Source organism: Amycolatopsis sp. NPDC104819 (assembly GCF_055583145.1).
Genome location: NZ_JBVJON010000006.1, coordinates 508,660 through 562,944 on the forward strand (window position 1 = coordinate 508,660; position 54,285 = coordinate 562,944).

Annotated in this window: 55 protein-coding genes (1 of these 55 only partly in view); 30 read left to right on the plus strand and 25 right to left on the minus strand. The window is 70.9% G+C overall.

Annotated elements, in window-relative coordinates; translation table 11 throughout:
• Positions 1–315: 315 nt before the first annotated feature.
• The 3 genes from ACZ63E_RS21795 to ACZ63E_RS21805 form a co-directional block, all read right to left on the minus strand.
• A complete protein-coding gene (locus ACZ63E_RS21795) occupies positions 316–1,794 on the minus strand; it encodes a DUF1996 domain-containing protein (protein ID WP_465337945.1) in 1,479 nt (492 codons plus the stop codon).
• A gap of 266 nt (positions 1,795–2,060) precedes the next feature.
• On the minus strand, positions 2,061–2,852 hold the full coding sequence (locus tag ACZ63E_RS21800) for an anti-sigma factor family protein (RefSeq protein WP_465307513.1): 792 nt from the start codon (positions 2,850–2,852) through the stop codon (positions 2,061–2,063).
• 7 nt (positions 2,853–2,859) lie between these two features.
• A complete protein-coding gene (locus tag ACZ63E_RS21805) occupies positions 2,860–3,423 on the minus strand; it encodes a sigma-70 family RNA polymerase sigma factor (RefSeq protein ID WP_465337946.1) in 564 nt (187 codons plus the stop codon).
• 229 nt (positions 3,424–3,652) lie between these two features.
• On the opposite strand from ACZ63E_RS21805, the gene ACZ63E_RS21810 reads away from it, so the two are divergent.
• The 5 genes from ACZ63E_RS21810 to ACZ63E_RS21830 are packed head-to-tail and all read left to right on the plus strand — an operon-like array spanning position 3,653 to position 7,295.
• Complete coding sequence (locus tag ACZ63E_RS21810; protein ID WP_465307517.1) at positions 3,653–4,246, plus strand: hypothetical protein; 594 nt, start codon at positions 3,653–3,655, stop codon at positions 4,244–4,246.
• Positions 4,230–5,021 (plus strand): DUF4142 domain-containing protein, encoded by a 792-nt coding sequence (locus tag ACZ63E_RS21815; RefSeq protein ID WP_465337947.1) that lies wholly within the window; start codon positions 4,230–4,232, stop codon positions 5,019–5,021. Before ACZ63E_RS21810 ends, ACZ63E_RS21815 begins: the two co-directional genes overlap by 17 nt.
• Positions 5,014–5,631, plus strand: coding sequence for a ferric reductase-like transmembrane domain-containing protein (locus ACZ63E_RS21820; RefSeq protein ID WP_465337948.1), 618 nt, complete (start codon positions 5,014–5,016; stop codon positions 5,629–5,631). Before ACZ63E_RS21815 ends, ACZ63E_RS21820 begins: the two co-directional genes overlap by 8 nt.
• A gap of 1 nt (position 5,632) precedes the next feature.
• Complete coding sequence (locus ACZ63E_RS21825; RefSeq protein ID WP_364564859.1) at positions 5,633–5,863, plus strand: ferredoxin; 231 nt, start codon at positions 5,633–5,635, stop codon at positions 5,861–5,863.
• A complete protein-coding gene (locus ACZ63E_RS21830; protein ID WP_465307524.1) occupies positions 5,856–7,295 on the plus strand; it encodes an NAD(P)/FAD-dependent oxidoreductase in 1,440 nt (479 codons plus the stop codon). The genes ACZ63E_RS21825 and ACZ63E_RS21830 overlap by 8 nt, the downstream gene beginning before the upstream one ends.
• 413 nt (positions 7,296–7,708) lie before the next feature.
• On the opposite strand, the gene ACZ63E_RS21835 is transcribed toward ACZ63E_RS21830, so the two are convergent.
• A complete protein-coding gene (locus ACZ63E_RS21835) occupies positions 7,709–9,115 on the minus strand; it encodes an MFS transporter (protein WP_465338104.1) in 1,407 nt (468 codons plus the stop codon).
• A gap of 117 nt (positions 9,116–9,232) precedes the next feature.
• Here ACZ63E_RS21835 and ACZ63E_RS21840 point away from each other — a divergent pair, with 117 nt between their 5' ends.
• The 11 genes from ACZ63E_RS21840 to ACZ63E_RS21890 all read left to right on the plus strand — a co-directional run bounded on the left by ACZ63E_RS21840 (position 9,233) and on the right by ACZ63E_RS21890 (position 17,511).
• Positions 9,233–10,117, plus strand: a complete 885-nt coding sequence (locus ACZ63E_RS21840) for a LysR family transcriptional regulator (RefSeq protein ID WP_465337949.1) — start codon at positions 9,233–9,235, stop codon at positions 10,115–10,117.
• A gap of 118 nt (positions 10,118–10,235) precedes the next feature.
• Complete coding sequence (locus ACZ63E_RS21845; RefSeq protein WP_465337950.1) at positions 10,236–10,847, plus strand: dihydrofolate reductase family protein; 612 nt, start codon at positions 10,236–10,238, stop codon at positions 10,845–10,847.
• 30 nt (positions 10,848–10,877) lie between these two features.
• Complete coding sequence (locus ACZ63E_RS21850; protein WP_465337951.1) at positions 10,878–11,207, plus strand: YciI family protein; 330 nt, start codon at positions 10,878–10,880, stop codon at positions 11,205–11,207.
• A gap of 27 nt (positions 11,208–11,234) precedes the next feature.
• Positions 11,235–11,678 (plus strand): helix-turn-helix transcriptional regulator, encoded by a 444-nt coding sequence (locus ACZ63E_RS21855; RefSeq protein ID WP_465337952.1) that lies wholly within the window; start codon positions 11,235–11,237, stop codon positions 11,676–11,678.
• Positions 11,679–11,688: 10 nt separating this feature from the next.
• A complete protein-coding gene (locus tag ACZ63E_RS21860; RefSeq protein ID WP_465307534.1) occupies positions 11,689–12,099 on the plus strand; it encodes a VOC family protein in 411 nt (136 codons plus the stop codon).
• A gap of 138 nt (positions 12,100–12,237) precedes the next feature.
• Positions 12,238–12,486 carry an AraC family transcriptional regulator gene (locus tag ACZ63E_RS21865; protein WP_465337953.1) on the plus strand — a complete coding sequence of 83 codons (249 nt, stop codon included), beginning with the start codon at positions 12,238–12,240 and terminating at the stop codon, positions 12,484–12,486.
• Positions 12,483–14,855 (plus strand): ATP-binding cassette domain-containing protein, encoded by a 2,373-nt coding sequence (locus ACZ63E_RS21870; RefSeq protein ID WP_465337954.1) that lies wholly within the window; start codon positions 12,483–12,485, stop codon positions 14,853–14,855. Before ACZ63E_RS21865 ends, ACZ63E_RS21870 begins: the two co-directional genes overlap by 4 nt.
• 168 nt (positions 14,856–15,023) lie before the next feature.
• Positions 15,024–16,040 carry a fatty acid desaturase family protein gene (locus ACZ63E_RS21875; protein WP_465337955.1) on the plus strand — a complete coding sequence of 339 codons (1,017 nt, stop codon included), beginning with the start codon at positions 15,024–15,026 and terminating at the stop codon, positions 16,038–16,040.
• A gap of 9 nt (positions 16,041–16,049) precedes the next feature.
• Positions 16,050–17,111 carry an MBL fold metallo-hydrolase gene (locus ACZ63E_RS21880; protein ID WP_465337956.1) on the plus strand — a complete coding sequence of 354 codons (1,062 nt, stop codon included), beginning with the start codon at positions 16,050–16,052 and terminating at the stop codon, positions 17,109–17,111.
• Entirely contained in the window at positions 17,108–17,260 is a 153-nt protein-coding gene (locus tag ACZ63E_RS21885; RefSeq protein WP_465337957.1) for a hypothetical protein, read from the plus strand. Before ACZ63E_RS21880 ends, ACZ63E_RS21885 begins: the two co-directional genes overlap by 4 nt.
• Complete coding sequence (locus ACZ63E_RS21890) at positions 17,257–17,511, plus strand: Smr/MutS family protein (RefSeq protein WP_465337958.1); 255 nt, start codon at positions 17,257–17,259, stop codon at positions 17,509–17,511. The genes ACZ63E_RS21885 and ACZ63E_RS21890 overlap by 4 nt, the downstream gene beginning before the upstream one ends.
• Here ACZ63E_RS21890 and ACZ63E_RS21895 read toward each other — a convergent pair.
• The 9 genes from ACZ63E_RS21895 to ACZ63E_RS21935 form a co-directional block, all read right to left on the minus strand.
• On the minus strand, positions 17,493–18,059 hold the full coding sequence (locus ACZ63E_RS21895) for a dihydrofolate reductase family protein (RefSeq protein WP_465337959.1): 567 nt from the start codon (positions 18,057–18,059) through the stop codon (positions 17,493–17,495). The genes ACZ63E_RS21890 and ACZ63E_RS21895 overlap by 19 nt on opposite strands.
• Positions 18,056–18,523, minus strand: a complete 468-nt coding sequence (locus tag ACZ63E_RS21900) for an SRPBCC family protein (RefSeq protein ID WP_465337960.1) — start codon at positions 18,521–18,523, stop codon at positions 18,056–18,058. The genes ACZ63E_RS21895 and ACZ63E_RS21900 overlap by 4 nt, the downstream gene beginning before the upstream one ends.
• A gap of 2 nt (positions 18,524–18,525) precedes the next feature.
• Positions 18,526–18,867 carry an ArsR/SmtB family transcription factor gene (locus ACZ63E_RS21905; protein ID WP_465337961.1) on the minus strand — a complete coding sequence of 114 codons (342 nt, stop codon included), beginning with the start codon at positions 18,865–18,867 and terminating at the stop codon, positions 18,526–18,528.
• A 56-nt stretch (positions 18,868–18,923) separates the two neighbouring features.
• Positions 18,924–19,523, minus strand: a complete 600-nt coding sequence (locus tag ACZ63E_RS21910; RefSeq protein ID WP_465337962.1) for an Rv1733c family protein — start codon at positions 19,521–19,523, stop codon at positions 18,924–18,926.
• Between the two features lie 159 nt (positions 19,524–19,682).
• A complete protein-coding gene (gene hsaB / locus ACZ63E_RS21915; RefSeq protein WP_465337963.1) occupies positions 19,683–20,222 on the minus strand; it encodes a 3-hydroxy-9,10-secoandrosta-1,3,5(10)-triene-9,17-dione monooxygenase reductase subunit in 540 nt (179 codons plus the stop codon).
• Positions 20,219–21,130, minus strand: a complete 912-nt coding sequence (gene hsaC / locus ACZ63E_RS21920) for an iron-dependent extradiol dioxygenase HsaC (RefSeq protein ID WP_465337964.1) — start codon at positions 21,128–21,130, stop codon at positions 20,219–20,221. The genes hsaB and hsaC overlap by 4 nt, the downstream gene beginning before the upstream one ends.
• Entirely contained in the window at positions 21,130–21,975 is an 846-nt protein-coding gene (gene hsaD / locus ACZ63E_RS21925; RefSeq protein ID WP_465337965.1) for a 4,5:9,10-diseco-3-hydroxy-5,9,17-trioxoandrosta-1(10),2-diene-4-oate hydrolase, read from the minus strand. The genes hsaC and hsaD overlap by 1 nt, the downstream gene beginning before the upstream one ends.
• Positions 21,975–23,138, minus strand: coding sequence for a 3-hydroxy-9,10-secoandrosta-1,3,5(10)-triene-9,17-dione monooxygenase oxygenase subunit (gene hsaA / locus ACZ63E_RS21930; RefSeq protein WP_465337966.1), 1,164 nt, complete (start codon positions 23,136–23,138; stop codon positions 21,975–21,977). The genes hsaD and hsaA overlap by 1 nt, the downstream gene beginning before the upstream one ends.
• 33 nt (positions 23,139–23,171) lie before the next feature.
• Positions 23,172–24,773: an FAD-binding protein gene (locus ACZ63E_RS21935; RefSeq protein WP_465337967.1), complete on the minus strand. Its 1,602-nt coding sequence runs from the start codon at positions 24,771–24,773 to the stop codon at positions 23,172–23,174.
• A gap of 100 nt (positions 24,774–24,873) precedes the next feature.
• On the opposite strand from ACZ63E_RS21935, the gene kstD reads away from it, so the two are divergent.
• The 6 genes from kstD to ACZ63E_RS21965 are packed head-to-tail and all read left to right on the plus strand — an operon-like array spanning position 24,874 to position 30,293.
• Complete coding sequence (kstD, locus tag ACZ63E_RS21940) at positions 24,874–26,538, plus strand: 3-oxosteroid 1-dehydrogenase (RefSeq protein ID WP_465337968.1); 1,665 nt, start codon at positions 24,874–24,876, stop codon at positions 26,536–26,538.
• Positions 26,535–27,671: a Rieske 2Fe-2S domain-containing protein gene (locus ACZ63E_RS21945; RefSeq protein ID WP_465337969.1), complete on the plus strand. Its 1,137-nt coding sequence runs from the start codon at positions 26,535–26,537 to the stop codon at positions 27,669–27,671. The genes kstD and ACZ63E_RS21945 overlap by 4 nt, the downstream gene beginning before the upstream one ends.
• Positions 27,668–27,925 (plus strand): hypothetical protein, encoded by a 258-nt coding sequence (locus ACZ63E_RS21950; RefSeq protein WP_439378339.1) that lies wholly within the window; start codon positions 27,668–27,670, stop codon positions 27,923–27,925. Before ACZ63E_RS21945 ends, ACZ63E_RS21950 begins: the two co-directional genes overlap by 4 nt.
• Positions 27,918–28,949, plus strand: a complete 1,032-nt coding sequence (locus ACZ63E_RS21955) for a 2Fe-2S iron-sulfur cluster-binding protein (RefSeq protein ID WP_465337970.1) — start codon at positions 27,918–27,920, stop codon at positions 28,947–28,949. The genes ACZ63E_RS21950 and ACZ63E_RS21955 overlap by 8 nt, the downstream gene beginning before the upstream one ends.
• 10 nt (positions 28,950–28,959) lie before the next feature.
• A complete protein-coding gene (locus tag ACZ63E_RS21960; protein WP_465337971.1) occupies positions 28,960–29,805 on the plus strand; it encodes a MaoC/PaaZ C-terminal domain-containing protein in 846 nt (281 codons plus the stop codon).
• Positions 29,806–29,837: 32 nt separating this feature from the next.
• The gene (locus tag ACZ63E_RS21965; protein WP_465337972.1) at positions 29,838–30,293 is read left to right on the plus strand and encodes a riboflavin kinase; all 456 of its coding nucleotides are present in this window, start codon (positions 29,838–29,840) and stop codon (positions 30,291–30,293) included.
• A 503-nt stretch (positions 30,294–30,796) separates the two neighbouring features.
• On the opposite strand, the gene ACZ63E_RS21970 is transcribed toward ACZ63E_RS21965, so the two are convergent.
• The 6 genes from ACZ63E_RS21970 to ACZ63E_RS21995 form a co-directional block, all read right to left on the minus strand.
• Complete coding sequence (locus ACZ63E_RS21970) at positions 30,797–31,336, minus strand: DUF5134 domain-containing protein (RefSeq protein ID WP_465337973.1); 540 nt, start codon at positions 31,334–31,336, stop codon at positions 30,797–30,799.
• A gap of 151 nt (positions 31,337–31,487) precedes the next feature.
• On the minus strand, positions 31,488–32,660 hold the full coding sequence (locus tag ACZ63E_RS21975; RefSeq protein ID WP_465337974.1) for a lipid-transfer protein: 1,173 nt from the start codon (positions 32,658–32,660) through the stop codon (positions 31,488–31,490).
• On the minus strand, positions 32,657–33,043 hold the full coding sequence (locus ACZ63E_RS21980; protein WP_465337975.1) for a MaoC family dehydratase: 387 nt from the start codon (positions 33,041–33,043) through the stop codon (positions 32,657–32,659). Before ACZ63E_RS21980 ends, ACZ63E_RS21975 begins: the two co-directional genes overlap by 4 nt.
• Positions 33,040–33,957, minus strand: a complete 918-nt coding sequence (locus ACZ63E_RS21985; protein ID WP_465337976.1) for a bifunctional MaoC family dehydratase N-terminal/OB-fold nucleic acid binding domain-containing protein — start codon at positions 33,955–33,957, stop codon at positions 33,040–33,042. Before ACZ63E_RS21985 ends, ACZ63E_RS21980 begins: the two co-directional genes overlap by 4 nt.
• A complete protein-coding gene (locus ACZ63E_RS21990) occupies positions 33,954–35,108 on the minus strand; it encodes an acyl-CoA dehydrogenase family protein (RefSeq protein WP_465337977.1) in 1,155 nt (384 codons plus the stop codon). Before ACZ63E_RS21990 ends, ACZ63E_RS21985 begins: the two co-directional genes overlap by 4 nt.
• A gap of 4 nt (positions 35,109–35,112) precedes the next feature.
• Positions 35,113–36,162 carry an acyl-CoA dehydrogenase family protein gene (locus ACZ63E_RS21995; protein WP_465337978.1) on the minus strand — a complete coding sequence of 350 codons (1,050 nt, stop codon included), beginning with the start codon at positions 36,160–36,162 and terminating at the stop codon, positions 35,113–35,115.
• A gap of 87 nt (positions 36,163–36,249) precedes the next feature.
• Here ACZ63E_RS21995 and ACZ63E_RS22000 point away from each other — a divergent pair, with 87 nt between their 5' ends.
• Together ACZ63E_RS22000 and ACZ63E_RS22005 are read left to right on the plus strand one after the other, a co-directional pair.
• The gene (locus tag ACZ63E_RS22000) at positions 36,250–37,116 is read left to right on the plus strand and encodes an alpha/beta fold hydrolase (protein WP_465337979.1); all 867 of its coding nucleotides are present in this window, start codon (positions 36,250–36,252) and stop codon (positions 37,114–37,116) included.
• A 13-nt stretch (positions 37,117–37,129) separates the two neighbouring features.
• Positions 37,130–37,627, plus strand: coding sequence for a nitroreductase family deazaflavin-dependent oxidoreductase (locus ACZ63E_RS22005; protein ID WP_465337980.1), 498 nt, complete (start codon positions 37,130–37,132; stop codon positions 37,625–37,627).
• Here the strand turns inward: ACZ63E_RS22005 and ACZ63E_RS22010 are convergent.
• The gene (locus ACZ63E_RS22010; protein ID WP_465338105.1) at positions 37,611–38,996 is read right to left on the minus strand and encodes a WS/DGAT/MGAT family O-acyltransferase; all 1,386 of its coding nucleotides are present in this window, start codon (positions 38,994–38,996) and stop codon (positions 37,611–37,613) included. The genes ACZ63E_RS22005 and ACZ63E_RS22010 overlap by 17 nt on opposite strands.
• A gap of 73 nt (positions 38,997–39,069) precedes the next feature.
• On the opposite strand from ACZ63E_RS22010, the gene ACZ63E_RS22015 reads away from it, so the two are divergent.
• The 3 genes from ACZ63E_RS22015 (at position 39,070) to ACZ63E_RS22025 (ending at position 41,753) form a co-directional block, all read left to right on the plus strand.
• Positions 39,070–40,305: an alpha/beta hydrolase gene (locus tag ACZ63E_RS22015; protein ID WP_465337981.1), complete on the plus strand. Its 1,236-nt coding sequence runs from the start codon at positions 39,070–39,072 to the stop codon at positions 40,303–40,305.
• Positions 40,306–40,374: 69 nt separating this feature from the next.
• A complete protein-coding gene (locus ACZ63E_RS22020; protein WP_465337982.1) occupies positions 40,375–40,680 on the plus strand; it encodes a PadR family transcriptional regulator in 306 nt (101 codons plus the stop codon).
• A complete protein-coding gene (locus ACZ63E_RS22025; RefSeq protein ID WP_465337983.1) occupies positions 40,677–41,753 on the plus strand; it encodes a hypothetical protein in 1,077 nt (358 codons plus the stop codon). The genes ACZ63E_RS22020 and ACZ63E_RS22025 overlap by 4 nt, the downstream gene beginning before the upstream one ends.
• A gap of 111 nt (positions 41,754–41,864) precedes the next feature.
• Here ACZ63E_RS22025 and ACZ63E_RS22030 read toward each other — a convergent pair whose 3' ends face one another.
• From ACZ63E_RS22030 to ACZ63E_RS22040, 3 genes are all read right to left on the minus strand, one after another.
• On the minus strand, positions 41,865–43,025 hold the full coding sequence (locus ACZ63E_RS22030) for an SWIM zinc finger family protein (RefSeq protein ID WP_465337984.1): 1,161 nt from the start codon (positions 43,023–43,025) through the stop codon (positions 41,865–41,867).
• Positions 43,025–46,174, minus strand: coding sequence for a DEAD/DEAH box helicase (locus ACZ63E_RS22035; protein ID WP_465337985.1), 3,150 nt, complete (start codon positions 46,172–46,174; stop codon positions 43,025–43,027). The genes ACZ63E_RS22030 and ACZ63E_RS22035 overlap by 1 nt, the downstream gene beginning before the upstream one ends.
• Positions 46,175–46,267: 93 nt before the next feature.
• Positions 46,268–48,310 carry an acyl-CoA dehydrogenase family protein gene (locus ACZ63E_RS22040; RefSeq protein WP_465337986.1) on the minus strand — a complete coding sequence of 681 codons (2,043 nt, stop codon included), beginning with the start codon at positions 48,308–48,310 and terminating at the stop codon, positions 46,268–46,270.
• 145 nt (positions 48,311–48,455) lie between these two features.
• On the opposite strand from ACZ63E_RS22040, the gene kstR reads away from it, so the two are divergent.
• Together kstR and ACZ63E_RS22050 are read left to right on the plus strand one after the other, a co-directional pair.
• Positions 48,456–49,088 carry a cholesterol catabolism transcriptional regulator KstR gene (gene kstR / locus ACZ63E_RS22045; protein WP_465307604.1) on the plus strand — a complete coding sequence of 211 codons (633 nt, stop codon included), beginning with the start codon at positions 48,456–48,458 and terminating at the stop codon, positions 49,086–49,088.
• A 70-nt stretch (positions 49,089–49,158) separates the two neighbouring features.
• Positions 49,159–49,533 carry a DinB family protein gene (locus tag ACZ63E_RS22050; protein ID WP_465337987.1) on the plus strand — a complete coding sequence of 125 codons (375 nt, stop codon included), beginning with the start codon at positions 49,159–49,161 and terminating at the stop codon, positions 49,531–49,533.
• Here ACZ63E_RS22050 and ACZ63E_RS22055 read toward each other — a convergent pair.
• Positions 49,487–50,317 (minus strand): LLM class F420-dependent oxidoreductase, encoded by an 831-nt coding sequence (locus ACZ63E_RS22055; protein ID WP_465337988.1) that lies wholly within the window; start codon positions 50,315–50,317, stop codon positions 49,487–49,489. The two genes, ACZ63E_RS22050 and ACZ63E_RS22055, sit on opposite strands and share 47 nt — an antisense overlap.
• 76 nt (positions 50,318–50,393) lie before the next feature.
• Between ACZ63E_RS22055 and ACZ63E_RS22060 the strand changes: the two genes are divergently transcribed.
• The gene (locus tag ACZ63E_RS22060) at positions 50,394–51,077 is read left to right on the plus strand and encodes a class I SAM-dependent methyltransferase (protein ID WP_465337989.1); all 684 of its coding nucleotides are present in this window, start codon (positions 50,394–50,396) and stop codon (positions 51,075–51,077) included.
• A 16-nt stretch (positions 51,078–51,093) separates the two neighbouring features.
• Here ACZ63E_RS22060 and icmF read toward each other — a convergent pair whose 3' ends face one another.
• Positions 51,094–54,285 carry the 3' portion of a fused isobutyryl-CoA mutase/GTPase IcmF gene (gene icmF / locus ACZ63E_RS22065; RefSeq protein ID WP_465337990.1) on the minus strand. It continues 42 nt past the right edge of the window, so the window shows 3,192 of its 3,234 coding nt (coding positions 43–3,234); the start codon falls outside the window, past its right edge; it ends in the stop codon at positions 51,094–51,096.

The following is a 54,285-nucleotide window of genomic DNA, read 5'->3' on the forward strand; positions in this document are numbered from 1 at the left end:
TGGTTCTGTCTCTTCTCTGGTGTCTTGCGCACTCTTTGTCCCCCCCCCCCCCCCCCCCCCCCCCCCCCCCCCCCCCCCCCCCCACCCCCCACCCCCCCCCCCCCCCCCCCCCCCCCCCCCCGGGACCGCGCTCGCCGGTTGCCCCGGGGCGCCGAGCGCCACCGGCTGGACCGCGCCGGAAGCAGCGTACGGGTTGGACCCGCAAGCCGCGACGAGCGCGAATCCGGCGACGGTGAGCACGGCGGCGGCAACCGGACGAGCACGGTTCATCGGAGGTTCTCCTTCCCCAATCCGGGTTTCAGCTGGCCGGGGTGACTATTCCGCGCAGGCCTTGCCCGAGTTGACGCAGTTGACGAGGCGGCCCATGATCTTCTTGCTCATCACGTTCGCGAAGTCGTCGTGGTCGGACCGCGGGTTGTGCTTTTCCTGGGCGAAGGCGTCCACTTTGTACTGGCCCTTCTGCTGGACGTCCTGCGGGACGTCGTAGACCAGCGTCACCTGCAGCTGCGGCACGTTCTTGAAGCCCTGCGGGCACTTGCCCTGCTGGTTCGCGAACACGATGTGCGTGCGATGGTTGGCGCTGTCGGTGTTCTTGCCGTCCCAGCAGTTCGGGAAGGCGTGGATGCGCTCGACCTTGCTGCCGGCCGGGCAGATCGGGTAGAGGTCGGTCAGCCGGTCCTCGAAGCCGGTGCAGGTCCAGCTGGGCCGGGCGTTGGCCGGGCCGTTGGTGCTCTGCTTGGCGTCACCGTAGAGGACCCGCAGGCCCAGCGGCATCGCGACGACGTTCTTCGCGCCACCACCGATGAACTTCAGGGTCGCGGACTCCGGCTCGAGGATCTCGCCGTCGTTGTCACCCACCTCTTCGTTCGCACCCTCCGGTCCGCCGAGCTCTTCGGCCGGGGGCGCGGCGGCGCTGCTGCTCTGGTTCTGGTTGCCGTTCTGGCCACCGTTGTTCTTGCCGCCGTTGCCGTTCTGGTTCTGGTTCTTGCCGCCACGACGCTGGTCCTGGCCCTGCTGCTGGTCCTGGTTGTCCTGCTGCTGGGCGTTCCAGTCACCGCGGCCGGTCGCGCCGCCGCCGGTGTTGCGCTTCTTCTGGTCGCCGTTCTGATCCTGCGCGTTCTGATCCTGCGCGTTCTGATCCTGCGCGTTCTGGTCCTGCGCGTTCTGGTCCTGCGCGTTCTGGTCGTCGGCCGCCTGGTCCTGGCCCTGCCCGGCCTCGTCCGCGGCCTGCGCGTCCTTGGCGCTCTGGTCCTGCTGGACGTCGCCGGTCTTGCCCTTCTGCTTCTGCTGCGCCTGCTGGTTTTCGTTCTCGTTCGCCGCGTTGTCCTCGCGGTCGATCCGGATCACGGGCCAGAAGTACGCCGACTGGTCACCGTTCTTGCAGGTCGTGTCGCCGGCGAGCAGGCTCTTGAGGCTGGAATCGGCGTCCGTGGTCACGTTGCCGACGTAGTCGTGCAGGTGCTGGGCGCCGTTCTTGATCCCGGGCTGGGCGATGAAGTTGTCCGGGTTGTGGTGCGCGCCGTCGGCGTTCGTTCCACAGTCGACGGTGAAGGATCCCTGCGCGCCCTTCTTCTGCAAGGCCGCGTTGACGTTGTTGCCCGCGGGAACCTTGTTGATGTCGATGAAGAACGACGGGTCGGCGGGGTCCGCGCTCGCTTCGCCCGTGCGGCCCGCGGTGACCGCGACGGCGAGTGCGCCGACGGCGATCGCCAGGCCGATCGCGCCCATGGCGATCTTCGTACGACGGGCGACGCGATGCTTGCCCGTCACGGGGGACCGAGAATTCCGGGCCATAGACTAGTTCACCTCGTTCGTTATTCCGGGCACGCCGAACACCGCGGTGGCCCGGGCAAGAACTACCGTTAGTTGAGGTCGAGATCACGCGGAGCCCGGGGGATGCGTTCGGCTCCGGCGTCGGGATGCATCGGGGGATGCATTGGGGGATACGGACCCCGGTGCCGCGAGGTTCAAAAGCGACCGGCCCGTTATCTGTTCGTTATCAAGCGGAACGCAACCGGGCAGCATTGACCCAGGTCACCGCGTTTTAGCCGGAAAAAGATTCAGCGCTGCACGGTGACGAGGACGGTGCCGTCGTCACCACGGACCTCGAACCGCGCGATCTGGTCCATCACCATCGAGATGGAACCCTGCAGCCGCAACGGTTCCGAGGAGCCGGGAATGCCGAAACCCTTGGGCGGCACCACCCAGCTGGACACGACGCGCTCGTCACCCGACGCCGAGACGGCGATCAGCTGGCACTTCAACGGCCCGACGATCCCGCGCAGCTCGAGGTCGACCCGGCTGCCCCACTCCACCGGAGAGACGGTGACGAGGGCGCTGACCGCGGACCCGCCGCTGCCGCGGCCGTAGGTCTGGCCGCCGCCGGGCTGGCTCGGGGTGCCGCTCTCCGGCGGCGCGGTGGACGTCGCGGGCACGCTCGTCACCGGCGGCGGCTGCTTGCCGCTCGGCGCGGCGAGCGAGGCGGGCGGGACGGCGTCGGCCGGCCGGACCGCGAGGGTCACCAGCGGGCCGGCCACGACGAGGGAGGCGGCCGCGACGCCGGCGATGATGCCGAGGCGCTTGCGGCGGCGCCGCTTGACGGTGGCCTCTTCCATCAGGCCACGCAGGACCCGCGGCCCGGGCGCGAGGGTGCGCGGGCTCGGCGCGGGCATCGGGGGCTCCGGCCAGCTGCGCTTCACCAGGTCCAGGACGTCCGGGAGCTGGTAGAGCTCGATCAGGTCGAGCTGGCAGTGCGGGCAGTTCATGAGGTGGGCTTCGAACTGGGTGTTCTCGGCCTCGCTGAGGACGCCGAGCACGTATGCGGCGACATCGGTGTGTGCGGACCCGGCCACCCTCAGTTCACCCCCGCTCGCGGAGGGCACGGCGCAGCGCGCGGACGGCGTGGTGGATGCGGGACTTGATCGTGCCCGGGGGCACCCCGAGGGTCGCCGCGACCTCGTTCACGGTCCGATCGCGCAGGTAGGTCTGCTGGATGGCCTCCCGCTGCTCGGGCGAAAGCCCCTGCAGCGCCTCGTAAACGATCATCGCGGCGAGCGTCCGGTCCGATTCGTCGGACACCGCGATCGCGTCGGATTCGATCTCCTCGAGCTCCTGGGGGCGGACGCTCCGGCTGCGCCAGCCGTCGATGACGATACGCCGGGCCACCGTGAACAGCCACGCGCGCAACATCTCGGGCCGGCGGTCGAGCTTGTCCGCGTTCCGCCATGCCTTGATCAGGGTCTCCTGCACGACGTCCTCGGCCCACTGCCGGTCGTGACCGGTCAGCCGCAGGGCGAACGCCATGAGGGCCCCGCCGAACTCCTGGTAGAGCGCCTTCGCCAGATCATCGGAGGCGTCGTCGGACCCGACAACCGCTTCCTGGTGATCTTCGACGGGTCTCAGCGCTCGAGTGTGCCGTCCCACGCGGCACATCCTGGTGTGCCGGAGCCCCGGAGTCCAGTACCAAATGTCCCGGAACTTTTTTGAACCGTTTCCGGATCGTGTCCGTATCCCCTACCGAAGACCCCCGACAAGGCGTTGTCCCCCGCAACGCTCCGCATCCACTCCGGACCGAAAGTCCACTGTGGATCTTTCGCGCGCTTTTCCGCCGCACCCTCGGCGACGGCGCGTAGTCATGCCCCACGGAGGAGCAGTGATCCGCATTCCCCGAACGGTGGTCCCCGCCGCCGTGTGCCTCACCGCACTCGCTCTGCTCACCGCCTGCACCGCCGGCGCCGCGACCACCTCGGGTGGTTACGCCGCAGGTGGCGGGGCCGGCATGCAGATGCCCGGCATGCAGGCGCCGCTGACCCTGGCGATGCCGCAGCCCATCACCGCCAACCCGAACGACCCGGCGAAGAGCCAGCTCCGCGCGGCCAAGACCTTCGACCTCGGCCTGATGCTCGTCGACGGGACCGGGTACACGATCTACCGCTACGACCGGGACACGACCGACCCGTCCCGGTCCAACTGCAACGACGCGTGCGCCGCGAAGTGGATCCCCGTCAAGACCGGCGGTCCCGCGCCGATCGACGTCGACCAGTCCCTCATCGGCCAGATCACCCGCGACGACGGCACCCAGCAGGTCACCCTCGCCGGCTGGCCGCTGTACCACTTCACCGGCGACAGCGAACCGGCCGACACGTCCGGCCAGGGCGCCGACCAGGCCTGGTACCCGATCGCGCCGGACGGCAAGAAGATCACGCTGACCCAGGACGAGTGGAGGCAAAATGCGTTCGGCGTCTGAGTTCGCCACGCTCGAGCTGGACCCGCCGTCCGCTCTGGAGCGCTCGCGGCCGCTGGTCCGCATCCTGTTCGTGGTCGTCGCCGTGCTGGCGCTGCTCGCGCCGGGTTCGGCCTCGACCGCCCAGACCACCGCGGTCTCGCCCACCGACGCGGTGCTGCTGACCAAGGTCCGCCAGGCCGGTCTGTGGGAGATGCCCTCCGGCATGATGGCCATGGAGAAGGGCAGCCCGCAGGTCAAGGCGGTCGGCTTCGCGATCATGATGGACCACGGCCGGCTCGACGTCGCGACCCGCGCGCTGTCGGCGAAGCTGAACTCGCCGGTCCCCGACCAGCCGTCCGACGAGCAGCGCGGCTGGCTGCTCGAAGAGATGAACGCGGCCCCCGGCCCGGCCTTCGACCGCGTGTTCGCCAACCGGCTGCGCGCCGCGCACGGCCAGGTGTTCGCCATCCTCGCGCAGCTGCGCGCCGGCACCCGCAACGACGACGTGCGCGCGTTCGCGACCGTCGGCAACCAGGCCGTGATGCGGCACATGACGATGCTCGAGAGCACCGGGATGGTCGACTACACCGCGCTCCCCGAGCCCAGTGTGTCCACCACGGCGGCGCCCGCCGGGGCCCAGCTGGGCCTCGACACCTCCCAGATCGCCGTGGTGTCGGCGTTGTTCCTGCTGGTCGGCGGCGGTCTGTTCTACGTGCTGCGCCAGATCAAGGGCAACCGCCGCGGCCGCGGCTCGTCCCGTCCGGTCCCGGTCCGTGCCGGGGGCACCCATGGTTGAGACCTGGCACGACGCGACGATCCTGATCACGCAGCAGTTCCAGCCGAAGACCGACCCGGCGGCGCGCGGCCTCGCGGCGTTCGCCGCCCGGGCGTCCTACGCGGCGATGATGCTGACCCTCACCTGGGGCGTGCTCACCGCCACGGGCTGGGTGCGCTCGGTCACCGGCCGCAAGGCGCTGCGCAGCACGCACCTGGTCCTCGCGACCGGAACGCTGATCTTCGGCGGCATCCACGCGCTGGGCTTCTTCTACCTGACGATCCAGCCCTACACGCTGCAGTACCTGTTCGTCCCCTTCCTCTCCGGCCAGGAGACCCGGCACAACCTCGGCATCGTCGGTCTCGAGGTCATGCTGGCCATCGGCTTCACCGCCGGCCTGCAGCGGTTCACCTCCTACCGCCGCTGGCTGTGGCTGCACCGGTGCGCGTACCCGGCGGTGGCGCTGACCGCGCTGCACGCCTGGTTCGGCGCGATCGCCAACGGCCACCTCTCGACCGTGTGGCTGGGCGGCATCACGCTGCTCATCCCGGCGGTCACGGTGTCGCTGCTGCGGTTCATGCCCGCCCGGACCCTGGAACGCATCGGGCTCGTGGAAGAGCAGGTGGCCTGACATGCCCTTCCGTTTGCCCGGTGGCGGGCCCCGGATCAGCGTCGACAACGACCGGTGCGAGCTCTACGGCATCTGCGCCATGGAGGCGCCGGACGTGTTCGACCTCGGCCAGGACGGCCGGCTGCGCTTCCACACGCGGCTGCTGGACGAAACCACGATGGAACAGGCGAAGATGGCGGCCCGCTGCTGCCCGATGCAGGCGGTCGTGATGAGAGGGGACCTCGATGGCTGACGGCGACCGGATCGTCATCGTCGGCGCCGGCGTCGCCGGGCTGCGTGCCGCGGAACGCCTGCGGGAACAGAACTTCGACGGTGAGATCGTGCTCATCGGCGACGAGGCCCGGCGCCCCTACCACCGCCCGATGGTGTCCAAGGCCCTCGTGATGGGAACCGAACGGCCCAGCGACGTGGGCCTTTCGCACTACCTGCCGGACCTCGACGTGCACTGGCGCCTCGGCGCCCGCGTCACGCACCTGGACACCACCGAGCGGGTCGTGCACCTGCCCGGCGGGGAGTCCCTCTGGTACGACGGCCTGATCGCCGCGACCGGCGTCTACCCGCGGCACCTGCCCGGGTCGCCGCGGCACGACCCGCGCGTGCGGATCCTGCGCACGGTCGAGGACTCGATGGCCGTGCGGCGCTGCCTGCACGCCAGCAAGAAGCCGGCGGTCGTGATCGGCGCCGGCCTGATCGGCAACGAGTTCGCCGCGAGCATGCGGCACATCGGCCGCGACGTCACGCTCGTCGGCCACGCCAAGGCCCCGCTGCACCGCTTCGGCGACCGCGTCTCGAGCGGCGTCGTCGAGGCACACCACGAGCACCGGGCGAAGCTCGCGATGAAGAGCGAAGTGCGGCACTGGATCAGCACGAAGGACACCGTCGGGCTGCACCTGACGAACAACCAGCTGCTGGTCGCCAGTGTCGTCGTGCTCGCCATCGGCAGTGTCCCGTCGGTCGACTGGATGCGCGGCTCCGGCCTCGACATCAGCGACGGCGTGCTCTGCGACTCGAAGCTGTTCGCCGAGGGCGCGTCCGACGTCGTCATCGCCGGCGACATCGCGCGCTGGCCGAACCTGCGCTTCGACGAGACCCCGCGCCGCGTCGAGCACTGGATCAACGCCGTGGAGTCGGCCCGGCACGCGGCGGACAACCTGCTGATGGGCCACTCCAGCGCCGTGCCGTTCACCCCGCTCCCCCGGGCGTGGTCGACGCTGTACGACACGCGGCTGCAGATGTGCGGCATGCCGTCGCTGGCCGAGGACACCGTCACGCTGGCCGACGGCATCACCGGCTTCATCCGCGACGGCCGGCTCGTCGGCGTCTCGGCGTGGGACAAACCGCGGGCGATGCTCGACTGGATGGCCGAGCTCGACCGGCGGCTGCCCGCGCCCGACTACGTGCCCGAGCCGGAGCCCGCTCCGGTCGCCGAGGTCCCCGAGGTCCCGGTCGTCGAGCCGGCGCTCGCCGCGCTGGCGGCCGAGGTGCCGACGGAGTTCGAAAGCGGCTTCGACCAGCAGGCCTTCGAGCGCGAGTTCGAGAGCGAGTTCGCCAACAACATCCCCACGACGGCGTTCCCCGCGCTGGCGGCCCCGCCGACCACGGCGTTCGCCGCCCAGCCCGGAGCGGCCGCGCCGCCCACCATGGCCATCCCGATGGGGAGGTAGCAGAGCCGGGGCGGGGCTGCGCGCAGCGGTCCCCGTCCCTTGCCGGTCACCACGCCCCCTCCGCGGCTGGGCGGTGTGGTGACCGGTCCCCCACGTGACACTGCGAACGTCCCCCCTGCCCGCCTCGCGTCCGGTGCCGGTGACAACCGGAACAGGCCGAGCGTCCGGCGGGCCAGGAGAGGGCCATCCCGAGGGAACCCGACACCCCCGGGATGGCCTTCTTCCGGCCGCGCCGGGCGGGGGTCCGGGGTCGAGCGTCACGGCGGCGAACCTGCCGCCGGGGCGTGCATCGTCCGTGCCGGCCCTTCCGGGGGAAGGGTATGCCGCCGGAAGGATCGGCACGGTCGGAAGTCGGGGTCGGGGTTGCACCGGCGAAGGCCGTCCCCAGGGAACGGGAACCCTCGGGACGGCCTTCACCTCGTCCGCCTGGCGACCCGCGCTTCCCCCACGACCAACGCGCCTAGGACGAGAACAGCCACTCCGACCGCCCGCAGCCCGGCGTCCGCGCCCGCGGTGAAGGCCGCGACGACGTCGGCCGCGTGGCCCGTCCTGGCCAATGCTTCCGCCACCGTGTGCGCGCCGCGTGCTTCCGGCGGGAGCGCGTCGGCGAACTTCGCGGTCATCACCGTGGCGATCACGGCGACCCCGAGCGCGCTGCCGAACTCCCGGGTGGTGGCCTGCAGGCCGGTGCCGACGCCCGCCTGCGCCGGCGGCAGTGCGCCCGCGATGATCCCGGACAGCGTCGGCAGGGCCAGCGTCACCCCGATCCCGGTCACCACGAGCCAAGCCGCATATCCGGCGTACGGCGTCTGCGCGTCGCTTGTCGACAGTCCGAGCAGGCCACCGCCGACGAACGCGAACGCGAGCGCGATGGTCGCGTCGAGGCCGACGCGCCGGGTCAGCAGCCCGACGTGGCGGCCGCCGAGGATGATCGGGACGGTCAGCGGGATGATCCCGAGCCCGGTCCCCAGCACGCCGAACCCCTTGGCGTACTGCAGGAACGACGCGTTGACGTAGAACAGCGCGAACATGCCGAAGAAGATCGCCGTCAGCCCGAGGCAGGCGCTGCGCAGGCCCGCGATCCGGAACAGCCGGGGGTCCAGCAGCGGGTGCCCGGCCTTCAGCTCGACGAGCACCCAGGCGGTGAAGAGCACGGCGGCGCCGGCGAACCCGGTCACCACGAGCGCACTCCCCCAGCCCGCCTCCGGGCCTTGGACGATCCCGACCAGCAGCGCGACCGACGCGCCGACGAGCAGCACCGCCGCGAGCGGGTCGAGCCGGCGGTCGTGGCGGGCGGACACCGGCGCGGTCCGGGCCACCAGCGCGGCCGCGACGAGCGCGAGCGGCACGGCGGCGGCGAAGAGCCAGCGCCAGGAACCCGCCGTGAGGACCAGGCCGCCGCCGACGTTGCCGACCACGCCGCCGATGCCGGTCATCGACGCCCAGACGGCGATCGTCGCGGGCTTGCGCTCGGCAGCGACGGCGTGCAGCAGCACGGCGAGCGAGTTGGGCAGCACGGCGGCGGCGCCGACGCCGGTGAGCGCGCGGCCGGCGAGCAGCACGACGACGTCCGGCGCCAGCGCGGAGACGAGCGCGCCCACCGCGAACAGCACGAGCCCGGCCAGCAGGACACCCTTGCGGCCGAACCGGTCCCCCGCGGCGCCGCCGGGGATCACCAGGCAGGCGAACACGATCACGTAGGTGTCGACGATCCAGACCAGCGCCGACGCGGAGGGATGGAGGGCGCTCGCGGCCAGCATCGGGACGGCGAGGTTGATCGCCGCGACCATCCCGACGACGAGCACGACGCAGGCGCACATGACGGTGAGCAGTCCGGTGGTTTCCCGGTGTCTGAGGACCATGCACCCGACGGTAGGGATGGCCGGGGGCGGCGTGCCACGCAACTTCGGCAACAACTGTTTGCGTAGAATGCAACGATGGCGGACCAGCTCGACTTGAACCTCCTGCGCGTTTTCGACGCGCTCCTACAGGAAGGGAGCGTCACGGCGGCGGCCGAGCGCCTCCACCTGTCGATCCCGGCGGCCAGCCGCGCGCTGGGCCGGCTGCGGCGCGCGATGGGCGACCCGATCCTGGTGCGCGCGGGGCGCGGGATGGCGCCGACGCCGTTCGCGCTGCGCACGGCCCCGCGGGTGCGGTCGCTGCTGGACGAGGCGGCCGCCCTGGTCACCACCGAATTCTCGCTCGCCGACCTCAACCGGACCTTCACGATCCGCATCAACGACGGCGTGGCGGCCACGCTGGCGACGGCGGCGGTCGAAGCCGCGGCGGCGGCCGCTCCCGGCGTGACCCTGCGTTTTGTCGCCGAAGGCGGCGAAAGCACCGAAGCCCTGCGTGACGGCTCGGTCGACCTGGACATCGGCGCCGGCGACGTCACGGCGCCCGACATCCGCACCACCGTGCTGTACACCGAACGCCTGGTCGGCCTGGTCCGGGAGGACAGCCCCCTGGGCCGGCGCCCGACGCTGGCGCAGCTCTGCCGGCACCCGCACGTGTCGGCGTCCCGGCGCGGCCGCGCCCGGGGACCCCTGGACGACGCGCTCGAGGCGGCGGGACTGTCCCGGCACGTGGCGGCGGTGGTGCCGACGTCCGCTGTCGCCATGCTGCTGGTGGCGTCGAGCCCGTACGTCGGGCTCGTGCCGCAGCGGCTGGCCGAGCGGCACGGGCCGGCGCTGGGCCTGCGCTGGTTCCGGGTGCCGGCCCCGCTGCCGGAGGTGGACGTCCGGCTCTGCTGGCACGCCCGTCTCGACGCCGACCCGGCCCAGCGCTGGCTGCGCGAAACCATCCGTGACGCCCTCCGCTGAGCCTCCGCGGAAAGATCTTCGAAGAATTTTCCGGAGACGTGTCGAATCGCGGCCGCGGAGTTCGTAGCCGGAGTGAAGCCACCCACGAGGGGCGGCGCGAAGGCGAGGGACCGCGACCATGAAGCTGACGACCATCACCCAGATCACCGTCGACGGAGTTGTGCAGGGCAACGGCGGCGCGTCGGAGGAGGACCGCCGGAACGGCTTCGAGCGCGGCGGCTGGGCCCTGGGCAGGGGCGACGACGAGACCCGCGAGCTCATCACGCGCACCTACCAGCGCGCCGAGGCGTTCCTCTTCGGACGGCGGACCTACGAGCTGTTCGCCCGGTCCTGGGGCTCGGTCGAGCAGATGCGCGCCCACCCGATCGGCGTGGCGCTGGAGGCGGCTCCCAAGTACGTCGCCTCGGGCACGCTCACCACGCCGGAGTGGGACGGCACGACCGTGCTCGGCGACGACCTCGCGGCCGCCGTCCGGGAGCTGAAGGCCAAGCCGGGCGGTGAGCTGCAGGTGCACGGCAGCGGCACGCTCACCCGGTGGCTGCTGGAACACGACCTGGTCGACGAGCTGACCCTGCTCGTGGTCCCGGTGGTGCTCGGCCAGGGCGCGCGGCTGTTCCCGGACGCCGGCCCGGACCTCGCGCTCGACCTCGTCGAGTCGCGGACCGACACGAAGGGCGTGACGACCCAGGTCTTCCGGCCGGCCGGTCGTCCGCGGTATGCAACGGTCTGACATTCCCGACGCCGAGGAGCTGACTTCCGGATGCAATACCTGGTTTCCGTGATCGACGACAAGACCGACCCCGGCCGCACGGACCGGGAGCCCGCCATCAGCGCGTTCAACGAACGCCTGGTCGCCGACGGCTACTGGGTGTTCGCGGGCGGGCTCGCGGACACCACCGCGGCCACGGTCGTCGACAACCGGGGCGGGGCGGTCGTGGTCAGCGACGGGCCCTTCGTGGAGTCGAAGGAGTACCTGGCCGGCGTCTGGGTCTGGGAGGTCCCCGACGCTTCGGTGGCGCTCGAGCTCGCCACCGAAGCGTCGAAGGCCTGCGACCGGAAGGTCGAACTGCGGCCGTTCTCGGCCGGGTGAGCGCGTCCGATATGGCAGGATCGGGGCGTGACCAGCACCGCCGCCACGGCGCAGTACCTGCGTGACCTCGCGCTGCTGCGGCGCGTCCGCGACCGGATCGACCGGGAGTACGCCCAGCCGCTCGACGTCGAAGCCCTCGCGCGCGGCGTCAACATGTCCGGCGGGCACCTCAGCCGGCAGTTCCGCCGCGCCTACGGGGAGTCACCGTATTCGTACCTCATGACACGGCGGATCGAGCGCGCGATGGCGCTGCTGCGCACGGGCGAGCTGAGCGTCACGGAGGTCTGCTTCACGGTCGGCTTCTCGTCGCTGGGCACCTTCAGCACGCGGTTCGCCGAGCTGGTGGGCATGCCGCCGAGCGTCTACAAGGAGCAGCAGGCCGAGGCCACCGTGGGCATGCCGCCGTGCGTGGCCAAACAGGTCACCAGACCGATCAGGAATCGAGAAGCGCGGCCCTCGGCGGCCACCTAGGGTGACGACCATGGACGTCACCATTCACGCGAGCTTCCTCCCGCACACCGACGCGGAGGCCTCCCTGGCCTTCTACCGCGACCTGCTCGGCTTCGAGGTCCGCCAGAACGTCAAGTACGGCGAGATGAACTGGATCACGGTCGGCCCGCCGAACCAGCCCGACACGGCGATCGTGCTGTCACCGGCGTCCGCGACGCCCGGCCTCACCGACGAAGAGCGCCGCATGATCGCCGAGATGATGGCCAAGGGCACCTACGCCTCGATCAACCTGGCGACCAAGGACCTCGACGCCCTCTTCGCGAAGCTCGAAGCGGGCAACGCCGAGGTCGTCCAGGAGCCGGTCGACCAGCCCTACGGCGTCCGCGACTGCTCCTTCCGCGACCCCGCCGGCAACCTGCTCCGCATCCAGGAGCTGCGCTGACCGAGGTCCGGTCGTGGTGACGGCGGGCGCGGGTTACGCGCTCTTCCTCGACGGGCCGCTGGTCGGGGTCCTCACGCTCTTGCTGCTCCCGATCGCCGCGCGGGCGGTGCTCGGCCGTTCATCAATGGGAGACCGATCATGTGCCTGAGCCTGTCCGCCGCCGCCCGGCGGCACATCGCCGAGCTGACGCTGCTGCGCCGGGTGCGCGACCGCATCGACCGCGAGCAGACCCTTGACGTCGAGGCGCTCGCCGCCGGCGCGGGCATGACGACCGGGGACCTCCTCCGCCGCTTCCGGGACGCCTACGGGCAGTCCCCGCACGCCTACCAGCGGGCCGCCCGGGCGCTCCGCACGCTGACCGCCGACCGAGTCCTGGAGACACGATGACCACGAGAAAGCCCGCGGCCCACCGCGCCGACAGTCACGACCTGATCCGCGTCCACGGCGCGCGCGTGAACAACCTCAAGGACGTGAGTGTCGAGCTGCCGAAGCGGCGGCTGACGGTGTTCACCGGGGTCTCCGGCTCCGGCAAGAGCTCGCTGGTGTTCAGCACGATCGCCGCGGAGTCGCAGCGGCTGATCAACGAGACCTACAGCACCTTCGTGCAGGGGTTCATGCCGACGCTGGCCCGGCCCGACGTCGACGTGCTCGACGGGATCACCACCGCGATCATCGTCGACCAGGAGCGGATGGGCGCCAACGCGCACTCGACGGTCGGCACCGCGACCGACGCCAACGCGATGCTGCGCATCCTGTTCAGCCGGCTCGGTCAGCCGCACATCGGCTCACCGCAGGCGTTTTCGTTCAACGTCGCCTCGATCAGCGGCGCCGGCGCGGTCACCATCGAGAAGGCCGGGCGGCAGATCAAGGAGCGCCGCAGCTTCAGCATCACCGGCGGCATGTGCCCGCGCTGCGAGGGCCGCGGCAAGGTCAACGACATCGACCTGACCGCGCTGTTCGACGAGGAGAAGTCGCTCAACGAGGGCGCGATCACCATTCCCGGGTACAGCATGGAGGGCTGGTACGGCCGCATCTTCCGCGGCTCCGGCTTCTTCGACCCGGACAAGCCGATCAAGAAGTACACGAAGAAGCAGTTCAACGACCTGGTCTACAAGGAGCCGACCAAGATCAAGGTCGAGGGCATCAACCTGACGTACTCGGGGCTGGTGCCGGCGATCCAGAAGTCCTTCCTGGCCAAGGACGTCGACGCGATGCAGCCGCACATCCGCGCGTTCGTCGAGCGGGCCGTCACGTTCACGACGTGCCCGGACTGCGACGGGACGCGGCTGTCCGAAGAGGCCCGGTCGTCGAAGATCGACGGGATCAGCATCGCCGACGTCTGCGCGATGCAGATCAGCGACCTGGCCGGCTGGGTGGGGAAGCTGGCCGAGCCGTCGGTCGCGCCGCTGCTGGACGCGCTGAAGCGCACCCTCGACTCGTTCGTCGAGATCGGGCTGGGGTACCTCTCGCTCGACCGTCCATCCGGGACGCTCTCGGGCGGGGAAGCCCAGCGCACCAAGATGATCCGCCACCTCGGGTCGTCGCTGACCGACGTCACCTACGTCTTCGACGAGCCGACGATCGGCCTGCACCCGCACGACATCCAGCGCATGAACGACCTGCTGCTGCAGCTGCGTGACAAGGGCAACACGGTGCTGGTCGTCGAGCACAAGCCCGAGGCGATCGCGATCGCCGACCACGTCGTCGACCTCGGCCCGCACGCCGGGTCGAAGGGCGGCGAGGTCGTCTTCGAGGGCACTGTGGACGGTCTGCGCAAGAGCAAGACGCTGACCGGACGGCACCTGGACGACCGCGCGTCGCTGAAGGAGTCCGTGCGGGAGCGGTCGGGGGTGCTGGAGGTGCGCGGCGCTTCGACGCACAACCTGCAGGACGTCGACGTCGACATCCCGCTCGGGGTGCTGGTGGTCGTGACCGGCGTGGCGGGCTCGGGCAAGAGCTCGCTGATCCACGGCTCGGTGGCCGGGCGCGAGGGCGTGGTGGCGGTCGACCAGACCGGGATCCGCGGCTCGCGCCGGAGCAACCCGGCGACCTACACCGGCCTGCTGGAGCCGATCCGCAAGGCGTTCGCCAAGGCCAACGGCGTGAAGCCGGCCCTGTTCAGCGCGAACTCCGAGGGCGCGTGCCCCAACTGCAACGGCGCCGGCGTCGTCTACACCGACCTCGGGATCATGGCCGGCACCGCCAACCCGTGCGAGGTGTGCGACGGCAAGCGGTTCTCGGCCGAGGTGCTGGAGTACACCTTCGGCGGCCGCGACATCAGCGAGGTGCTCGCGATGTCGGTGACCGAGGCCGAGGAGTTCTTCGGCGCGGGCGACGCGCAAACCCCGGCGGCGCACAAGATCCTGACGCACCTGGCCGACGTCGGCCTCGGTTACCTGACGCTCGGCCAGCCGCTCACGACGTTGTCCGGCGGCGAGCGCCAGCGGATCAAGCTGGCCACGCGGATGGCGGAGAAGGGCGGGGTGTACGTCCTCGACGAGCCGACGGCCGGTCTGCACCTGGCCGACGTCGAGCAGCTGCTGGGCCTGCTCGACCGGCTCGTGGAGTCGGGCAAGTCGGTGATCGTGATCGAGCACCACCAGGCGGTGATGGCCCACGCGGACTGGATCATCGACCTCGGCCCGGGCGCGGGCCACGACGGCGGCCGGGTGGTCTTCGAGGGCACCCCGGCGCAGCTGGTGAAGGCACGGAAGAAGACGCTGACCGGGCGGCACCTCGCGGAGTACGTCGGCTGACACGACCGGATGCAATGAATGACTCATTCATGTCGTCCGATGCCATGAATGAGTCATTCATTACGTCGGTGCCCACGTATACCAGGGCGGACGGTAGGGCTGGCCCCCGCAAACCGGCTGGGGCGCGCAGGATTCCGCGGCGGCCGCCCACGCCGAAGACTCGGGGGTGTGACCACTACAGAGATCAGTACCGGCAGCGACTTCGCCCGGCTGAGCCAGCGTGTCTCCGCCGCCGGCCTGATGCAGCGCCGTCCCGGTTACTACACCGCCCGGATCGCCGTCGTGACCGGGCTGTTCGCCGCCGGCTGGGTCGCTTTCGCGTTCCTCGGGAACTCGTGGTGGCAGCTGGCCGTCGCCGCGTTCCAGGCCGTCATGTTCGGGCAGATCGCGCTGCTGTCCCACGACCTCGCGCACAAGCAGGTGTTCCGGCGCCGCCGGCCCACCGAGATCGCCGGGATGCTCGCGGGCAACCTCGGCATCGGGATGAGCTACGGCTGGTGGATGGACAAGCACACCCGCCACCACGCCAACCCGAACCACGAGGAGCTCGACCCGGACGTCGACCCGGACATCCTGGTGTGGTCGAAGGACCAGGCCCGCGCCAGCCGCGGGGTGCCCCGGTTCATCGGGCGGTACCAGGCCTTCCTGTTCTTCCCGCTGCTGACGCTCGAAGGGCTGAACCTGCACTGGTCCGGCGTCCGCGCGGTCGGCAAGCCGGGCCTGCGCCGCCGCGGGCTCGAAGCCGCGTTGCTCGCGACGCACTTCGTCGTCTACTTCAGCGCGTTGCTCACCGTGCTGTCCCCCGGCATGGCGCTGCTGTTCTTCGCCGTCCACCAAGGACTGTGGGGTGTCTACATGGGATCGATCTTCGCGCCCAACCACAAGGGCATGCCGACGCTGACCGGGCGCCCCGAGCTGGACTTCCTCCGCAAGCAGGTGCTGACCTCGCGCAACGTCCGCGGCGGGCTCGTCACCGACGTCGCGCTCGGCGGCCTCAACTACCAGATCGAGCACCACCTGTTCCCGAGCATGCCGTCGCCGCACCTGCGGCGGGCGCAGCCGATCGTCCAGGCCTACTGCGCCGAGCTGGGCATCCCGTACCTGGAGACGAGCCTCGTCGAGTCGTACCGGCAGGCGCTCACCCACCTGCATGAAGCTGGGGCGCCTCTCAGGAACCGTTCGTAGACTCGGGGCATGAGGAAGACGATCGCGGCGCTGTGGGACCTGCCGGCGGCGTTCGGCGCGAGGGCGGCCGGGGCGCGGGCCGAGCGGGTCCGCCGGTCACCCCAGTTCGACGGCAAGGTGTTCCGCAACGCGGCCCCGCGCCACCCGATGACGGCCGCGTCGATCGGCACCATCTTCCGCGAGATGTTCTTCGGCGAGCACCGCGAGCTGCGCAAACCGGCCGGCGCGGTACCGCTGGTGCAGGCAGCGCCGGTCGAGTCGGCCGAGGGCCTGCACGTCACCTGGCACGGCCACGCGACGGCGCTGGTGGAGCTGGACGGCGCCCGCGTGCTGCTCGACCCGGTGTGGAGCGACCGGGTGTCCCCCGCGGCGTTCACCGGCCCGCGGCGGCTGCACGAGCCACCGGTGCCGCTGTCCGGGCTCGGCCGGATCGACGCGGTGGTCATCTCGCACGACCACTACGACCACCTGGACCTGGCGACGATCCGGACGCTGGTCGCCGACACCGAGGCGCCGTTCCTGGTCCCGCTCGGTGTTGGCGCCCACCTGGAACGCTGGCACGTCCCGGCCGCCCGGATCATCGAGCTGGACTGGCACGAGGAAGCGACGGTCGCGGGCGTCCGGTTCATCTCGACGCCGGCCCAGCACTTCTCCGGCCGCGGCATCACGAACGACCACACGCTGTGGACATCGTGGGCGCTGCTGGGCCCGGTCCACCGCGTGTTCTACACCGGCGACACCGGCTACTTCGACGGCTTCGCGAAGATCGGCGAGGCCCACGGGCCGTTCGACGTCGCCCTGGTCCAGATCGGCGCGTACGCCCCGCTTTGGCCGGACATCCACATGACACCGGAAGAGGGCGTCGCGGCAGGCATCGACGTCCGGGCGAAGCTGCTGATCCCGGTCCACTGGGCGACGTTCCAGCTGGCGATGCACCCGTGGGGCGAGCCGGCGGACCGCGTGTGGCGTGAAGCGAAGGCGGCGGACCTCCCGCTGGCGATCCCCCGCCCGGGCGAGCGCATCGACATCTCGGCACCCCCGCCGGTCGACGGCTGGTGGCAGGCCCTGTGACCGGCGAGCACGAGCGGTACGCGCGTTACCTGCTCGAGTTCGCCAACGTCACCGACGCCGAAGAGCCGGCGCTGGTCACCGACCCGGACGCTGTGCTGCAACCGGCGGGCGGGAAACCGGCGGCCCGGCGAGAACTGGAGCGCGCGTGAAGCTGAAGCTGGACCTCCACGACATCTACAACCGCGGCGGTGAGATCGACCGGGCCCTCCAGGCGATCATCGACGAAGCGGTCGCCAAGAAGGCGCCGCTCGTCGAGATCATTCCCGGCAAGGGCTCCGGCCAGCTGAAGAAGCACGTCCTGCGGTTCCTCGAGCGCAAGGACGTCAAGGCGCTCTACCACCGCGTCGAGAAGGACAAGGACAACTTCGGCCGGGTGTTCGTTCACTTCCGCTGGAAGTAGGTGGTCATCAGGACGCCGGACGGGAACGCCGTCGAACCGGACAGCTCGAACGAGCGCAGCGGGGCGTCTTCGGCGAACAGCCGCTTGCCCGCGCCCAGCAGCACCGGGTAGACGATCAGCACCACCTCGTCCGCGAGCTCGTGCTCGAGCAGCTTGGTCGTCACCGTCGAGCTGCCCGAGACGACCAGGCCGGGGCCGTCCTGCGCCTTGATGCGGCGGACGCCCTCGACGAAGTCCGGTCCGACCCCCTCGGCCGGGCCCCACTTGAGGCTTTCCGGCCGATGGGTGGCGACGTACTTCTTCGCCGCCTTGATGCGGTCGCCGATCGGGTTGCTCGGCGCCTTGCCCCACATGGTCGTCCACATGTCGTAGGTGCGGCGGCCGAGCAGCAGGTCGAACTCGTCGCCGTGCGCGGCCATCACCTGGGCGCCGCCTTCGGCCGTCCGGTACGGCGCCGTCCAGTTCGTGTGGGCGAACCCGTTTTCGTCGGCGGAATGCTGGACCACGCCGTCGAGCGAGATGTGTTCGATGATCTTGAGGGTTCTCATGCCGGCTCCTCCAAGAGCGCGTCGAGCTGGGGCAAGGCGGCACGGAGTCCCTGCTCCATGCCGGGGAACGCCTTTTCCAGGGCTTCGAGGCCGGCGAACCGGGTCACGCTGGTCATGCGCGACCCCGTTTCCGTGGTCTCGAAGACGAACTTCATCGCGGCGGGGCCGTCTTCGTCGCCGTCGCCGTCGTCGGCTTCGAACGAGTCGATGGGGTCCACCGCGGTGAACTTCCACGAGCCGGTCCACTTCTCGCCGTCCGGGCCGGACAGGAAGTACTCGGCGCGGCCGCCGGGCCGGAAGTCGTGGTGGGTGAAGGTGGCGGGCGCGAACGGCGGGCCCCAGAAGCGTTCCAGCTGACGCGGGTCGGAAAACGCTTCCCAGAGACGCTGTTTCGGGACCGGGAAGTCGGCGACGAGCGTGAAACTCAGGTTTTCGGGGTCCTGGGTGACCGAGGTGACGGGCATCGTCATTCTTCTTTCGGTGAGAACATGTCGTCGAGCCGCGCCACGCGGTGGCGCCAAAGGGCTTCGAAGGAATCCAGCAGTTCCCGGGCCCGCTGCAGCCGCTCGCGGCTGGTCGAAACCCGTTGTTCGCGGCCGGTGGCCCGTTTCCGGACCAGGCCCGCGCGTTCGAGCACGGCGACGTGCTTCTGCACGGCGGCGAAGCTCATTTCGTACCGCGCGGCGAGTTCGGACACCGACGGCGTTTCCGTGATCGACCGCACGAGGATGTCGCGGCGCGTGCCGTCGGCCAGGGCGCGGAAGAGCTGGTTGAGCGACTCCTCACTCTCTTCCTGAAGTACAACCATGTGGTTGTACGTTAGCCGTGCCCGACACCCGTGGCAAGACCCGGAAGGGGAAAGAGTCAGAACCGGCTGTCGTGGCGCGCTTCGGACCAGGCGCGGTCCCACGCCACCGAGTGCAGGCGGCTCACCACGAGGCGGGCGGTCCCGTAGAGGCCGGCGAGCGCGCCCGTGACCGCGACCCAGAGCAGGATCGCCGCGAAGACGCCGTCGGCCGCCGAGGTCGACGGCGAGAGCGGCTCGGTCGTCAGCTGCCCGCGCTGGTCCAGCCACACCGAGAGGTGGGTGCCCGCGGGACTGCCCGCGTCGGCCAGGACGTCACCGGTGTGGCGGGCGCCGCGCGCGTCGAACCAGGCGGCCTGGACGGTCGTCTGGTCGGCCGGGGCGCCGGCGCCGTCGGTGCTGTAGGTCTGGGTGGGCGCCGCGACGAGCGAAACCGCCGTCGCCGGGTGACGCGTGGTGCGTTCCTGCTCGGCCCGGGCGGTCTGCGAGGCGTAGGTGTCGGAGCCGAAGGCGGCCGCGAACGGCAGGGCCAGCAGCGCGCCGGCGAAGACCAGCATCAGCAGGGCCGCCTCGACGCGGTCACCGAGCCTGGTCAGAGGGTTGCGGCCGGGGTGCAACCGGCGCCGGAACCGGGCGATCCGTCCGCTGGGCCCACGCATGCGCGACACTCCTCCCCGGGAACACATCATCTCGGTAACAGTGTGCGCTCCGGGGCTCGACTTTCTCTCGCGAATGGGATGCGGCCCACCTGTGAAACCCTGCACAACCACCCGCCTGCGCTAACCCACGGCGATCAGCGGTCACGGATCGTGAGTGGTTCAGAGCCAGTCGTCGGGCCGCGGCCACGGCATCAGCGCCGACAGCGCGTCCCGGGCCGGCTCGGTCACCGCGTACCGGCCGCGGTGGAACAGCAGCGGCCGCGCGTCCGACGGGGTGCCCAGCGCCGTCACCCGGCCGATCACCACGTAGTGGTCCCCTGCCTCGTGGACGGCTTCCAGGCTGCAGTCGATCCAGGTGAGGGCGCCGTCGAGCAGCGGCGCCCCGGACGGCGCGGCTGTCCAGCCGACCCGCGCGAACTTGTCCTGGCCGCGCGCGCCGAACACCGCGCTGACCTCCTGCTGGTCCTCGGCCAGCACGTTGACCGCGAACCGGCCGACGGCGGCCAGCACCGGCCAGGTCCGCGACGTCTTCGCCGGGCAGAACAGCACCAGCGGCGGGTCGAGCGAGAGCGCCGCGAACGACTGGCAGGCGAACCCGGCGAGCGTGTCGCCGTCGCGGCCGGTGACCACCGTGACGCCCGTGCAGAAGTGCCCGAGCACGCTGCGGAAGGCGGTCTGGTCGACCGCCGCGGCCGTCATGAGCCCGGGGGCCGCGCGCCGACCGAGAAGTCGTGCCCCCACAGGGAAACCGCGGTGCTTTCGCGGGCGATCCAGTTGTCGTCGTCGACCTGACGGCCCTCACAGCCGAACTCGACGTCGAAGCCGCCGGGGGTCTTCATGTAGAACGACAGCATCAGGTCGTTGACGTGCCGGCCGAGCGTGGCCGACATCGGCACCTTGCGCCGGATCGCGCGGTCGAGGCACAGGCCGACGTCGTCGGTGTTCTCCACCTCGACCATCAGGTGCACGATCCCGGACGGCGTCGGCATCGGCAGGAACGCCAGGCTGTGGTGGCGCGGGTTGCAGCCGAAGAACCGCAGCCACGCGGGCGGGCCGTCGGCGGGCCGGCCGACCAGCTGCGGCGGCAGGCGCATCGAGTCCCGCAGCCGGAAGCCGAGGACGTCCCGGTAGAACCGCAGCGACGCCTCGTCGTCCTTTGTAGACAAAACCACATGGCCGAGACCCTGCTCGCCGGTGACGAACTTGTGGCCGTACGGGCTGACCACGCGCCGGTGCTGCAGCGCGACGCCGTGGAACACCTCCTGGGTGTTGCCGGACGGGTCGTCGAAGCTGATCAGCTCGTCTACACGCCGGTCGGCCAGCTCTTCGGGCGTGCCCTCCTTGTAGGGCACGGACGCACTGTCCAACCGCGACCGGATCTCGGCCAGTTCGCCCGCGTTCGCCGCCTCCCAGCCGGTGACGGCCAGGCGATCCGCGGAGCCGGGTGAGATGACCAGGCGCGCCGGGAAGTCGTCCATGCGCAGGTAGAGCGCGTCGGGGTTGGTGCCGGTGCCTTCGACCATGCCGAGCACCTTGAGGCCGTATTCGCGCCACGCGGCCATGTCGGTGGCTTCGATGCGGAGGTAGCCCAGTGACCGGATGCCCATCAGGAGCTCCCGAGGAAGTCGAGGGCCAGCCGGTTGAACTCGTCGAACTTCTCCAGCTGGGCCCAGTGCCCGCAGCCGCCGAACACGTGCAGCTGCGCGCGCGGGATGGTCTTCAGCGCGAGCAGGGCGCCGTCGAGCGGGTTGACGCGGTCCTCGCGGCCCCAGATCAGCAGCACGCGCTGCCGCAGGCGGTGGGCCTCGCGCCAGAGCATGCCTTCTTCGTACGTTTCGGGCCGGGCGAACGACATCCCCATCGCGCGCATGGCGGCCAGGGACTCGGGGGTGTTCGCCGCGGCGAAGCGTTCGTCGACCAGCTCGTCGGTGATCAGCGCCTGGTCGTGGACCATGATGCGCAGGAACGCTTCCATGCGTTCACGGCTGGGTTTCGCGCCGAACTTGCCGAGGTTCTTGACCCCTTCGGTCGGGTCGGGCGCGAAGACGTTCACGCTCAGCCCGCCCGGTCCCATCAGGACGAGCCGCCCCGCGCGCTTGCCGTGGTTCAGCGCCAGCCGGACCGCGGCGCCGCCGCCCAGGGAGTTGCCGACGAAGTGCGCGGTCTCGATCTCCAGCGCGTCCATCAGGCCGGCAACGGCGTCCGCGCTGTGGCGGAAGTACTGCGGGTGCTCGACCGGCTTGTCGGAGCGCCCGAACCCGGGCTGGTCGACGGCGATCGTCCGGTAGTGCTTGGCCAACTCCGGCAGGTTGCGCCCGAAGTTGCTCCACGCCGACGCGCCGGGCCCGCCGCCGTGCAGCAGGATCACCGTCTCGGCGTGTTCGGCGCCGGCCTCGTGGTAGTGGAGCTTGAGACCGCCCGCCTGGACGTACTTGCCTTCGGGAGCGGCCATCAGTACATCGCGTTCTCGACGGGGAGCCCGAAGGCGCCGGTGCCGAACATGACGTACGCGCGCTCGGCGTCGTTGGCCGCGTGGACCCGGCCGGCGTGCGCGTCGCGCCAGAAGCGCTGGATCGGCGTGCCGCGCTGGATCGCGCGGCCGCCGGAGTTCTCGAAGAGCCGGTCGATCGCGCTGATCGCGCGTTCCGTGCCACGCACCTGGTCACGCCGGACACGCAGGCGCAGATCGCTCGGCAGCCGTTCCTCGCGCTTGGCCAGCTCGTACAGCTCGTCGATGTTGCGGGTCAGCTGCAGCCAGGCGGCGTCGATTTCGCTGGCGGCTTCGGCGATCCGCACCTTGGCGAACGGGTCCTCTTTGGACTGCTCACCGGCGTACGCGGCGCGCACGCGCTTGCGCTGGTGCTCCACGTGCGCGTCGTAGGCGCCCTGCGCCATGCCGATGATCGGCGCAGTGATCGTGGACGGGTGCACCGAACCGTACGGCAGCCGGTACAGCGGCCCGGGGTTGACGGCCTGGCCCGGCACCTTGCACTTCGACGTCGCGATGAAGCTCAGCGCGCGGTGCTGCGGGATGAAGACGTCCTCGACGACGATGTCGTTCGACCCGGTGCCGCGCAGGCCGACGGTGTCCCAGACGTCCACAATGGAGTAGTCCGCGATCGGCAGGAGATAAGTGCAGAAGTCGACCGGCTTGCCGTCCTTGAACGCCGGTCCGCCCAGCAGCACCCACGTGCAGTGGTCACAGCCGGAGGAGAAGCTCCACCGGCCGGAGAGCCGGTAGCCGCCGTCGACGACTTCGGCCTTGCCCATCGGGGCATAGGACGAGGAGATCCGCACGTCCTCGTCCTCACCCCAGACCTCCTGCTGGGCCTGCGCGTCGAACAGCGCCACGTGCCACGGGTGGACGCCGAGGATGGAGGCGACCCAGCCGGTGGACCCGCACGCGCTCGCGATCAGCTTCACCGCGGTGTAGAAGCTCACCGGGTCGGCTTCGAAACCGCCGTACGGCTTCGGTTGCAGCAACTTGAAGAACCCGGTCTCCTGCAGGGCCTTGACGGACTCCGCCGGCACGCTCCGCGCGTCCTCGGTGTCCTGGGCCCGTTCCCGCAGGACCGGCAGGAGGTCCCGGACCCCGGCGATCACCTGCTCGCTCATGCGCAGTCCTCTCTCGCGTTCACTCCGGCAAGACTAGAACACGTTCTCGTTTTTGTCGAGAACGCCCTGCGCCAGAGCGCTGTTGATCCCCGCCCTGCGGCCGGAAAACACACAGTCGGCCAGGGACAGCCCGCTCACGTACGACCTGGAACAGATTCCCACCGCGGTGCGGCCGGCGGCGTACAGCCCGGCGATCGGCTCCCCCGCCGCGCTCCGGACCGCGCCGGTGTCCTCGTCGACGACCAGGCCGCCGAGCGTGAGCATCGGCGTCGGGTAGCCGAGGTTGGGCCGCACGGAGATGTCGATGAGCGAGAACGGCGGGTTGTCCAGCCGGCGCGCGAACTCGGCGGGCTTGCCCATCGGGTCCTTCGCGCCGTGGTAGGCCTCGACGCTCGCGCGCAGGCCCTCGGCGTTGATCCCGGCCTTCTTCGCGACCTCGTCGAGGGTCGTGCCGGTGACCCGGCCGCGCCGCAGCAGGTACCGCAGCTGGAGGCCCTGGAACCACTGGCTCTGCTTGCCGCCGTCCCGCCGCGCCTCGGCCACGATCGGCGCGTCGACGAGCAGCCAGCCCTTCGCGCCGTGCTCCTCGATGAGCTTCTCCCCGACGGCGGCGCCGTACCGGGACTCGTCGATGACCCGGTTTCCCTCGGCGTCGACGATGATCCCGCCGAGGAACGCGCTCGGCGGCGTGACGAACCGCCAGGCGGAGATCCGGCCCAGCTCGCCGGTCGCGCCCCCGGCCTCGACGCCCATCCGGATGCCCGAGCCGTTGTCGGCGGACGTGCCGAGCGCGAGCCCGCCGCGGTAGGCGGGAGCGTGTTCACGCACCATCTCGCGGTCGGCGATGAACCCGCCCGCGGCGAGCACGACCCCGCGCCGGGCGGTGATCCGCAGCTCCCGGCCGTGCGCGCGTTCGATCCGTTCGACCCGGCGGTGCAGGGACTTCCGCAGCGACGGGACGTAGATGCCGGGTTTGGCCGCGTACTGCGCGAGCCGCCGGTGCCGGGCACGGACCCCGGCAGGCGCGTCGCGGAGGGTGGCGACGACGAGCCCGGTGACGCGGCCGTCGTCGTCGCGGACCAGGTCGCGGGCGTTGGTCTGGGTCAGCACCCGCACCCCGCGCTTCGCGACGGCTTCTTTGAGGCGGGTCATCAGCATCTTCCCGGAGGTCCCGGGGCCTTTGACGCGGTGGCCGCGCGGCGCGGGCTTCGCCGCGGCGCGGAAACCGCCGGCCGCCTCGCTGCCGGAGTAGTAGAGGTAGTGCCGGTCGCTCGGGTACGACGTCTTGTACGGGCACAGGCTGCCCTCGAACGGGACGCCGTTGCCCTCCAGCCAGGTGATCATCTCGCGGCTGCCTTCGCAGAACCGCGTCAGCGTCTGCTGCGAGACGACGTCCCCGGCTTCGAGCCGGAGGTAGGCGTACATCGCGTCGACGGAGTCGTCGACACCGGCGTCGAGCTGCTGGCGGGTGCCGCCACCGGCGTAGACCACACCGCCGCTGACCGCGCTCGCGCCACCGCCCGCGAACCGTTCGACGAGAATGACGTCCGCACCGGCGTCGGCCGCCTCCAGGGCGGCGCAGGCGCCGGCCGCCCCGAACCCCACGATCACCACGTCCGCGACGAGTTCGTCCATGGTCACCACCCTAGAACTGGAACACGTTCTCGTCTATGGTGAGCGAAAGCGGCTCTCAACTGGATACTCTTCAGGTGGAACACGTTACAAGCGAGGTGGCATGACGGAGCAGTTCGACGTTGTCGTCGTCGGCAGTGGCGCCGCCGGGATGACCGCCGCATTGGCCGCGGCCCACCGCGGTCTGAGCGTGGTCCTCCTGGAAAAAGCCCCCTGCTTCGGCGGTTCGACCGCGCGCTCCGGCGGCGGGGTCTGGCTGCCCGGGAACCACGCGCTGCGCGCCGCCGGGATCGACGAGCCGCCCGAGCGGGCGCGCGAGTACCTCGCTTCGATCGTCGGGGACGTCGTCCCGGCCGTCCGGCGCGACACGTTCCTCGAGCACGGCCCCGAGGTGCTGAAGTTCGTCTGCGACCACACGCCGCTCAAGTTCCGCTGGGTCCGGAACTACAGCGACTACCACCCCGAAGCCCCGGGTGGCCGCTCCGGCGGGCGTTCGGTCGAGCCGGTCGCCTTCGACGGGAAGCTGCTCGGTGACGACCTGGCCCACCTCGAACCGCCGTACAGCGCTCCCCCGCTCGGCGTGCCGATCACGCAGGCGGACTACCGCTGGCTGAGCCTGCTGGCCCGGCACCCGCGCGGGGTCGTCCGGCTGCTGTCGCTGGGCGTCCAATGGCTTGCCGGACGGCTGCGCGGGCAGCGGCTGCTGGCCATGGGGCAAGCGCTTGCGGCCGGCTTGCGGGTGGGCCTGACCAGGGCGAACGTCGAGGTCCGGCTGAACACGCCGCTGGTCGATCTCCAGGTCGAAGGAGACCGCGTCACCGGGGTCGTCACCGCCGACGGAGTCATCGAAGCCCGGCGCGGCGTGATCCTCGCCAGCGGCGGCTTCGAGCAGAACCTCGAGATGCGCGAGAAGTACCAGCGCGCGCCGATCGGCACCGAGTGGACCGTCGGCGCGGCCGCCAACACCGGGGACGGCATCACCGCCGGCCTCAAGCTCGGCGCCGCGCTCGACCTGATGGACGACGCCTGGTGGGGCCCGACCCTGCCGCTCACCGGCGGCCCGTGGTTCGCCCTCGCCGAGCGCTCGCGGCCGCGCTGCGTCATGGTCGACGCGCGCGGCGAGCGGTTCGTCAACGAGTCGGCGCCCTACGTCGAGGCCGTGCACGCGATGTACGGCGACGGCGACGGCCCGGGTGAGCACATCCCGACCTGGCTGGTGTTCGACCAGCGGTACAAGGACCGGTACATGTTCACCGGCATCGGGCCGCGCCAGCCGCTGCCCGGCCGCTGGTTCAAGGCCGGGATCGCGGTGAAGTCGGGCTCATTGGCCGGCTTGGCCGCGAAGATGGACGTCCCGCCCGCGGCCCTCGAAGCGACCATCACGCGCTTCAACGGCTTCGCGCGCGCCGGCGTCGACGAGGACTTCCAGCGTGGGCTCAGCAAGTACGACCACTACTACGGCGATCCGCGCACCAAGCCGAACCCGAGCCTGGGCCCCCTCGACAAGGCGCCCTACTACGCGGTGAAGATCGTGCCGGGCGACCTGGGGACCAAGGGCGGGCTGCGCACCGACGAACACGCACAGGTCCTGCGTGAAGACGGTTCGGTGGTGCCCGGGCTGTACGCCGCGGGCAACGTCAGCGCGGCCGTGATGGGCCGGACGTACGCCGGGCCGGGCGCGACCATCGGCCCGGCCATGGTGTTCGGCTACCTTGCGGCGACGCGGCTGGCGCACGAAGATCAAGGGACCACGGGAGGCGAGCGATGACGCAGGAGTCCGTACGCACGATCTACGCCGGTGAGCCGCCGACCCGGTTCGCGCGCGGCTGGCACTGCCTCGGCCTGGCCGAGCGGTTCCGCGACGGGAAACCGCACGCGGTCACGGCGTTCGGCACGAAACTCGTCGTGTTCGCCGATTCGAAGGGCGAGCTGAACGTCCTCGACGGCTACTGCCGGCACATGGGCGGCGACCTCACCCAGGGCAGCGTCAAGGGTGACGAGGTCGCCTGCCCGTTCCACGACTGGCGCTGGAACGGCAAGGGAAAGTGCGTCTCGATCCCTTACGCCAAGCGGGTTCCGCTGCGCGCGCGGACGCGGTCGTGGACGGCGTCCGAGCAGAACGGCCAGCTCATGGTCTGGCACGACCCCGAGGGCAACCCGCCGGCCGAGGAGCTGGCGATCCCGAAGATCGAGGCGGCCGACAGTCCCGAGTGGAGCAACTGGACGTGGGACTCGATCTTCATCGACGGCTCGAACTGCCGCGAGATCATCGACAACGTCGTCGACATGGCGCACTTCTTCTACATCCACTACGCCTACCCGACGTACTTCAAGAACGTGTTCGAGGGCCACATCGCGACGCAGTACCTCAACACCAAGGGCCGCCCGGACAGGGGCATGGCGTCGAACTACGGCGGTGAGGACAACCTGCTGCGGTCGGAGGCGTCGTACTTCGGGCCGTCCTACATGATCAACAAACTGGTGAACTCGTTCCAGGGCTACGAAATCGAGAGTGTGCTCATCAACTGCCACTACCCCGTGACGCCGACGTCGTTCGTGCTGCAGTACGGCATGAAGGTCAAGAAGCAGCACGGGCTCACCGACGAGCACGCGGACAAGATCGCCGCGAAGCTGGCCAAGGGCATCGGCGCGGGATTCCTGCAGGACGTCGAGATCTGGAAGCACAAGACGCAGATCGACAACCCGCTGCTGTGCGAAGAGGACGGTCCCGTCTACCAGCTTCGCCGCTGGTACCAGCAGTTCTACGTCGACGCCGCCGACGTCACCGAGGACATGACCCGGCGTTTCGAGTTCGAAGTGGACACTTCGAAGGCGAACGAGGCGTGGGCGGCGGAGGTGGCCGAAAACCTCGCCCGGCAGAAGACCGAGGCGGAAGTGTGACGACCGCCGAACAGACGGAGTTCCTCACCGGCGGGCTGCGGCCGCACGAGTGCCGCAGCTGCGGGACGTGTGTGCTGGTGAAGAAGAACAGCATCCAGCACACGAGCATCCAGTGGACCTCGCGGCCGGCCGAGACCTGCCCGGTGTTCGCCGACGCGGACGGGCCGTCGGCGCTGCTCGACACGTGCCCGAAGCTGGCGGACAGCATCGGCGACGCGGTGCGCGAGGGCTCGCTGGCGGTGGCCGATGGGTGAGCGCGTCTACACGCTCACGGTCGCCGACGTCGTCGTCGAGACGCCGGACGCGCGGTCGGTGGTGTTCGAGATCCCGCCCGAGCACGCTTCGGCCTTTTCCTACACGGCGGGGCAGTTCCTGACCTTGCGGATCCCGAGCGACCGGACCGGCTCGGTGGCGCGGTGCTACTCGCTGTCCAGCGCGCCGCACGAGAACCGCGTGCAGGTGACGGTCAAGCGGACCGACGGCGGGTACGGGTCGAGCTGGGTCTGCTCGTCTTTGAAGCCGGGGATGCAGGTCGACGTGCTCGCGCCGGCCGGGGTGTTCTGCCCGACGTCGGTGGACGAGGACTTCCTGCTGTTCGCCGGCGGCAGCGGCATCACGCCGGTGATGGCGATCCTGAAGACGGCGCTGGAGCAGGGGTCCGGGCGGGTGGTGCTGGTCTACGCGAACCGTGACGAGAGTTCGGTGATCTTCGCGGGCGAGCTGGCGTCGCTGGCCAAGCGGTACGGCGATCGGCTCGTCGTGGTGCACTGGCTGGAGAGCGTGCAGGGCCTTCCGGACGTCTCGCAGCTGCGCGGCCTGGCCACGGCGTATACGTCGCACGAGGCTTTCCTGTGTGGTCCGGCGCCGTTCATGGCCGCCGTGCGGGAGGCGCTCGGGCAGCTCGGGGTGCCGCGGGAGCGGGTGCACGTCGAGAAGTTCACGTCGCTGACCGGGAACCCGTTCGAAGACGTGGCCGAGGAGCCGGTCGCGGAATCGGACGAAGCGCCCGCGTCGCTGACGGTGACGCTGGACGGTTCGACGCGGTCGTCGGCCTGGCCGCGGCAGCGGAAGCTGCTCGACCACCTGCTGGACGCGGGCATGGACGCGCCGTACTCGTGCCGCGAGGGACAATGCAGCGCGTGCGCGTGCCGGATCGTCTCGGGTGCGGTGAAGATGCTGCACAACGAGGTCCTGGACGCCGAGGACATCGCGGACGGCATCGTGCTGGCCTGCCAGTCGCTCCCGGTCACCGACGACGTCGAGATCAGCTACGAATAGGAGTTTTCGGGTGCTCATCGATCCCGCGGTCGCCATCGGCGCCGAGATCGGCGAGGTGAACTTCGCCTGGACGTCGTCGGACGTGCTGCTGTACCACCTCGCGCTGGGCGCCGGGCCGGACGAGCTGCAGTTCACCTACGAGCAGGACCTGGTGGTGCTGCCGACGTTCGCGACGGTCGCGGCCAACCTCCGGGTGTTCGACCCGCCGGCGGTGTCGTTCCCCGGCGTCGAGATCGACCTGGCGAAGGTGCTGCACGGCAAGCAGGAGATCACCCTGCACCGGCCGATCCCGACGTCGGGCGAGGCGGTGGCCCGTTCGCGCGTCGCGGACGTCTTCGACAAGGGCAAGGCCGCGGTGGTGGTGCAGGAGGTCGCGGTGACGTCGTCGGCCGGCGATCCACTGTGGACGGCACGCTCGAGCATCTTCGCCAGGGGTGAAGGGGGTTTCGGCGGGTCACGGGGTCCGTCGGACCGCCTCGAGTGGCCCACCCGGGCGCCGGACTTCGTGTTCGAGACGCCGACGTTGCCCCAGCAGGCGTTGCTGTACCGGCTGTGCGGCGACCGGAACCCGCTGCACGCGGACCCGGCGTTCGCTCTTGCCGCGGGTTTCGACCGGCCGATCCTGCACGGGCTGTGCACGTACGGGATCGTCGCGCGGGTGCTGGTCGACGAGCTCCTGGACGGCGACCCGGCGCGGGTGGCGTCGTTCGGGACGAAGTTCGCCGGCGTGGTGTTCCCCGGCGAGACGCTGCGCACGCGGGTGTGGCGCGCGGACGGCCGGCTGCTGGTGACGACGTCGGCGGTCGAGCGGGACGACGCGCCGGTGCTGGCCGACACGGTGCTGTCCACGATCTGATCTCCCGGCCGGGCGCCCGCTAACGTGGAGGGGTGACTTCGGAATACTTCGTGGTGCGGGGAACCGTCGAGCCGGGTGACCAGCGCGGCCGTGAGCTGGGGTTCCCCACGGCGAACATCGCACTGAGTGACCAGTCCGGCTCGGTCGGCGACGGAGTGTGGGCGGGCTGGGTCCGCCGCGCCGACGGAACGCACATCCCGGCGGCGATCTCGGTCGGCCGCCGCCCGACGTACTACGGCGCGGACGGCTACCGCCTCCTGGAGGCGCACCTGCTGGAGTTCACGGGCGACCTGTACGGCGAGACGCTGGTGGTGTGGCTCGGGTCGCACCTGCGGGAGCAGCAGGCGTACGCCTCGGCGGAGGATCTGATCACGGCGCTGAAGAACGACATAGCGGCGGCCACCCGCTGGACCACAGCCCACCCGGCAGCCGGCCTGCCCGCCGCCACGGAATCTCCCCTCGGCGAGGTCCAGCAAGTCACCCCCTAACTCCCGCCCTTCTTCACGCCCCGCCGACGATCACGCCGAGCGAGATGCCCCTGGGATCACGCGAGATACCCCTCCAGTCACGCGAGATACCCCTCGGGTCACGCGAGATCCGGCCAGACCAGCCGGGAACCGCCGCTGAGCACGCGAGTCCGGTCTCCAGACACGCGAGTTCCGGCCCCGATCACGCGAGACCCGCCCCCAATCACACGAGACTCCCCTCGGCGCACGCAAGATGCCCCTCCAAGCACGCGAGATGCCCCTCGGGTCACGCGAGATGCCCGCCCCGACACGCGAGATGCCCCGCGGCGCACGCGAGGTCTGGCCGAACCGTCCGGCAACCGCACCTGGGCACGCGAGTCCGGTCTCCAGTCACGCGAGTTCCGCCCCCGATCACACGAGACCCGGGCTCAATCACGCGAGTTCCGGCCCCGATCACGCGAGACCCGGCTTCGATCACGCGAGTCCCGGCCCCCGTCACGCCGCCTCCGGCGAACCGCCCCAGCTCACAAAGCCGAAGCCAGCAGCATGTACCCCATCCCCGCCCCCATGACAGCCCGGCACACCGCCCGCGACGCCTCCCCGGCCCCCGCGGACACCACGACCGATCCCCGCACCGCGAGCACCCCCGTCCGCGCCGCGTCGAACACGAAATACCCCGCCGCCGCCACCGCGACCGCCGGAAGCGCCAGCCGAGCCGATGGGTCCATCGTCAACCACGGTCCGTGGGCCATTCCGCCGTGGGGCATCGCCGTCACCATGTACAGCATCGCCGCCGCCGAAAGCGCGTGGTGGGCGCATGCCTCTCCGCGGCGCCAGGCCAGCGTGAACCAGCCCGCCGTCAGGGCCAGGACCGCTTGCCAGCCCGCCGCCGGGATCGGGCCGCCGATCGGGGAGAACATCGCCACCATCGCGACCACCAGCAGCAGCTCGGCCAGGTCGCCGTGCCGGACGCCCGCGCCGAGGCGGCCGTAGTCGAGGCGGGCCAGCCGGCGCAGGCACGGCAGCGCCAGCAGTGCGAACACCGCCGTGAGCGCCCAGTCCATCCCTACGAGCAGCCGCACGAGGGGGCGCGGGGGTCGAGCGGCTCCGGCATGGCGACCTCACTGTGCGTCGTGGGTGGTCCTTCAACCGTGACAGCCCACCCGATCGCGCACCAGCCGTCAATGAGGTGACACCGCTGACCCACAAGGGCGACTACCCGTCGCTCGTCAGCACCAGCCCGCTTGTCGGCACGCCCGTCCCCGCCGTCACCAGTACCCGGGACGCGCCCGTGACCTGGTTGACCGCCGTGCCGCGGAGCTGCCGGACGCCCTCCGCGATGCCGTTCATGCCGTGGATGTACGCCTCGCCGAGCTGCCCGCCGTGCGGGTTCAGCGGCAACACGCCGTCCAGCTCAAGAGCACCCTCGGAGATGAAGTCCTTCGCCTCGCCGCGGCCGCAGAACCCCAGCTCCTCCAGCTGCATCAGCACGTACGGCGTGAAGTGGTCGTACAGCACCGCGACGTCCACATCGGACGGCCCCAGCCCGGACTGCCCCCACAGCTGCCGCCCGACGACGCCCATCTCCGGCAGCGCCGCCAGGTCGTCGCGGTAGTAGCTGGTCATCACGTACTGGTCCGGCCCGCTCCCCTGCGCCGCCGCCGCGATCACCGCCGGCCGGGACGCCAGGTCGCGGGCCCGGGCGAGGCTCGTCACGACCAGCGCGACGCCGCCGTCGCTCTCCTGGCAGCAGTCGAGCAGGTGCAGCGGCTCGGCCACCCAGCGCGACGCCTGGTGCTGCTCCAGAGTGATCGGCCGCTCGTGGAACCACGCGTTCGGGTTGGTCGCCGCGTGCTTGCGGTCGATCACCGCGACGCGCCCGAAGTCCTCGCTCGTCGCGCCGTAGTCGTGGAGGTACCGCTGCGCGACCATCGCCACCGTCGCCGCCGGGGTCGCGATGCCCATCGGGTAGTGGAACGCGTTGTCCACACCGGACGAGTTGACCTGCCCCGCCGCGGCCGAGGACACCTGCCCGAAGCGCATCCCCGAGCGTTCGTTGAACGCCCGGTAGGCGACCACCACGTCCGCGACGCCCGTCGCCACCGCCATCGCGGCCTGCTGCACGGTCGCCGCCGCCGCGCCGCCGCCGTAGTGGATGCGGCTGAAGAACTTCAGCTCGGGAATACCCAGTTCCCGCGCGACGGCGATCTCCGCGTTGCCGTCCATCGTGAACGACACCAGTCCGTCCACATCGGACGGCGAAAGGCCCGCGTCCGCCAGCGCGTGCGAGATGCATTCGGCCGCCAGCCGCAGTTCGCTGCGCCCGGAGTCCTTCGAGAACTCCGTCGCGCCGATGCCGGCGATGGCCGCCTTGCCCGAGAGCGTCACGGCAGGGTCACCTCCACGGTCCCGGCGACGTGCTCACCGAGCGAGTCCACTCCGGACACTGACACGACGACGTCGTTGCCCTCACGAGAAACCACGCGACCGGTGAACGTCAGGGTGTCGTAGGCGTAACACGGCACGCCGAGCCGGATCTTGATCGACCGGATCAGCGCCTCCGGCCCGGCCCACGCCGACACGAACCGCTGCACCAGGCCGGTGTCGGTCAGGATGTTGAGGAAGATGTCCTTCGAGCCGCGCGCCACCGCCGAGTCGCGGTCGTGGTGCACGTCCTGGAAGTCGCGGGTCGCCAGCGCCGTGCTGACGACGAACGTCGGGGTCGCCTCGATCGTCAGCGGCGGCAGCTCCGTTCCTTCGACGACGGTCATCGCGCCACCTTCCACGCCGGCAGGGTCAGCTCGTCGTCGACCTTGACGAACGCCGCCACCACGGGCAGTCCGATGTGGACCTCCTCCGGCGCGGCGTCCAGCAGCTCAGCCATGACCCGGACTCCTTCTTCCAGCTCCACCAGCGCCACGACGAACGGCAGGTCCTTGCCCGGCACCGGCGGGTGGTGGTGCACGACGTAGGAGAACACCGTCCCGCGCCCGCTCGCGACGACGTAGTCCGGCTTCGAGTCCAGCGATCCGTCGGGCGGCATCGGGCCCGGCGGGTGCCGCAGGGTCTCGCCCCACCGCTGGATCCGCAGCTCCCCTTCCCGCAGACCGTCCCAGAAGAACTCCGTGTCGCGGCTGATCACCGGCCGCAGCACCGGCGCGGGCGGCGGCTTCGGCGCGGGCGGCCGGAACTTCAGCACCCGGAACATCATCTCGGCGACGGCTTCGTCCTCGACGTACCACCGCACGCGCGTGGTGACGAACCAGCCCTCCCCCAGCGCGGTCCTCTTCGGCCCGACAACGCTTTCGAGCGCCGTGGCCGCAGTGACAGTTTCACCGGGACGCAGGTAGCGGTGGTAGGTCTGCTCGGAGTTCGTCGCGACAACCGAGGTGAACCCGGCCTCGTCGAGCAGCTCCATCATCAGGCCGAGCGGGTCGTCGGTCCCGCGCGGGACGTTCAGCCCGCCCATCGTCCACACCTGCGCCATCGCGGGCGGCGCGACCAGTCCCTTGTGGACGCTCGCGGCGGCGAACTCCGGGTCGGTGTAGACCGGGTTGTCGTCACCGATCGCCTCGACCCAGTTGTTCACCATGGCCTGGTTCACCGGGTCACGCGCCTGGCGCGGCGCACACTCGCCGCGGGCGGCGACCTTCTCGGCGGCTTCGATGATGTCCTGGTCGTTCATCGTGGCACCCTCGGCAGACCCAGGCCGATCGAGGCGATCAGCTCCCGTTGGATTTCGCTGACCCCGCCGCCGAACGTCAGCACGATGTTGCGCTTCGCCGAGACGTCCAGCCACTCGGCCAGCTCGGCGGTGTCCGGATCGGACAGGTCACCGTGGCGCCCGACGAGCTCCTCGAGGTCACGGCCGATCCGCTGGATCACCTCGGAGCTGAACACCTTGGTCGCGGACGCGTCGGCGACCACCACCGGCGCCGTCGCCGACGACACCGCGACCTGCCAGTTCAGCAGCTCGTTCACCCGCGTCACCGCCCAGGCGTCGGCCAGCACGGCGCGCACGTCGGCCAGGTCGAGCAGGCCGTGGGCGGCCGCCCAGGCGCGGACGCGGTCGTGGAGGCCGCCGATGCGCCCGGCCGGGCCGAGCATGACCCGCTCGTGGTTGAGCTGCGTCGTGATCAGCCGCCAGCCCTCGTTTTCCTTGCCCACCAAGCAGTTCACCGGCACCCGAACGTCCGAATAGTACGTCGCGTTGACGTGGTGGGCGCCGTCGCAGGTGATGATCGGCGTCCAGGAGTAGCCCGGGTCGCTGGTGTCCATGATGAGGATCGAGATGCCCTTGTGCCGCGGCGCGTCCGGCGCGGTCCGCACGGCGAGCCAGATGTAGTCCGCGTCGTGGCCGCCGGTGGTGAAGATCTTCTGGCCGTTGACGACGTACTCGTCGCCGTCGCGCACCGCGGTCGTGCGCAGCGCCGCGAGGTCGGTGCCCGCCTCCGGTTCGGTGTATCCGATCGCGAAGTGGATCTCACCCGCCAGAATCCGGGGCAGGAAGAAGGACTTCTGCTCGTCCGTGCCGTACTGCTGCAGCGTCGGGCCGACCGTCTGCAGGGTCACCGACGGCAGCTGGACGTCGGCGCGCGCGGCTTCGTCGACGAACAGATGCTGCTCGACGCCGCCGAAACCCTGTCCGCCGTACTCGACCGGCCAGCCGACGCCGAGCCGGCCGTCGCGGCCCATGCGGCGGACGATCTCGCGGAACACCGGCCCGTGCCGCTCGGTCCGCATCGCGCGGCGTTCGTCGGGGCTGATCAGCCCGGCGAAGTATTCACGCAGCTCGCTGCGCAACTGTTGTTGCGCCGCGGTCAGTTCGACGTGCATCCGCTCACCCCGCCACTCGTTCGCCGAGCCTGCCGAGCCGGTGCGCGGCGCCGCCGAGCGCCCGGCCGAGATCCTTGACCGCCGACGAATACCGGTGCAGCGGATAGGTTTCGTCCACTCCGACCCCGCCGTGCAGGTGGTGGCAGGTCGCCAGCGCGACCGGCGCCTGCCCGGCGAGCCAGTAGGCGGCGACGTCCAGTTCGGCGTCCGCGTCGAGCCCCGAGGCGAGCCGCCACACCGCGGACACCACGGCCAGGTGCACGGTCCGCGCGGCGACGTAGACGTCGGCGATCTGGCCCGCCACCGCCTGGAACGTCGCGAGTGGACGGCCGAACTGCGTGCGTTCGCCGACGTGCTTGACGGTCAGCGCCAACGCTCCGGCCAGGAGGCCGTCCCCGAGGGCGAGTGCTCCGGCCAGCGCGAACCGATGCAGCACCGCGACCGCGCCGTCGTCGGCGAGCAGGTCGGCCTCTTCGACGGCGACGTCGTCGAGCCGCACGGTGCATTCGGGCGTCCCGGCCGAGTTGCGCGACGGCACGAGCGTGACACCGTCGGCGTGCGGATCGACCAGGTAGACGGCCGTGCCGTGCGCGGTGGTCACCGGCGTCAGGATCCGCGTGGCCTCCGCGGCGTACGGAACCGCCGTCTTGACCCCGCTGAGCAGCCACTTCCCGTCGCCTGCCCGCGCGGTGGCCGCGGGCGAGGCGACCAGCGGCGCCGACGGCTCGTGCAGGGCCGCGGTGAGCAGCGCCTCCCCCGCCGCGACCGGCGGCAGGAGCTCCGCGCGCTGCCGGGGTGTCCCGAGCGTCTCGACCGGCAGGACGCCCAGGGCCAGCGCGGCGTAGGCCGGCACCGGCGCGGCGGCGCGGCCGGCCTCGGCCAGCACCTGCGCGACCTCGGCCACCCCCAGGCCGTCGCCTTCCAGGTCGGGCGGCAGCGCCAGGGCCAGCAGGCCTGACGACGCCAGGGCGCGCCAAGGGTCGTCGTCCGTGCCGAGCACCTTCGCGGCGAGTGCGGCGACCTCGGTCTGCGTATCGTCGAGAGTGAAGTCCACGCCTGTCCTCCGGATCGGCGCAATACTGAAACCTGTTCTAGTCTTAACCGGAAAAGGCCTGCACGGCAACCCCCGCGGAGGAGCAGGATGGCGGTGACCGACCCCGGTGGCGCGCGCCGCCGCCGGCTGATCACCGCGCCGCCGACCGCCGGGGTGCCCGAACCGGTGCCGCTGGAGCTGCCCGGTCGCGGGCGGACCGTGGTGACCGACGTCGGCCCGCGGGACGCGCCCGCGCTCGTCCTCCTGCATTCGGTCGCCTGCACAGGCTTGCTGACCTGGTACCCGACCCTGCGGCAGCTGGCGCGCCACCACCGGGTCGTCGTGTTCGACCAGCGGTGGCACGGCCGGGGTTACCGCTCACCCGAGTTCCGGCTGGCCGACTGCGCCGAAGACGTCACCGCGGTCGCGGACGCGCTGGGCATCGATCGGTTCGCGCTCGCCGGGTACTCGATGGGCGGGATGGTCGGCCAGCTCGTCGCCCACGCCGAACCAGAACGTGTTGCCGGTTTGGTGCTCTGCTCGACCGCGAGCAACTTCGGCCGCGGGCTGCGGCAGCGGGTCGCGCTCGACGTCTTCAGCCGGACGCTGCGGCAGCTCCGCGAGCGCGTGAAGCTGCCGGTGGTCACCGAAGCGATGCCGCGCGCCCGCGTCGAGGACCGCCGGTGGGCGCTGCGGGAGTTCCGGTCGACCACCCCGTGGGAGATCGCGGTCGCCGTCGACGAGATCGGCCGGTTCGACTCGACGCGCTGGCTCTCGACCCTGCGGCTGCCCACCGCTGTCGTCGTGACCACGAAGGACCGGTTCATCGCACCCGAGCACCAGCGGTCGCTGGCCCACCGGATCCCGGGCGCGGCGACCTACGAGGTCGCGGCCGGGCACGCCGCCTGCGTCCTGGCCGCCGACCGCTGGGTGCCCGCCCTGCTGGCCGCGGTCGCGTCCGTGCACACCCCTTGAGAAGGAGCTCACGATGGGACGGTTCAGCCTGCCGGAGGAGAAACCCGGCGGTCTCGACTCGCCCGTGACGGCCAAGGTCATGAAGTACGGCGCGAAGGCCCAGGTGGCGGTCTTCCGGCTGACCGGCGGCCGCGTCGGCAGCACGTGGCGGGTCGGGGCGGGCTTCCGCAAGCCGGTGCCGACGCTGCTGCTGGAGCACCGCGGCCGCAAGTCCGGCCGGCTGTTCACCACCCCGCTGCTCTACCTGCGGTCCGGCGCGGACGTCGTCATCGTCGCTTCCCAGGGCGGGCTGCCGCGGCACCCGCAGTGGTACTTCAACCTGCTGGCGCGCCCCGAGACCCGCATCCAGCTCAAGGGCCGTCGCGACGTCCCGGTGACGGCCCGGGTGGCCGAGGCCGAGGAACGCGCCGAGCTCTGGCCACGCCTGGTCGAGCTCTACGCCGACTTCGCGAAGTATCAGGCGTGGACCGACCGGGAGATTCCCGTGGTGGTGCTCAGCCCGCGGCCTTGAGCAGCTCGGCCAGCGCCTCCGGCAGCGCGTCGGCGAGCGGCCACAGGTCCTTGACCAGCTCCCGCGCGCCGAGCAGGCCGACGTGCACCTTGCCCGCGTTGGACAGCACGGTGACGTTCAGCCCGGCGCCGTGGAAGACCGGGCCGAGCGGGTAGAGGCCGGTGATCCGCGCGCCGAGCAGGTACAGCGGCATCGGCGGGCCGGGCACGTTGGAGACGACCAGGTTGTGCACCACCGGGTGCTTCTCGGCCAGCCGCAGCGCGGAGTAGGCGCGCACGGCCATGCCGAACGCCGTCGCCGCGGAGAACTGCGCCCAGTCCTGCAGCATGTCGGCGTCGATGTCGTAGTGGTGGTCCTTCGACAGCCGGTTGGCCTCGGCGAGGAAGAACACCCGCGCGGCCGGGTCGGCCAGGTGCGTCGGCAGGGACGCGAAGAAGGCGGAAACCTTGTTGCTGCCGTGGTCGCGTTCGGTGCGGTCGTGCACCGACACCGGCACGGTCGCGACCAGCGGGTCGTCCGGTAGCTCGTCACGCGCCTCGAGGAACTCGCGCAGGGCGCCGGCGACGAGCGCGAGCACGACGTCGTTCACCGTGACACCGAAGGCGTTCTTGACCTCCTTGACCTCGTCGAGGTCGAGCTGGGCGAACGCCACACTGCGGTGCCCGGTGATCGTGCCGTTCAGCGACGTCCGCGGCGCGGTGAACGGGACCGGCATCCCCTTGCCGCGCATGGTTTTCCCGAGCCAGCGCGGCACGAGCCCCACCAGGTCCGGCAGCAGCCGCGCGACCTCGAGAGGCCGTTTCGCGAAGCTCTCGACGCCGGTGCGGAGCAGGTGCAGCGGCGACGGGATCGCGGAGTTCTGCCGCTGCTCGACCTCGGGCATCGGCGCGTCCGGCTCGAGCCCGGCCAGGTAGGTGATCAGGCTGGCGCCGCTCACGCCGTCGACGCTCGCGTGGTGCATCTTCAGCAGCACGGCGATCTGGCCGTCGGCCAGGCCTTCGATGACGTAGAGCTGCCACAGCGGCTGGGCGCGGTCGAGCTGCTGCCCGGCGATGTGCGCGCACAGCTCGGCCAGCTCGGCGCGGTCGCCGGGGGCCGGCACGCCGATGCGGTGCACGTGGTGGTCGAGGTCGAAGTCGTCGTCCTCGATCCACACGGGATGCCCGACGTTCCAGAGCGGATTGTGCAGTTTGCGGCGGAACGCCGGGATCACGCGGACCCGTTCTTCGAGCTTTTCCTTGAGCTTCGCGAAGGTGTAGCCGCCGGGGACGGTCGAGCCGTCGAGGGTCATCAGGCCGCAGACGTGCAGGACCTGGGACGACGTCTCGAGGTAGAGGAAGCTCGCGTCGAGGCCGCTCAGTCTCTGCATGGTCTGCATGCCGCCAGCGTAAGCCACTTCCGGTGAGCGGCGCGTCACCCTACTCGCCGGTATCATCACGGGGGTGCAGCCGAACTTCCTGATCCGCCGCGCGGTCCAGCTCGGCCTCACCGCCAACGCGCTCCGCCCCCTGCGAGCCCGCTCCACGACCATCCCGGTGTTCTTCGCCGGCTGGCTGACCGGGGAGCTCGCGCCCCAGTTCCTGGCGCTGACGGCGGCGGACACCGCTGTGCACGTGGCGCGCCACGGTGTCCGCGACCGCTCGACGCAGGCCGGGCTCGCGATGGCGGCCGCGTCCGCCGCCGGGCTGGCCGCGCTGATCCGGACCGGGCACGGCGCCCGCGACGAGATCGAGAAGGCGCTGGCGTCCGCGCTGGGCGAGGACTACGCGGACGAGCTGGGCCGCTCCGATCTCGGCCTGCCGTGGGGCGAGCTGGCGCTGCCGTTCCGGATGGGCGCGCCGGACGTCCGGGTCGACCGCAACATCGCGTACGCGCCGGGCGGCAAGCGCTTCCTGCTGGACGTGTACCGGCCTGCGACGCCGGTGACCGGCGCGCCGGTGCTGCTGCAGGTCCACGGCGGCGCGTGGGTGATCGGCAACAAGGAGGAGCAGGGCCGGCCGCTGATGCGCTACCTGGCGCGTCGCGGCTGGGTGTGCGTCGCGATCAACTACCCGCTCTCGCCGACGCACCGCTGGCCGGCGCACATCGTGGCGGCGAAGCAGGCGCTGGCGTGGATCCGCTCTTCGATCACCTCGTACGGGGGCGACCCGGGTTTTGTGGCGGTGACGGGCGGTTCGGCGGGCGGGCACCTGTCGTCGCTGCTGGCGTTGTCGCAGAACGACCCGGCGCTGCAGCCGGAGTTCGAGGACGTCGACACGAGCGTCCAGGCGTGCGTCCCGCTCTACGGGGTGTACGACTTCGCGGCGACGTCGGGATCGCGGGCGAGCCAGTACCGCCTGGAGAGCCTGCTCGCGCGCCGGGTGTTCGCGGCCGACCGCGACCCGGTCCGGCACCTCGACGACTACATCGCGGCGTCACCCCTGGACCGGATCACGTCGGAGGCCCCGCCGTTCTTCGTGATCCACGGCCGCGACGACTCGCTGGTGCCGGTCCGCGAGGCACGCGAGTTCGTGCGGCGGCTGCGGGAGAAGTCCCGGCAGCCGGTGGCTTATGCGGAGCTGGCGGGGGCTCAGCACGCGTTCGACGTGTTCACGTCGGTGCGGAGTGCGCATGTGGTGCGGGGCGTGGCGCGGTTCCTGGACCACACCTACCACTCCTGGAAGGCCGAGAACCGGTAGGTGCACCAGACGTGCCTTCTTCTGCCAACACCACCTCGAGCCTTACGCGACATATGTCATACTAGATTTATGCGTGTCACGTGCGCTCTGGTCCAGCTGGCCTCCGCTTTGTTGGCCAACCCCACAGAACGGCACTGGGGCTACGAGCTCTCGAAACGCTCCGGCGTTCGGTCCGGCGCGATGTACCCACGCCTCACCCAGATGCTCGAGGCAGGCTGGCTGACGGATGGCTGGGAGAGCAAGCAAGAGGCCGGCAGCAGGCCACCACGCAGGTACTACACCGTGACAACAAAGGGCAAAACCGAACTCGGCGCAGTTCTGTCACAGGCCGAGCAGGATCACCGCTTCCGCAGCCTCGACTTGGGGTACGCATGACAGCGGAATTGCTGGGCCAGATAGCCGACTGGGGCCTCTCGACAATCTTGACAACCGCAGTCATTTTCGGACTCTTTCCCAAGCTTGTCGTACACGCACTCGCATTGATCTACCCCAAGGAGCATCCTCGCCGCCTCGAACTCTGCGCCGAATTCGAAGTCGTTCCTCGCAAGGAGCGCCTCATCTGGGCGGCCGAGCAGATCGCCACTGTCCTGTTCGACGGAATTCCTGCTCGATTCAGAGAACTGAAGATTCGGCGACGACTTCAACGGAAGAGTGATGCAACCAGCACATCGCACCATGCTCTTATCACGCCAGTTCTCGAAGAAAGCCGTCGCGCCCTCGAAGCGCTGAGCGCTGAGTATCGATCCTTGAACAGAGAATTCTTCCCCACTGACGTTTTCGAGGCAGTCGCCAACCCGGATCCGGCTTTCAGCAAGATGCTGACTGCAGACCTCAACGCGACCCGACAGTACTATTTTCGAGGCTTCTCCGGCCGCCACGCGGCCGCTCGATTGCTGATCACGGGCGCAGAGCGAGAAGTCCGCGTGATCATCGCGGACCCGAGGGATGCCAATTCGGTCAGCGGACGCCTTCGATACCTGTTGCGACATGAATCCATGACTCTGGATTACGAGCAGATCCAAAAGGGGCTCATGGAAGAGATCCATGTCGGCCTGGTCGGACTGTTCCTGGCCCGAAGCCGGTGCGCACAAGTTGACATCACCGTGGTCGCGGACCCATCGCTGGACCGGCTGGAGATGTTCGACGACAGCGTTTGGGTGGGACTCTACAGCGACGCTCGCGGGGCGACCAAGCTGTATCCACGCACACTACGGTTCGCCGGAGTCTCCTATCTTTACAGCCTTGAACGAGCCGAATTCATCCGAATCTCGGGGTCCCGTTCCGGGCGCCACTTCCGCCTCACGTCGGCAACCACCCGGTCAGACTTCATGGCACTCCTCGAGAAGATCACCGGATCCGCATGTTCCGAAGAGAGATTTTGCGAACTGGAGCGTAAATTTCACGTCTTCCGCGAAGAATCCGGCGAAACCGTCCGGTTTGGCATGTGAGGCCACGAAAGGAGGCGGCGGGCCGAACGAGCCGATTCCCCAGGCACATACCGTCACGATCGGGCTGCGCTCGGACGCCGGCACGCGCTTCGCCGCGGTAGTAGTGGCCGGTCAGTAGGCCAGGTCCACGAGGCTCGCCGAGGGTGGGCCGTCCATGCGCCACTCCCCACCCACGCGGATGAAGCGGTACCAACGAGCGTCGCGGCCGTAGCGCAGCTGCAGCTCTCCCTGCGTCATGCGGTTGCGCCACGCCTTCGGGGTTCCCGGCAATCTCGCGTCGGCCAGGACTGCCCGCGCCTCCGCCAGCGGGCCCGGCCCCGGTTGCCACGTCTCGCGAACGACCGCCAAGCCGCCGCGGCCCGCTTCGCGCCAGGCCTCGGCCCAGCGGACCAGGTCCCGCAGGGGCACGCCGGCCGCCGTCGCCAAAGCGGTGAATTCTGAGCCGGAGCGTCCTGCCGCGCGCCGGGCGAGGTCTTCCTCGAACGTCAGCTCCGCTGCCGTCGCGCCGCCGACCAGCAGGTCGCGGGCCAGGGCCGCCGCGTCCGCGGCCAGGCTGGACAGCGCCGCCGCCGTCCAGCCGGTGCTGGGTGGCGGGTCGAGGTCGAGGACCGCCGGCGATCCGGCGACCCGCGGGGGCGGCGGCAGCTCCGGGAGCACGCCCAGCCGTCGCGCGTAGGCGGCTCGCGGTGTCAGACCCTCGTCCACGGGCTTCGGGAGCTTCGGTTTCTCGCCGCGCGCCGGCGCCCGGCGGGCGCGCAGCTCGGCCAGGACGTCCGCCCGGGGACGTCCTCGCAGCAGGAACAGGGTGAACGGGTCGCGGTCGACCTCGTCGGCGACCAGGTAGTACACCGCGGCGACGTGCTTGCACGGGTTCGCCGAGTCCGGGCACGAACACCGCGGCCGCAGGTCACCCGGGCCCGGCAGCAGGTCGGCGCCCGCCTCGCGGGCCTGCTCGGCGAGGGCGCCCGGCAGCTCGCCGTCGAGCAGGGCCGCCGCGTGGCCGAGCTGCGTGCCGACGACGCCGAGCAGGGTGTCCCATTCGCCGTCGGTGAAGGTGCGCATGGTGATGGTGACCTTGTAGGGCTCCGGACGGCTGCCGCGCACCCGGGCGGTGACCGCCCCGGCGGCGACGTGCAGCTCGCTGACGGTGCCCTTGCGCGCGTACGTCCGCCCGCGGGGCAGCCGGTTCGGGTCGAGCTTCGCGCGCTGCTCCAGGGCGTCGACCCAGGCCCGGCCCCACCAGGTGTGGCCGAAGTTCCGCCGCGGGGACATCACCCGCTCCCGAGGCGCACGAGGTCGGCGAGCGCGTCGTCGGACAGTTCGGTGATCCAGTCTTCGCCGGCGCCGACGATCGACTCGGCCAGCCCGCGCTTCTTCTCCAGCACCTGCGCGATCCGCTCCTCGAGCGTGCCCTCGGCGATCAGCCGGTGCACCTGGACCGGCCGGTCCTGGCCGATGCGGTAGGCGCGGTCGGTGGCCTGGTCTTCGACCGCGGGGTTCCACCAGCGGTCGTAGTGGATCACGTGGGTGGCGCGGGTCAGGTTGAGGCCGACGCCGCCCGCCTTGAGCGACAGCAGGAAAACCGGGATCTCGCCGGCCTGGAAGCGGTCGACCATGTCCTGCCGCTTGGCCGGCGAACTCTCGCCCGAGAGCAGCTCGGTGGGCAGGCCGCGCTCGGACAGCCGCCGTTCGAGCAGCCGGCAGAGCTGGACATACTGGCTGAACACGAGGACGCTCTCGCCCTCGTCGAGGATGACGTCGACCAGCTCTTCGAACGCGGCGAGCTTGCCGGAGCGCCCGGTGAGCCCGCCGTGCGGCTCCTTGAGGAACTGCGCGGGGTGGTTGCAGATCTGCTTGAGCTCGGTGAGCAGCTGGAGGACCTGCCCGCGCCGCTTGATGCCTTGCGTCTCCCGGATTTCGGCCATGTTTTCCCGGACCACGGCTTCGTAGAGGGTGGTCTGCTCGGCGGTGAGCGGGACGAACCGGTCGGTCTCGGTCTTGGGCGGCAGCTCCGGGGCGATGTCCGGGTCGGACTTGCGGCGCCGGAGCAGGAACGGCCGCACGGTGGCGGCCAGCCGCTCGGTGACGGCCTTGTCCCGGTCGCGCTCGATCGGCCGCGCGACGGTGCGGCGGAAGCGGTCGAGCGGGCCGAGCAGGCCGGGGGTGGTCCAGTCCACAATGGACCACAGTTCGGTGAGCCGGTTCTCGACGGGAGTGCCGGTGAGGGCGACCTTGGCTTGCGCGGGGATCTTGCGGAGTTCTTTCGCGGTGGCGGACAGCGGGTTCTTGACATGCTGAGCCTCATCGGCGGCGACGAGGCCCCAGTCCACTTCGGACAGTGTTTCGCGGTCACGGCGGAGGACGCCGTAGGTGGCGAGGACGACTTCGTCGGGAGCGAGGTCGTCGAGGTGGCGGCTGCCGCCGTGGAAGCGGCGGACCGGGATGTCGGGAGCGAAGCGGGCGAATTCGCGTTCCCAGTTGCCGAGGAGGGAGGTGGGGCAGAGGACGAGGGTGGGGCCGCCGGGTTGCGGGAAGCCGGTTGGGGGCGCGGGCTCGGCAGGTGGCATCGAATCCGCCGCGGGCTCGGCGGCTGACACCGACTCCGATGCGGGCTCCGGGACATGCTCCGGCGGCAAGCCACCGGCTGGTTCCGGATCGGCGGCGGATCGGGGAGCTTCGGCGGCGGAATCGGCCGGTAGCGCGGCGGCAGGATCGGTCGAGCCGCCGACAGATGGCACCTCGGCGCCGGGATCGGCCAGGACCGACTTCGCGCGCGACCGTTTTGATCCGGCCGCAGGCGCGCCAGGCGGCTTGCCGATCGGCCCTGACTCGGGCGGCGCGAGTTTGCCCGGCACTTCGGCGACCTGCCCAGCCTCAGGCGACGCGAGTTCGTCCCGCTGCCTGCCCACCCCTCGCGGCTCGGGGCGTGCCTGCGCCAGGGCTCGGCGGTGCAGGTGCAACGCGATCAGCTGGATCGTCTTGCCCAGGCCCATGTCATCAGCCAGGCACGCACCCAGACCCAGGCCCGTCATCGTGGCCATCCACGCCAAGCCCGCCTGCTGGTACGGCCGCAGCGTCGCCTGCAAGCCCGGGGGCACCGCCACCGCCGCGCCATCCCGGTCCCGGATGCGTGCGGCCAGCCCTCCCAAGACCGGTGGGGCTGCGAACTCCACCCGTTCGCCGTCCAGTTCCAGCTCGCCCGTCAGGGCCGCCGCCAGGGCTTCGCCCGCCTCGAGCTTGCGGGTTCGGCCTCGGACCCGGGCCAGCAGCTGGGGGTCGACCCGCACCCACTGCCCGCGCAGCCGGACCAAGGGGCGCTTCGCCTCGGCCAGGGCCGCCACCTCGGCCTCCGTCAGCTGCTCGCCGCCCAGGCTGAGCTGCCAGCGGAACTCCAGGAGGCTTCGCAGCGCGAACTCCGCCTCCGTGACGCTCGCCGGGGCCTGGGTCGCGCTCGCCTTCGCCTTCACCTCGCCCGCGAACAACCCCTTCGACCAGAGCACCTCGATGCCGGCGCCGCCGAGGTCGCGGGTGCCGTTCGTCAGGAGGTCGACGACGTCGTCGTCCGACAGGGGCAGCTCTGCGGGCGCCGCTTCGGCCAGCGCCCGGCTGAGCGGGGCCCAGGCTCGCGCGCCGCGGCGGAGGCCGAGGAGGAGCTGGGTCTCCACCTGGTCGCCGAGGCGGTTCAGCACCGCGTCCGGCGCGTCCCACAGCGTTGACGCCTCCACCACCAGGCTCGGCTCCGCCATGCTGCGCACCGCCAGCACCCCGGCGAACGAGTCGTCCTCCCGGCCCTCGACCCGCAGCAGCACCTGCACCCCGCGGGGCTCGCGCGCCTCCAGCTCGGCCAGCCAGGCCGCGGCGTCCGGGCCGAGCAGGGCCGGTTCGCGCGTCGCGAACGCGGGATCGCCCGCCCCAACCGGCGCCGCCGGGCTGCGGACCAGCAGGTCGGCGGTCGCGTCCCAGAGGGCGCGCACCAGGGAGTCCGGTGAATGCAGGCGGATGCGCTTCAGCCCGGTCAGCGGCAGCGCGTACGCCTCGGGCGGCAACGCGCCGGCCAGGCCGCGCAGCAGTTCTTCGTCGACGGCGTCGAGCGGGCCGATCCGCCAGGCCGCCGCGCCGCCCGGGGACGCCGCGGGCCGCAGCCGCCCGCGCGCGACGAGGTTCACCCCCGCGTTGACGGCCGCCGACCACGCCGCGACGGCCGGGCTGGCGTCCTCCCCCACCGCGAGCAGCCGCGGCAACGCGCGTTCGAGCGGGACGAGCTCGGCGTCGACCTTCGTCCGCGCGAACTTCGCACCCCGGGGCAGCACGAGCTCGATCGTGGTCCCGCCGGCCACGTCGTCGCCCCACAACGCCAGCACGCCTTCCCGCGGCGGATCCGCGGGAAGGTAGGTGGCCTGGGTGTCTGCGCTGAACTCCACGACCGCAACGCTAGAACACGCCCCCGACAGTTTCGGGCCCGGCGGCACGAACGGTCCTTTCGCACCGTCTCACGAGAAGACTCACGAGGAGACTCAGCGGGGCAGCCCCAGCAGCCGTTCCGCCGTCAGCGAACGCAGCACCTGCGTCGTGCCGCCCGCGATCGACAGGCAGCGCGTCAGGAGGAACTCGTGCTGCCGGGGATCACCCGCGACGAGACCGCCCGCGCCCGCCAGCTCCAGCGCGAACTCCGCGACGTCCTGCCGGTGCTGCACGCCGAGCAGCTTCCGGACGCTCGACTCCGCGCCCGGATCCTGCCCGCCAAGCTGCCGCAACGCCGCGCGCAGGTCCAGCACCGAACCCGCCACCCCGAAGGCCACCAACGACCCGAGCCGGTCCAGCGCCACGTCGTCCAGCGCCGAGGCGTCCACTGTGGACACCAGTGACTGCACGCTCTCGCCGACCGCGGACCCGCTCCCGAGGGCCACCCGCTCGTTGGCCAGGGTCGTCCGCGCCAGCCGCCAGCCGCCGCCGGGTGTTCCGACGACGTCGGCGTCCGGGACGAACACGTCGTCGAGGAACACCTCGTTGAACACGGCCTCGCCGGTGATCTCGCGCAACGGCCGGGTCGTGATGCCCTCGGCGCGCATGTCGACCAGGAAGTACGTGATCCCCTTGTGCTTCGGCACCTCCGGATCGGTGCGCGCCAGGCAGATCCCCCAGTCGGCTTCGCGGGCGAGCGACGTCCACACCTTCTGCCCGGTCAGCCGCCAGCCGCCGTCGACGCGCCGCGCGGCCGTCAGCAGCGCCGCCAGGTCGGACCCGGCGCCGGGCTCGCTGAACAGCTGGCACCACGTGAGCTCACCGCGCAGCGTGGGCCGCGCGAACCGCTCGCGCTGCTCGTCGCTGCCGTGCTCGAGGATCGTGGGCACCGCCCACGCGCCGATCACCAGGTCCGGACGGCGGACCCCGGCCGCCGCCAGCGCGCCGTCGATCCGCAGCTGCGAAGCCGCATCGGCGCCCCGGCCGTAGGGCTCAGGCCAGTGCGGGGTCAGCAATCCCGCCTCGGCCAAGGCGACTCGCTGGTCGGAGCCGGAAAGCGCGGCGATCCGCGCCACCTCGTCCCGCAGGTCAGGATCGTCTCCGACGTCGACGCCGAGCGTGCGTTCGGTCCCCTCGAGCGCCAGCGAAGCCGCCCGACGGCGCCACGACCCGCCGAGCCATTGCCGCAGGGCGACAGCGCGGCGCAGGTAGAGGTGGGCGTCGTGCTCCCAGGTGAACCCGATCCCGCCGAGCACCTGGACGCAGTCCTTCGCGTTGGCCACGGCCGCATCGAGGGCGACGACGGCCGCGCTCGCCACCGAAAGCGGGTGCCGCCCGGACGCCGCGTCCCACGCCAGCGCTTCGGCCGCTTCGGCGCGGCACAGCATCTCCGCGCACAGGTGCTTGATCGCCTGGAACGCGCCGATCGGCCGGCCGAACTGCTCGCGGACCTTGGCGTACTCGACCGCGACGGTCAGGCACCGCCGCGCCACGCCCGCCGCCTCGGCCGCAGCCAGGGTCGCCGCTGGCGCGACGACCGGTGGCAACGTCAGGACGTCGGCACTCCCGGAGAACCGGACGCGCGCCAGCGGGCGCGAGAGGTCGAACGGCGTCAGCGGCTCCACGGTCAACCCGGGTGTCCCCGGCGCGAGCAGCACGTGGCCACCGTCGACCGGCACCAGCAGCCAGGACTCGGGAGTGGCTCCCGGCACCGGCCCGGAGACGCCGTCGACCAGCTCGTCCAGCAGCACCGCGACCGTAGCTTCCCCCTCGGCGACGGCCGCGAGCAGCTCCTTCGCCGAAGGAACCTCAGCGAGCAGCAGACCGGCCAACGCGGTGCCGAGCACCGGACCGGGAACGAGTTCTTCGGCGGCCGCGGCCAGCCCGGCGGCCAGATCGGCAAGGGTGCCGTCGGCCCCGCCGACCGCCGCGGGCAGGGCGACCCCGAAGAGGCCGAGATCGGCGAAGCCGGCGGGAACCCCCGCGGCAGCACCGGTTTCCGCCGCCCGCACCGCCTCTCGCGGGTGGTGCGCGGCCGACCAGGCGTGGATCGCCGCGGCCAGCGCGGCCTGTTCCTCGGTGAGCGCGACCGGCATGGGCCCTCCTCGCGGTAAGAACACTACTCACGAGTGTAGAACGTGTTACAGTTTTTCGACCAGTGGGTCATTGGTTGAACGTTTCGCCAGGACAGGTACTCTACGTCGTGAACTGGAACAAGTTCCGAAGGACGGGGGAACACCGATGCCCGGCAAAGCCAAAGCGCCGGTGAAGGCACGCGGCAACGGGCTGAGCGCGATCGGAGCCGACGAACTCGGCTCGGCCGCCCAGCGCGACCGCCGCCGCCGGATCATCGACGCGACCCTCGCCCTGGCCTCGAAGGGCGGGTACGACGCCGTCCAGATGCGGGCCGTCGCCGAGAAGGCCGACGTCGCGCTCGGCACCCTGTACCGGTACTTCCCGTCGAAGATCCACCTGCTCGTCTCCGGGCTGGCGCGCGAGTTCGAACGCGCGCAGGAGAAGCTGGAACGCCAGGCCATCCCGGGCGACACCCCGGCCGAGCGGCTGATGTTCGTGCTCGGCCGCAACACCCGGCTGATGCAGCGCGACCCGCACCTCACCGAGGCGATGGTGCGCGCGTTCATGTTCGCCGACACCTCCGCCGCCGCCGAGGTCGAGCAGGTCGGGCGGCTGATGGAGAACATGTTCGGCCAGGCGATGGGGATCTCCGACCCGACCGAGGCCGACCGCGACATCTTCCACGTCGTCGCGGACGTCTGGATGGCGAACCTGGTGGCCTGGGTGACCCGCCGGGCGTCGGCCGCCGACGTCGCGAACCGGCTCGAGCTGTCGGTCCACCTGCTGCTCGACAAGTGATCCCGACGGCCGCGGTCGCCGTGGCCCACAGCCGGCTGCACCGCGCCCTGGAACCCTCACCGACGAGCGGATGACCGACTGGGACCAGCACGTCGACTACCGTGACGGGAAGCTGTCGAGCACGGTCTTCGCCCGCTGGCGCGAGGTCTGGATCCACGCCGTGGACCTCGACGTCGGGGTCGGCTTCGCCGACTGGCCGGCGGACTTCTGCGGCCACGCCGTGGAGTTCCTCCAGGACCGCCTGCCCGACGGCGTGGCCGTCTGCGACGGCGACCGGCGCTGGGGCGAAGGAGACGCCGAAGTGACCGGGACCGTGCGCGAGCTGGCGGCGTGGCTGTCCGGGAGGGCCGGCGGCGAAGGCCTGACCGGCGCCCTCCCGGAGCTGGGCCCGTGGCCGGTCAGCGGTGCTCGGCCACCACGGCGGCCAGCTCGTCGAGCGCCTTGAGCGTCTCGGCCTCCGGCATCGTCTCCAGCAGGAACGTGTAGCGCTCGACGCCCGCCTCGCGGAAGCCGTCGATCACCTTGGCCTTCGTGTCACCGCCGAAAACGGCGAACTCGACGTCCGTGCGGCCCTGGTCGGCGAGCCAGCCGCGGACGCGCTTGGCCTCGTCGAAGTGCGTGTGACCGCGAAGCAGCCAGCCGTCCCCGTAGCGGGCGAGGCGGTTCAGGGCCGCTTCGCTCTCACCTCCGATGTAGATCGGCGGGTGCGGCTTGTGGACGGGCTTCGGCCAGGCGTAGATCGGGTCGAAGTCGACGTGCCGGCCGTGGAACTCGGCCTCGTCCTTCGTCCAGATCTCCTTGAGCGCGGCCAGCTGCTCGTCGATCAGCGCGCCGCGGGTCTTCGGGTCGGTGCCGTGGTTGCGCATCTCCTCGCGGTTCCAGCCGACGCCGACGCCGAACAGCGCGCGCCCGTCGGAGACCAGGTCGAGGGACGCGACCTCCTTGGCCGTGTGGATGAGATCTCGCTGGATCAGCAGCGCGATCCCGGTGCCGAGCAGCAGCTCCGACGTCGCGGTGGCGGCGGCGGTGAGCGCCACGAACGGGTCGAGGGTGCGCTTGTACTTCTCCGGCAGGTCTCCCCCGCCCGGGTACGGGCTCTCCCGGCTGACGGGGATGTGCGAGTGCTCGGCCAGGAACAGCGAGTCGAAGCCGCGCTCTTCCAGCGCCGCGCCCAGCACGTCCGGCCGGATGCCTTCGTCGGTCACGAACGTCGAGATCCCGAATTTCATACTCAACGACTACCACCAGGTTGACAGGTGGTGCAGGATGGAGTGATCTCATCATACGTTGAATAAGGGGGTAGTGATGGACGTTCAGGACATCGACTTCGAAGAGCTCTACCAGGGCGCCACCCCGATCGGGCGGAAGATGCCGTGGGACATCGGCGCGCCGCAGCCCGCCGTCGTCGCGCTGGCCGACGCCGGCGAGTTCACCGGCGAGGTGCTCGACATCGGCTGCGGCCTCGGCGACAACTCGGCGTTCCTCGCCTCCCGCGGCCTGCACGTCACCGGCCTCGACGGCGCGCCCTCGGCGATCGAGCAGGCCCGCACCCGCACCCCGGACGTCACCTTCGCGGTGGCCGACGCGACAAAGCTCGAAGGCTACGAAGGCCGCTTCGACACGGTCCTCGACAGCGCGCTCTACCACTGCCTGTCCGAAGACCAGCGGCGTCAGTACCTCGCGGCCCTCACCCGCGCGACGCGGCCGGGCGCGCGGCTGCACCTGTTCGCCTTCTCCCCCGACGTGCCCGACACGTTCCCGGCGCCGTACCTGATCAGCGAGGCCAACCTGCGCGAGACGGTCGGCAAGGACTGGACGATCGACCGGCTCGAACCGACCGTCTACACGACGTCGATGACCCCGGACGAGCTGCGCCAGAGCGTCCAGGTCGTGCTCGACACGGACGCGGCCGGCCTGGCCGGGATGAACACCGACGCCGACGGCCGGGTCCTCGTCCCGGTCTGGCAGCTGGCGGCGACGCGCCGCTGACCTCGGGCGCGGGGGGTCAGACGTTGCGGCGGTACTGGCCCCCCACCTCGAAGAACGCCTCGGTGATCTGGCCGAGCGAGCACACCCGCGCCGCGTCCACCAGGACACCGAACAGGTTGCCGCCGCGCGTGGCCGCCTCCTTCAGCGCCTTCAGCGCCTGCTGGGCCTCCTCGTGGTGGCGGTTCTTGAAGTCCGCGAGCCGGTCCAGCTGCGACTTCTTCTCCGCCTCCGTCGCGCGCGCCAGCTCGACCTCGACGTCGTCCTCACCCTCGCGCGGGTTGCGGAAGGTGTTGACCCCGACGATCGGCAGCGAGCCGTCGTGCTTCTTGCGCTCGTAGAGGATCGACTCGTCCTGGATCTTGCCGCGCTGGTAGCCGGTCTCCATCGCGCCGAGCACGCCGCCGCGCTCGGAGATCCGGTCGAACTCGGCCAGCACGGCCTCCTCGACCAGGTCGGTCAGCTCGTCGACGATGAACGAACCCTGCAGCGGGTTTTCGTTCTTCGACAGGCCCCACTCCTTGTTGATGATCATCTGGATGGCCATCGCGCGGCGCACCGACGACTCCGACGGCGTCGTGATCGCCTCGTCGAAGGCATTGGTGTGCAAGGAGTTCGCGTTGTCGTACAGCGCGCAGAGCGCCTGCAGCGTGGTGCGGATGTCGTTGAAGCTCATCTCCTGCGCGTGCAGCGACCGCCCGGACGTCTGCACGTGGTACTTGAGCTTCTGCGACCGCTCGTTCGCGCCGTAGCGCTCCTTCATGGCCACGGCCCAGATCCGCCGCGCCACCCGGCCGAGCACCGTGTACTCGGCGTCCATGCCGTTGGAGAAGAAGAACGACAGGTTCGGCGCGAAGTCGTCGATGTCCATGCCGCGGGCCAGGTACGACTCGACGTAGGTGAACCCGTTGGACAGCGTGAACACCAGCTGCGAGATCGGGTTCGCCCCGGCCTCGGCGATGTGGTAGCCGGAGATCGAGACCGAGTAGAAGTTGCGGACGCCGTGCTCGATGAACCACTCCTGGATGTCGGCCATCATCCGGAGGCTGAACTCGGTGGAGAAGATGCAGGTGTTCTGGCCCTGGTCCTCCTTGAGGATGTCGGCCTGCACGGTGCCGCGCACGTTCTTCAGCGCCCACTCGCGCAGCTCGGCGGCCTCGGCGTCGGACGGCTCGCGCCCGTGCTCGGCACGGAAGGCGTCGAGCTTCTGGTCGATCGCGGTGTTGAGGAAGAAGGCCAGGATCGTCGGCGCCGGGCCGTTGATCGTCATCGACACCGACGTGCTCGGCGCGGTCAGGTCGAAGCCGTCGTAGAGGACCTTCATGTCCTCGAGCGTCGCGATGGACGCGCCCGAGGTGCCGACCTTGCCGTAGATGTCCGGGCGCGTGTCGGGGTCGTGGCCGTAGAGGGTGACCGAGTCGAACGCGGTCGAGAGCCGCTTGGCCTCGGAGTCGGCCGAGAGCAGCTTGAACCGCCGGTTGGTGCGGAACGGGTCACCCTCGCCGGCGAACATCCGCGCCGGGTCCTCCCCCTCGCGCTTGAACGGGAAAACCCCGGCGGTGTAGGGGAAGTAGCCCGGCAGGTTCTCGCGGCGCAGGAACGACAGCAGCTCGCCGGACTCGGTGTAGCGCGGCAGGGCGACGCGCGGGATCCGGTTGCCGGACAGCGTGTCGCGCCACAGCTGCGTGTGCAGCTCCTTGTCGCGGATCTTGACGACGAGCTCGTCCTGGCGGTACTCCTCGGCCAGCGCGCGGAAGCGCTCGAGGAGCTTTGCCGACTCGCCGTCCACTCCGGACTCCGCGGTGGCGAGCAGGCCGTCCAGCGCGTCGGTGGCCGCGTCCACCTTCGCCAGCTCGGCGCGGGTGGTCGCCAGCGCCTCGTGCTTGCGGATCGCGGCGACCTGCTGCCCGGTCTTCGTGTGGTAACCGCGCACGGTGTCGGCGATCTCGGCCAGGTAGCGCGCCCGGTTGCCCGGGATGATCGTGCTCGCGTCGGTCGACACCTTGCCCTCGACCACCGGCAGCGTGCCGGCCGAAACGGTGAGGCCGCGCTCGGCGAGCAGGCCGCGCAGGTGCTGGTAAAGCGCGGTGACGCCGTCGTCGTTGAACTTCGCGGCGCTCGTGCCGTACACCGGCATGTCCTCGGGACCGGAGTCGAACGCCTCGCGGTTGCGCACCAGCTGGCGCGCGACGTCGCGGCGGGCGTCCTCGGCGCCGCGGCGCTCGAACTTGTTGATCGCGACGACGTCGGCGAAGTCGAGCATGTCGATCTTCTCCAGCTGCGACGCGGCGCCGAACTCCGGCGTCATCACGTACAGCGACTGGTCGACGAAGTCGACGATCCCGGCGTCACCCTGGCCGATGCCCGGCGTCTCGACGATCACCAGGTCGAACCCGGCGGCCTTGCAGGCTACGATCGACTCGCTCAGCCCGGCCGGGATCTCGCCGGACGTCGTCCGGGTGGCCAGCGAGCGGAAGTACACCGGGGAGCCGTCGAGGCAGTTCATCCGGATGCGGTCGCCGAGCAGCGCGCCACCGCCCTTGCGCCGCGACGGGTCGACGGCGAGCACCGCGATCCGCAGCTTGTCCTCCTGGTCGAGGCGGAAGCGGCGGATCAGCTCGTCGGTGAGCGAGGACTTGCCCGAGCCGCCGGTGCCGGTGATGCCGAGCACCGGCACCTCCCGCTTGCCCGCGGCCTCGGTGAGCCCGGCGAGCAGCTCGCCGGAGAGCTGCTCCGCCTGCAGCTGGGTGATGACGCGCGAGAGCGCCGCGACGTCGCCGGAGAGCACCTTGTCCAGCGACGGGCCTTCGGCCGCGAGGTCGACGTCGCAGGCCTTGATCATCAGGTTGATCATGCCCGGCAGGCCCAGCTCGTAGCCGTCCTCGGGCGAGAAGATCCGGGCGACGCCGCGCGAGTGCAGCAGCTCGATCTCCTCGCGCACGATCACCCCGCCCCCGCCACCGAAGACCTTGATGTGCCCCGCGCCGCGCTCGCGCAGCAGCTCGACGAGGTAGGAGAAGTACTCGACGTGCCCGCCCTGGTAGGCGGAGACGGCGATGCCCTGCACGTCCTCGGCGATGGCCGCGGTGGCGACCTCGTCCACCGAGCGGTTGTGCCCGAGGTGGATGACCTCCGCGCCCTGCGACTGCAGGATCCGCCGCATGATGTTGATCGACGCGTCGTGACCGTCGAAGAGGCTCGACGACGTGAC

Excerpts from the sequence above, each read along its gene's own strand:
- ACZ63E_RS21870 (WP_465337954.1), top strand. The coding sequence starts at position 12,483 with ATGACCACGAGAAAGCCCGCGGCCCACCGCGCCGACAGTCACGACCTG.
- hsaA (WP_465337966.1), bottom strand. The coding sequence starts at position 23,138 with ATGAGCGAGCAGGTGATCGCCGGGGTCCGGGACCTCCTGCCGGTCCTG.
- ACZ63E_RS22040 (WP_465337986.1), bottom strand. The coding sequence starts at position 48,310 with ATGCCGGTCGCGCTCACCGAGGAACAGGCCGCGCTGGCCGCGGCGATC.
- ACZ63E_RS21945 (WP_465337969.1), top strand. The coding sequence starts at position 26,535 with ATGACGCAGGAGTCCGTACGCACGATCTACGCCGGTGAGCCGCCGACC.
- ACZ63E_RS22050 (WP_465337987.1), top strand. The coding sequence starts at position 49,159 with ATGACCGACTGGGACCAGCACGTCGACTACCGTGACGGGAAGCTGTCG.
- kstD (WP_465337968.1), top strand. The coding sequence starts at position 24,874 with ATGACGGAGCAGTTCGACGTTGTCGTCGTCGGCAGTGGCGCCGCCGGG.
- ACZ63E_RS21860 (WP_465307534.1), top strand. The coding sequence starts at position 11,689 with ATGGACGTCACCATTCACGCGAGCTTCCTCCCGCACACCGACGCGGAG.
- ACZ63E_RS21980 (WP_465337975.1), bottom strand. The coding sequence starts at position 33,043 with ATGACCGTCGTCGAAGGAACGGAGCTGCCGCCGCTGACGATCGAGGCG.
- ACZ63E_RS22030 (WP_465337984.1), bottom strand. The coding sequence starts at position 43,025 with ATGTCCCCGCGGCGGAACTTCGGCCACACCTGGTGGGGCCGGGCCTGG.
- ACZ63E_RS21835 (WP_465338104.1), bottom strand. The coding sequence starts at position 9,115 with ATGTGCGCCTGCGTCGTGCTCGTCGTCGGGATGGTCGCGGCGATCAAC.
- ACZ63E_RS22020 (WP_465337982.1), top strand. The coding sequence starts at position 40,375 with ATGCGTGTCACGTGCGCTCTGGTCCAGCTGGCCTCCGCTTTGTTGGCC.
- ACZ63E_RS21970 (WP_465337973.1), bottom strand. The coding sequence starts at position 31,336 with ATGGACTGGGCGCTCACGGCGGTGTTCGCACTGCTGGCGCTGCCGTGC.
- ACZ63E_RS21910 (WP_465337962.1), bottom strand. The coding sequence starts at position 19,523 with ATGCGTGGGCCCAGCGGACGGATCGCCCGGTTCCGGCGCCGGTTGCAC.
- ACZ63E_RS22025 (WP_465337983.1), top strand. The coding sequence starts at position 40,677 with ATGACAGCGGAATTGCTGGGCCAGATAGCCGACTGGGGCCTCTCGACA.
- ACZ63E_RS21865 (WP_465337953.1), top strand. The coding sequence starts at position 12,238 with ATGTGCCTGAGCCTGTCCGCCGCCGCCCGGCGGCACATCGCCGAGCTG.
- ACZ63E_RS21990 (WP_465337977.1), bottom strand. The coding sequence starts at position 35,108 with ATGCACGTCGAACTGACCGCGGCGCAACAACAGTTGCGCAGCGAGCTG.
- ACZ63E_RS21850 (WP_465337951.1), top strand. The coding sequence starts at position 10,878 with ATGCAATACCTGGTTTCCGTGATCGACGACAAGACCGACCCCGGCCGC.
- ACZ63E_RS21830 (WP_465307524.1), top strand. The coding sequence starts at position 5,856 with ATGGCTGACGGCGACCGGATCGTCATCGTCGGCGCCGGCGTCGCCGGG.
- ACZ63E_RS21880 (WP_465337956.1), top strand. The coding sequence starts at position 16,050 with ATGAGGAAGACGATCGCGGCGCTGTGGGACCTGCCGGCGGCGTTCGGC.
- ACZ63E_RS22000 (WP_465337979.1), top strand. The coding sequence starts at position 36,250 with ATGGCGGTGACCGACCCCGGTGGCGCGCGCCGCCGCCGGCTGATCACC.
- ACZ63E_RS21955 (WP_465337970.1), top strand. The coding sequence starts at position 27,918 with ATGGGTGAGCGCGTCTACACGCTCACGGTCGCCGACGTCGTCGTCGAG.
- ACZ63E_RS22060 (WP_465337989.1), top strand. The coding sequence starts at position 50,394 with ATGGACGTTCAGGACATCGACTTCGAAGAGCTCTACCAGGGCGCCACC.
- ACZ63E_RS21895 (WP_465337959.1), bottom strand. The coding sequence starts at position 18,059 with ATGAGAACCCTCAAGATCATCGAACACATCTCGCTCGACGGCGTGGTC.
- ACZ63E_RS21900 (WP_465337960.1), bottom strand. The coding sequence starts at position 18,523 with ATGCCCGTCACCTCGGTCACCCAGGACCCCGAAAACCTGAGTTTCACG.
- ACZ63E_RS21795 (WP_465337945.1), bottom strand. The coding sequence starts at position 1,794 with ATGGCCCGGAATTCTCGGTCCCCCGTGACGGGCAAGCATCGCGTCGCC.
- ACZ63E_RS22005 (WP_465337980.1), top strand. The coding sequence starts at position 37,130 with ATGGGACGGTTCAGCCTGCCGGAGGAGAAACCCGGCGGTCTCGACTCG.
- ACZ63E_RS21845 (WP_465337950.1), top strand. The coding sequence starts at position 10,236 with ATGAAGCTGACGACCATCACCCAGATCACCGTCGACGGAGTTGTGCAG.
- kstR (WP_465307604.1), top strand. The coding sequence starts at position 48,456 with ATGCCCGGCAAAGCCAAAGCGCCGGTGAAGGCACGCGGCAACGGGCTG.
- hsaC (WP_465337964.1), bottom strand. The coding sequence starts at position 21,130 with ATGGGCATCCGGTCACTGGGCTACCTCCGCATCGAAGCCACCGACATG.
- hsaD (WP_465337965.1), bottom strand. The coding sequence starts at position 21,975 with ATGGCCGCTCCCGAAGGCAAGTACGTCCAGGCGGGCGGTCTCAAGCTC.
- ACZ63E_RS21825 (WP_364564859.1), top strand. The coding sequence starts at position 5,633 with ATGCCCTTCCGTTTGCCCGGTGGCGGGCCCCGGATCAGCGTCGACAAC.
- ACZ63E_RS21840 (WP_465337949.1), top strand. The coding sequence starts at position 9,233 with ATGGCGGACCAGCTCGACTTGAACCTCCTGCGCGTTTTCGACGCGCTC.
- ACZ63E_RS21985 (WP_465337976.1), bottom strand. The coding sequence starts at position 33,957 with ATGAACGACCAGGACATCATCGAAGCCGCCGAGAAGGTCGCCGCCCGC.
- ACZ63E_RS21820 (WP_465337948.1), top strand. The coding sequence starts at position 5,014 with ATGGTTGAGACCTGGCACGACGCGACGATCCTGATCACGCAGCAGTTC.
- ACZ63E_RS22010 (WP_465338105.1), bottom strand. The coding sequence starts at position 38,996 with ATGCAGAGACTGAGCGGCCTCGACGCGAGCTTCCTCTACCTCGAGACG.
- ACZ63E_RS21815 (WP_465337947.1), top strand. The coding sequence starts at position 4,230 with ATGCGTTCGGCGTCTGAGTTCGCCACGCTCGAGCTGGACCCGCCGTCC.
- ACZ63E_RS21935 (WP_465337967.1), bottom strand. The coding sequence starts at position 24,773 with ATGGACGAACTCGTCGCGGACGTGGTGATCGTGGGGTTCGGGGCGGCC.
- hsaB (WP_465337963.1), bottom strand. The coding sequence starts at position 20,222 with ATGACGGCCGCGGCGGTCGACCAGACCGCCTTCCGCAGCGTGCTCGGG.
- ACZ63E_RS21905 (WP_465337961.1), bottom strand. The coding sequence starts at position 18,867 with ATGGTTGTACTTCAGGAAGAGAGTGAGGAGTCGCTCAACCAGCTCTTC.
- ACZ63E_RS22055 (WP_465337988.1), bottom strand. The coding sequence starts at position 50,317 with ATGAAATTCGGGATCTCGACGTTCGTGACCGACGAAGGCATCCGGCCG.